Genomic DNA, 57,671 nt, shown 5'->3' on the forward strand with positions numbered 1-57,671 from the left:
CCGGGAAATTCCAGAGGGCTTAACCTACGAAGATTTGCTGTACACAACAGCAAATTATTCTTGATTATAGCTATACCTTGGGGCTAATGTTTACTCGTTTTCAGGACATTTTCCCTTTTCCTTGACAACTTTTCGCTTTTCGGAGGATATGTTCAAGGTACGCTGCACAATCTGCTTTTCATCGGCGGAATTGGCCAGAACCAGATTGATTCTGAATTGACATATGGTACAATCGATGGCTGCTATTTCCATACCGAGGGTGCCTTCTTCCACGGTGGCCGGATCCAGGGCGGGGAAGAGGCTTTCAATGATTTCGGGGGTTTCGATAACCCAGTATACAGTTTTATATATTCTGTCATCACGGCCTTTTTCCGGCCCCATGAGAACATTGGCAAGCTCGTCACCGATCAGGGTCATTATTTCGTGAGGGGTGGTGAGGAAAGCTTCCAATTCTGCAAGTTCTGCATGCCCCGCACTTTCCCAATCCGAATCCTCATCATGACGGACATATAGTCGTCCGGGTTTATAAAGAATATGCACATTGTGCTCGAGGATCAGACCGGTCAAATTTCCCTCGGTGTAATGCCCCCTGAAACCCAGGGAATTCTCTCCGGCATGTTCATAAATATAGAGAACATAATTGTCATTATTTTTCAAGTTATCAAGGGCTTTCACGGCCAGATTGTAGGCGGGAGATCCACGGGCGGGTGAACGTAAAAAAACCAGGCAGGCAAGGGAGACTATGATCAAAATATTCAAGATCGATATACCCAGCCAGAAGAGGTCGGGCCTGTGCCAACTGCGGGAATTGATTTTAAAATTCATGTGCTTTACCCCGGGTAAAATACATCCTTCTGGTTAATGGGTATGCCTCTACCGTTACAATAATGCACATGAGGATATGGAAATGACAATATAATGGGGCTATTCTTCACCCTTGATGACTGCCAGGGGGAAGAGGCGGGCTACCTTGCGGGTAATGCCGATTTCGGCCAGGGTGTCAATGACAGTTTCAATATCCTTGTATGCCTGGGGAGCTTCATCGAGATAGGCGCGGAAATCACGCCCCATGATCAGGATATCTTTCATTTTCTTCTCCAGTTCCTTGACCGATATTTCCCTTTTTGCTGCGGAACGGGAGAGGCGGCGGCCGGCGCCATGGTTGACCGAATTGAAGGTCGCCGACACCTTTTCGGTTGCGGTTACAATGTATGATGAGGTCCCCATGCTGCCCGGAATAATGGCCGGATGGCCGGTATGGCGGAATTTTGGTGGATTGAGCTGATGTCCGGGTGGGAGTGCACGCGTTGCACCTTTACGATGAATCAATAGCGTTTTTCCATCAATTTTTTCAAACTTGGCGATATTGTGGGCAACGTCGTAGACGATACCCAGGTCATAATCGGTGTCTCTACCACCCAGAATTTCGGCGAAGGCTTCCCGTATGTCATGGGTGATCCATTGGCGATTGCAGAAAGCGAAGTTCACGGCGCAGGCCATGGCTGCCAGGTATTTCCTGCCTTCCGGTGATCTGATAGGGACACAGGCAAGCCCGGCATTGGGCAGGGAAATTTTCATACGGGCAGCGTCCTTCTTCATGGTCCGCGAATAGTCGGTACAGATCTGATGGCCGAACCCCCGGCTTCCGGTATGGATGAGGACGGTAAGGTACCCCTCCCGTAACCCCATCCTGCCGGCAAAGTCTCTGTCAAAAACTTCGGCAACATGCCCGATTTCGATAAAATGGTTTCCGCCACCGATGGTGGATAGCTGGTTGCTTCTCGAGATTGCCTTCTTGCTCACGGATCCGAGGTCGGCACCGGGGAATTTGCCCCGTTCTTCGATGGAATCGATATCCTCTCCTCTGCCAAGGCCCATCTGGATCAATGCGGGAACCCCGCCGGTTACGACTTTGTTCAAGATATCTTTGATATTTCCAACATGTCGGCTTTCTTTTCCGATTCCGGTTGGGACTCTGGCAGTGATCGCCTGCATGATCTTGCGGAGTAACGGTTTGTCCATTTCACTTGCCGGAATATTTGTTTTCAGGAGACGGACACCGCAGTTGATGTCCATGCCCACTGCTCCGGAAGAAACTACCCCATCCTCGCTGTCCATGGCCATCACTCCGCCGATGGGCAAGCCGAAACCTTTATGAATGTCAGGCATCCCCAGAACATACCTGTAAACGCCCGGGAGGGATGCCGCGTCCATGAGCTGGGCCAGGGTTTCTTTTTCAGCAAAAGAGCGGGCCATCTTTTTGGATAGATAAACCCGGGCTTCAACGCGCATCGCGCCCTGCCTGGGGATAACATAGCAGTTTTTGCTTGAAGGCCGCAATATGGTCATGGCGGGGTTTCCTCCCTGTAATATAAATGATATCCAGAATTATTTATCCGGAAAAAATGGTCAAATCTCGGTATCAACACGTTCATTTTTGGCAAAAAGATCGATACGATCGATTGTTTTTTGCAGGGTTTCAAACAGATCGTAGCGTGTGAGGTCGAAATGGATCGGCGTGATGGAAATGTAACCTTCCTTGCTTGCGCCCACATCGAATTCTTCCTCATTTTGTGTTTCGATGACATCGCCGGCTAGCCAGTAATAGTGTTTGCCGCGAGGGTCGGTTCTCTTCTGGAAAGTGTTGCGGTAGCGGCGGTCTCCCAGGCGGGTTACGCGGGCCCCTTTGATCTTATCACCGGTGCCGGGCGGGACATTGATATTGAGCAAAGTCCCGGGTGGAAGGCTGGTTTCGATCAGAAGGGGTATCAGGCGGCAGGCGAACCTGGCCGAGAATTCAAAACCGGATTCATCAGGCTTGACAAGGGAGATGGCGATGGATGGTATTCCCAGAATGACCCCTTCCACGGCCGCCGACACGGTTCCCGAGTAGAAGATGTCGGTTCCAAGGTTGCTCCCTTGATTGATACCGGAAATGACCAATGAAGGTCTTTCCGGCAGGAGAGACTCGACGGCCAGTTTTACACAGTCCGATGGGGTGCCGTTAACGGACCATGCGGCCAATTCCGGATTGTGTAAATATCTAACAGGTTCCACACGGAGTGGGCGGTGCATGGTAATAGCATGCCCCACCGCACTTTGTTCGTGATCGGGAGCCACGATCGATATGCCCAACTCCTGACTGTATGCCTCGAATATTTTCTGGCTGAGAACCTGTATGCCTTCGGCAAAGATACCATCGTCGTTGGTAACAAGGATTGAATTTTTGAACATGAAATGAACCACTCCGTTTTTTTGAACAAAAACTAATTATCTGTCGCCAGTCGTCTTGCTCTTCGATCGGTTTCAAAAAATATTCTTTCCTCATCCATAGTAACAAGTTTACCCTCTTTCATCAATATTCTGCCATCGACAATGCTTAGTTCCACATCGGAACCGGAGGCAGAATAAACCAGATGAGCTTCAACATCATGGGGGGGCTGGAGATGGGGAAGATCTCTGGTTATACCGATGATGTCGGCGCGATATCCCTCTTCAATCACCCCTGTCTTCGGCAAAAAAAGTATTTCAGCCCCGTTCGTGGTTGCCAGCTGAAGGGCTTTGGCGGCCGGCAGGAGAGAGGGGTTTTCTTCCAACCCCTTGGGCAGGAGGGCAGCGAGGCGCATCTCTTCAAACATGTCCAGGTTGTTATTGCTTGCTGCACCATCGGTGCCAATACCGACCTTGATGCCTGCTTGAAGCATATCTATGACGGGGGCAATCCCACTTCCCAATTTAAGATTGCTGGTCGGGTTGTGAGCAACCCCGGCTTTCCTTGCAGCCAATATATCAATGTCATGGTTACGAAGATGGACGCAATGAGCACAGATGACTTTTCGGCCTTCAAAAAGACCGACCCTGTCAACCAGTTCCACGGGGGTGACTCCGTGTTCTTTCAGGCAGTTTTCAATTTCGAGCCTGCTTTCAGACATGTGGATCTGGATGGGAAGGTTTACTTTTTCAGCCAGGGAAATTATTCTTTTCAAGGATTCCGGGGGGCAGGTGTAGGGTGCATGTGGGCCGAGGGTAACGGTTATACGCCCTCCCGCACCACCGTGCCAGTTTTCAACCAGTTTTTCGGTATCATACAGGTCTTTCTCCAGCCGCCCGCTTGTTCCCACTATTCCATGTGCCAGTACAGCCCTGATACCCGTGATTTCAACAGCCCTGGCTACCTGATCCATGGAAAAGTACATATCGGTAAAGGTGGTTGTTCCGCTGCGGATCATCTCCGCAATGCCGAGCATCGTTCCCCAGAAAATATCTTCCGCGGTCAGGAGGTTTTCAAGCGGCCATATTTTTTCTTCCAGCCATTCCTGCAGGGGCAGGTCATCGGCGAATCCCCTGAAAAGTGTCATGGCTGCGTGGCCATGGGTATTTATCATTCCTGGCATGACGATCAGGCCGGAGGCATCGATTATTTCTGTGGTGGGTGGCAGTGCCAGGCGGGCCAGATTGTCATCCGTTGTGATGCCTTCAATTACACGCATGATGAGCCCACCGCCGATCAAGAGAGAGCCTTCAAAGATATTTCGGTCATCATCCATGGTAACTATGGTGGCATTTCTGATAAAAAGAGACGGCATTTATTTTAACCTCCCTGCAAAAGGAATCTAATTGATAAACAAAAGCTGCCATGCCCGGGATTCAGGTGCTTCTGTTCAATTCAATTATTTCATCATATTTGAATATGCCCCTTTCGGTGATAAAACCGTCAATCAATGTTCCCGGTGTTACATCGAAAGAGGGGTTGTAAGCGGTAACTCCTTCAGGAGCAATGAGTTTATCTGCAAAGTGAGTTACCTCGCGTGGATCCCGTTTTTCGATCTGTATGCGGCTGCCTTCATCCAGGTTGAAATCGATGGTAGAGACAGGGGCGGCGATATAAAATGGGATATGGTGATAATGAGCAAGGATGGCCAGCGCATATGTTCCGATCTTGTTGGCCGTGTCCCCGTTCGCGGCAATGCGGTCCGCCCCGGTTATAATCAGATCGATTTTTCCTTCAGCCATGACCGTGGCGGCGCAGCTATCGGTGATCAGGATAACTTCCATGCCCCCCCGCTGCAATTCAAAAGCCGTCAGCCGGGCACCCTGCAGGTACGGTCTTGTTTCACATGCGAATACGGCAAATTTTTTCCCCTCATGATATGCCGAGCGAAAAACTCCCAACGCTGTTCCCCAACCACCTGTGGCCAGTGCACCGGCGTTGCAGTGAGTCAGTACCGTGGCTCCATCGTTTACAAGTGCGGCACCGAAACCACCGATTTTTTTGTTGACCGCAATGTCCGCATGCATTATTGATTTTGCTTCTTCAAGCCAAAGATCGGCGATCAGGGAAGGTGAACTTGCTCTGTCCTTGATTGACCATATACGTCTCAAGGCCCACTCCAGGTTGACAGCGGTGGGGCGTGATTCGCTGAGGCGGTGGTAGGCGCTTCTCATTTCCGACCAGAAGTTTTCCTCTGCAATCCCCGGTCTGGCAATGGCAGAAAGAGCTTCCAGGGCCAGTCCGAATGCAGCGCATATTCCTATAGCGGGGGCCCCCCTGACAACCATGGAAGCAATGGCCCGGGCGACATCATCTGCATTGTGGCAATGATGATAGAGAATCCGGTGAGGGAGGATTCTCTGATCCAGCAATTTCAAATTTCGGGCTTTATCATCCCAGATCATGGGTTGCATACAGTCAACACGACTCCATTATTTTTCATCATAAACGTTATGTACGCTGCCGTTTATCTCGAAATGCTCGCCGGCAGAGAAGCAGGAACATTTTCCATGCTCCGGTGTATTAAGAATCGATGACAGGAAAAGCTTGCTGATTCTTTCACCATGCAAGGCCATCACTTCGAGGACTTCTTCATGGCTGAGGATATCCGGGGATATCCCGGCAGCATAGTTGGTAACCAATGCCACGGCTGCATAGCAGAGCCCGGCCTCACGTGCTAGCACAACCTCGGGGACATTGGTCATCCCCACCAGGTCGCCCCCCATATGCCGGTAAGCGCGAATTTCAGCAGGGGTTTCAAAACGGGGCCCTTCCGTTGCGATGTAGGTGCCCCGATCAAAATAATCGTGCCCAGCTTTTCGGCATTCATCCATGATTACTTCACGCAACCCCGGACAATAAGGTTCCGTAAAGTCGGTATGCGCGACAGGGTAGTTGGTGCCGTCATAGAAAGTGGAGGGACGCCCGCTGGTCAGGTCAATAAATTGATCGATAATCACGATTGAACCCGGGGGCATTTTGCGGTTCAGGGAACCCGAAGCTGCGGTGGCAAATACCTTTTTTACACCCAAAAATTTCAAGGCGGCAACATTGGCCCGGTAATTGACAAGATGGGGGGGGACGCTGTGTTTGCTGCCATGCCGCGGCAGAAAAAACACTTCGATGCCGTCAACCGTTGCCTTGCTTATCCTTGCCTGGCCGTAGATGGTCGATACCATTATTTTTTCTACTTTTTCGAGAAATTCAAGGCCGTAAAGGCCTGTCCCTCCGATGAGGCCGATTTTCAGGGACAATGAAATTTACCTCCTGTTTATATGCAGATGGTGAAGAAGGATACTGCTCCCGAAGTTTATCAATTCGTCGGCAAAGTCCAAAAGTCCTGCATTCAGTGGATCTACTTGAGCAATCTTTGGGTGGCAAAAAAATATAGTGATGCTTTGTTGCGGTGGCCCAGAAAACGATGGACGACACCCAACTCGAAAGTTATGAATGGCTCGTGGGGATTCAAGCGATATGCTTTTTCCAGAAAATCAAGGGATTCATCCCATTTCCCCAGATACCCCATTGCTTTGCCCAGGTAAAAAAACACTTCCCAATCATCCGGGGTGGATTCCAGTACCTTCATGAAGGCTTTCACAGCTTTTTCATAGGATGCCATGTTGTAGAGGGCAGCACCCTGGTTGAAATGCGCTTCTACCAGACCGGCATCCGCCCCGATAGCCTTTTTGAAATTTTCCAGGCCCCATTGATATTTGCCCTGATCGGCATAGATACTGCCGATGGTATTGTAAGCAAGTGCCTTGGTGGCAGGATCGCTGTCGAGGGCAGTAACGAGTTTCAACTCCTGAAGAGCTTTTTCATGATCCCCTTTCTGGTTTGAAGAGAGGCCGAGGCAGAAGTGGCCAATGATAAAATTCGGCTCCATCTTTGTCACCTTCTCGAATTCTTTTACCGCCTCGTCCAGCATGGCCAGATCCCAGAATCCAAGCCCCTTGCGGAAGGAAGTGATCGCTTTTTCTTCACTGATGCTGATAAAACTTGTTTTGATGTTATTGGCGGAAACTTTGTCGTTGGCATCGGTTTCCGGATTGATGCCGGACAACAGTTGACCGTCCTTTTTGATTTCAGTATCCTTTCCGGATGGTTCCTTGGACAGGAAGGAGTCCTCCCAATTCGTGAAATCATCGAGGAATCCATCCGGAAGAGTGTCGGGCAGAACAATATTATATTTTTCCTGGATGGCATTGACGCGTTCCTCGAATTTCAACCAGTTTTGAACACACTTGTCCATGGTGCCGCGTAAAGAAATCATGATGTCGGCAACCTTGTTCTTTTCCTGCTCGTTGATTCCATTTTCGAGTTCACTCTCGATCAGATCGAGTGCTTCGAAGACGGCTGAAAATCCGGCGAACATTATCCTTGCTCCTTTTGGGTCGACAATGATGGGCCGTCCATCATGCTTATGGTAATATTAATTTGCCAATAGATTATTTCTTATGCAGTCCATGGAGGAACAGACAAAATAAGCGGAAAAAACATGAATCATCACGGACAAATTCATGTTCGCTGTTTCCTGGAAAATCGCACCTCGATTCGCTCATGGGGTGTGTTCCGGGCTTGATTTACCAACTTGATTACACCTTGCAACTTTGATAAAATTGATGGAGTTGCAGGGGAATGTTTTAACTGATCGGTTTTTCAATTCTACAAAACTTGTTATATTCAATAGTGGCACTCAAAGGAGGGCATGATTCATGAAAGAAACCGGGGCCGAGAAAATGGTGAAGGGGATCGAGATCAAAAAACGCGGCGTTATAATGGACGTTACAACTCCCGAGCAGGCCCGCATTGCCGAGGAAGCCGGGGCAGTTGCAGTTATGGCTCTGGAAAGGGTTCCCGCCGATATCAGGGCTGCGGGAGGGGTGGCGCGCATGGCCGATCCCGAAATAATTGTCAGGATAATGGAAGCGGTAGATATTCCGGTGATGGCCAAAGTAAGGATAGGGCATATCGCCGAGGCCCAGATACTTGAAGAGATCGGCGTGGATTATATTGATGAAAGCGAAGTGCTTACCCCGGTGGATGAGGTGTTTCATCTGGACAAGCACAACTTCAAAGTTCCGTTCGTTTGTGGAGCCAGGGATCTGGGGGAAGCGTTGAGGCGGTTGTCCGAGGGGGCTTCGATGATCCGCACCAAAGGTGAACCGGGCACCGGAAACGTGGTGGAAGCTGTGCGCCATATCCGTTGTGTCAATGCGGAATTGCGCCAGGTGATGGAGACTCCAGACGAGGAACTCGTCGTTCTGGCCAAGCAAATGGGAGTGAGTATAGAATTACTGAAGCTGGTCAAGAAGGAAGGGCGTCTTCCGGTGGCCAATTTTGCTGCCGGCGGCATTGCAACCCCTGCCGATGCATCCCTGATGATGCAACTGGGATCTGATGGGATCTTTGTTGGTTCAGGGATTTTCAAATCTGACCAACCGGCGGCGCGGGCGGCGGCCATCGTCAAGGCGACGTTGCACTACGATGATCCCTCTGTCCTGGTCAATATATCACGTGGACTGGGCGAGGCGATGAAAGGGATGGAAATCTCGTCGCTGGACGATTCCGATCGTATGCAGGAGCGCGGGGTGTAGGGCAGAAAAATGTCGGCAAGACACTCCTGGCCCGGAATGATCAAGGCTACTGCCGGGTCCGGGAATGGTTTCATTGGTATCATCTGTCCTGGAAGTAGTTTTCCGGGAAGTATTTATGGTAGTGATTTTTGACGGCTCGTAACAAGTTGAACGGGGATGGGGGGACAGAGTTAAAAGGCTCATAAATTGGAAAAACATCTGATGGCCATGTCCGGGACCGGGAAATAATCCGTTTTTGAAAAAGGGTTATTTTTAACACTGTATTTGTTACCATGGGTTTTATATAATGGATATGCTTTATATCACACAGTAGCAGGTATATTTATGAACGTACATGATAGCAGGGTTCAGGTTTCCGGCAATGAAAGCCCCCAGGATAGCAACACCCCCGTCAAAACCGAAGGCTTTTTTCAGAAGCTCCTCGGCTACGGAAAATATTTTGGAAAACACTGGAATGAACCTCCCCCCGGACGTCATCTTTCATTCAAAGAATTCTTCGCTTATTCGGTCGGGGGCATAGGTGTTTACGGCGGCCAGACGCTGCCATTTTTTGTTACCTTGACTTACGGACTCTACATAGCCGCAGCTTTGAATTTCACCAATGATGAGATCATGTGGGTAGGGATTGCCAGCAGCATATTTGTTTTGATCCGGTCACCGTTGATCGGCATGATCATTGACAATACCAACACCCGCTACGGAAAATTCAGGCCCTATCTGATTTCAATGCCCATTCCTATCATTATCCTTTTTTTTGCCATCGGCTGGATCCCGCCCATGATTGGCAATCACCTTACCATGGTGATTGTTTTTGCCATTCTGTTCAATTTGCAACAGATTTTTATCGTCATTTATACCACCGCATTTACATCACTTGTTCAGGTTATCTCACCAAGCCCGGAAGAGCGGACCGATCTGATGTCTTATGGTGCATTTATATATTCACTGGGTCCTTCCCTGATCAATATTATTTTCCCCCTGGCCGCCAATCTTCTGTTCACGGTCTGGGGGACAAACGAGTGGGGAAAGAAGATCATCGTTGTTCAGGGAATCAATGCTATCGGGACTTTCAGATGGGTCCTGCCCATCCTGGCCATTTTGTTTTTTGGTTTTGGCCTGATTGCCGCTTTCTTTACCGAGGAGAGAATCGTTGTTCCCAAAAAATTCAAACATCGGATCGGGTTCCTTGAAGGAGTCAGGCGAACCCTGGAGAACAAGTATTTCTGGATTTTGAACGCTAGCACAGCTCTGGAAGCGTTGAAACTGATTGCCCTTACCTTTGTTGTCTGGATCTGCAATTATATGCTTGCCCCGCAAATGTCGGAGGCATTTGCTGCCAGCGTACAATCAATTTTCACAACGATCATGGGCATGGCATGTGTGCCGGGCATGCTTCTGGCGCCATGGCTTATCAACAGATTTGGCAAGCGGAACTTGATTGTATATTCAAACATGGGCACCATTATTTTCACAGTGCCGATGATCTTTTTCCTCGATTATCCCTATTTGTTGCTGGCCAGCTGTTTTCTGATCACTCTCTTCAATGCGGTACAGGTGGTCACCAAACCGGCTATCACCTCGCAGTTGTATGATTACCAGCAATATAAAACGGGTGACCGGCTGGAGGGGTTTCTGTCACAATTCACGGCCATAATCCTGGCCATTTTTACGATCATGATTGCTTTTATACAACCGAACGTTCAGAAATATTTTGGTTATATGGGCGAGATGGAAGGAGTCATCAGTCCCCTTTACAGTGCCGATGTGATCAATCCCATTATCAGAACGATGTGTATCATCGGAATAATCAGTGGAATCATCTGCACCATCCCCATGTTTTTCTGGGATCTCTCGGAAAAGAGACATAACCAGATCATGGACATCCTCAAAGTACGGGCCAATTTCGAGGATGGTCTCTGCGATGAAAAGACGAAGATAGAGCTTGAAGCCAGGATAGAAGCGGGAGAGAAAAATATTCTGGCATGGTTTGAAAACGTAGATAAAAAATAGTGTGGTAACAATCGCTGTCTGAACCAGGGCGGGGATTTTTTGAAAAATGCCGGGTATGGTGATGTTTTCATGGAAAAAAAGAAATCAAGGTAACAAACAATGGACAAATTTCAAAACAGGGTTCACCCCCCTCGCGAAAGTGCAACCGATGTTCCCGGGAGCACCGCCAGAACCGGAAACCCCTTCCAAAAAATCCCGGATTACATAAAATACCTGAAGGATCATTGGCATGTTCCTCCCCCGGGACGCTATCTGCCATTCAAGGAATTTTTTGCTTATTCTGTTGGCGGTATGGGTGCGGTGGGCGGAACGATGTTACCGTTTTTCATTGCCCTTACTTACGGGATCTACATTGCCGCAGCTTTGAATTTTACCAATGATGAAATCATGTGGGTGGGGATAGCCGGCAGCCTGTTCGTATTGATTCGATCACCCTTGATTGGCATGATCATTGATAATACCAACACCAGGTATGGAAAATTCAGGCCTTATCTGATTTCAATGCCCATTCCCATCGTCATCCTCTTTTTTGCCATCGGGTGGATTCCGCCCATGATCGACAATCATCTTGCCATGGTGATCGTTTTTGCCATTCTGTTCAACTTGCAACAGATTTTTATTGTAATCTACTCCAACGCATTTATCGCCCTGGTTCAGGTGATCTCGCCCAGCCCCGAGGAACGAACCGAACTGATGTCTTACGGTGCTTTCATCTATTCACTGGGCCCGACCATTGTCAATTTCATCTTTCCATTGCTTGCCAATCTCCTCTTCACGGTCTACGGGGTAAATGAGCTGGGGGAGAAGACGGTCATAGTTCAAGGGGTCAATGCCATCGGCACCTTCCAATGGATCCTGCCCATCATGGCTATCGTTTGTTTTGGTTGGGGGCTGATCGCTGCTTTTTACACCAGGGAAAGAATAGTAGTCCACAAAACCTTCAGACACAGGGTCAGTTTTCTTGATGGTGTCAAGCGGACCCTGGAAAACAAGTATTTCTGGATTTTGAATACTAGCACCGTTCTGGGAATATTCAAACTGGTCGGAACTTCTTTTTTCGTCTGGATCTGTGTCTATATGCTGGCCCCAAAAGCATCGGAGGCCTACGCTGCCAGCGTGCAGTCCATTTTCGCCACCATCCTGGGTACAGCCAGCGTTCCCGGAATGTTGCTGGCACCATGGCTTATCAACAAGGTCGGGAAGCGGAATCTGATCATATATTCCAATGCAGGTTCCATTTTCTTTACCATCCCGATGATATTTTTGCTCGATTACCCCTATCTGCTGTTGGCCTCCTGTTATCTGATTACGTTATTCAATGCGGTGCAGGTGGTCACCCAACCGGCCATCACATCGCAGTTGTACGACTATCAACAATACAGGACAGGTGACCGATTGGAAGGTTTTCTGTCACAGTTTTCGGGGATACTCATGGCCGTATTTGGCATATTACCTGCTTTCATCCAACCCAATGTGCAGAAATATTTTGGCTACATGGGAGAAGTGGAAGGAGTTATCAGCCCTCTTTACAACGCCGGCGTGATCAATCCCATCATCAGGGCAATGTGTCTGGTCGGTATAATCAGTGGTATTTTGGGGACCATACCCATGTTTTTCTGGGATCTTTCCGAAAAAAGGCATGATCAGATCATGGACATACTGAAAGTACGGGCCAATTGCCGGGATGGCCTTTGCGATGAGAAGACAAGGATAGAGCTTGAAACGAGGATAGAGGCGGGCGAGGAAGATGTAATGTCATGGTTTACAGAGAAAACCAATGGACTTTGATTCAGCCAGGGATGGACACGATACATTGTTGGCGGCAGGCATTCGTTGTTTCTGCCCCTTGAAATATCATTGAACGTGGGATATAATATGTTTCGTCAGTCAGAAGGGGTAATCCGGGCCGACGTAGCTCAATTGGCAGAGCAGCTGATTTGTAATCAGCAGGTTGAGGGTTCGAGTCCCCCCGTCGGCTCCAGCAAAACAAATAGTTTCGATCCCGGTACGAGATGCCGGGTTTTTTATGTAATGGCGTGAAAGCTATCGGAGTCAGTCAAAAAAATATGCGATTCCGGGATCAACCATGATCCGGCATTGTAACTTGCTATTGCCCGAACGTATGTACAGTTGAGGTGAAGGGTAATTGCTGTCATGAAACAGGGGCGGCTCGAAATATCTGACTCTCCGGCTTTCTTGACAGCCTTGCTATACTCATGTAAAATATGCGTGGGGAAAAACGCAAACAGCACCGGATGGGTGGCGGTTACAGCTCGGATTTCCCCGGCCAAATAAAATTTGCTTTGACAGGGATTTGTGTGGAGAGGTACCCAAGTTGGCCAAAGGGGGCAGACTGTAAATCTGCTGGCAGTGCCTTCACTGGTTCGAATCCAGTCCTCTCCACCATTTTTATTTCTTCACCCGATTTGACGGTCGAAGTCAGACGGTAAAGCAGGGGAAGGCCGGACAGGGCCTTCCCCTGTTTGTGTACGGATACGGAATGGGTGTTGTACATCCGATACGCCGTGGGGCGACCCGGCCTGCGGAGCCCGAAGTTTGAATGAACTTTAATTATCGGGCAATAGATGGTAATATATAATATAAAAAAAGCCTGAAAAAGGTGAAATAAGGCCAAAGGGGTTGTTGCGGTTGAGGATCATCAAAGAACGGACGATAGAGCAAGCCTGGAGGATGTCGATGTGGTCCTGCGCCCGATACGGGTACAGTTACAAGATCGAGAAAGGTAGCTACGAGGGACAGATACGAAAACAGCTCGATCACCTCGCTGTTGTCATTGAAAATCCGGGAATCAGGCCCCTGGCTGTTTCCATGCCAGAAAGTTCAAGCATTCCTGCACCCACATCCGAAGAGAAGATCCAGGCTTATTTTTATGAGTACCTGGCTACCGACACAAAAGGGGAGAAGGAAGACTACACCTATGGACAGTACATTTCCCGGCAGCTGGACAGGCTGATTTATTTGTTGAATGTTTCCGGGGGAGCCACCAACCAGGCTTGTATGAATATTGGTGATCAGGACAGTATCGAACTTGAGGACCCTCCCTGCCTGCGGGTGGTTGATTTTAAAATCGTCGAAGGCAGGCTTCTCATGTCCCTTTTCTTCAGGTCCTGGGATCTTTTTGCCGGTTTTCCGGAGAACATAGGGGGGTTGCAATTGTTGAAAGAATATATCCTGATGCAACTTTCCTTTCCAGCCGAGGACGGGCCGATAGTTGCTTATTCCTCGGGGGCTCACCTGTACGAACAGTATTTCCCCCTGGTAAATACGTTGAACATACATCAATGCTAATCTGGAAAAATCGAAGGAGAGGAACTTGTATTGGTAGACATAATGCCTCGGCCGGAGTACCCCCGCCCGGATTTTCAGAGAAAAACCTGGATGAATCTGAACGGCGAATGGGATTTTGCCTATGATCCCGGAGGAGTGGGTGAGAAGGAGAAGTGGTTCAACAGGACATCCTTGCCCGACAAAATCATCGTTCCCTTCCCGGTGGAGTCCGATGCCAGCGGAAAGTCCCGGGCGCATCCACCCCGTTTCCTCTGGTATCTAAAACGGTTTACCATGCCCCCGAAGATGAAGGGCAGACCAGCGCTGCTCCATTTCGGTGCAGTTGACTATCATGCCCGGTGCTGGATCAACGGGCATTTTGCAGGCGAGCACCGGGGGGGATACACTCCTTTCAGTTTTGATATCACCTCTTTCCTGAACGAAGGGGAGAATGTCCTGGTGGTCAAGGCCGAGGATTCTCGATCCATGTTCCAGGTGCGGGGCAAACAAAGTTTTCTCAAAAAAGACTTCATGATATTTTATCGGCCGGTCAGCGGGATATGGCAGACGGTCTGGCTGGAAAGCGTTGGTTCAACATATCTGGAAGAGGTTCTGCTCCTGCCCGACTACAGGAAGGAGAGCATGGTTTTCAAGATCAGGTTGAACCGGGACACCGGAGCACGGATATTGATCAGGGTAGTCGATCCGGAGGGAGGCAGATCTGCTTCCGTGGAGACAGAACTCGAAGGAGTCCAAAGTTCGTTGAGCATCGCCTTGAAGAAAATATTTCCCTGGTCCCCGGACAAGCCAGATCTGTACAGGGTGTATTATACACTGAAAGGCCCGGATGGGGCAGTAAGCGACCAGGTTGAAAGTTATTTCGGGTGGAGGGAGATCAGTATCAAGGGCGACCGGATCTTCCTTAACGGCCGCCCTCTTTATCAGAAACTTCTCCTCAACCAGGGTTATTACCCGGGGGGGCATTATACGGCCACTGATGATCAGGTGTTGCGGCGAGATGTTGAAATGGTCAAGGAAATGGGCTACAACGGGATCCGCATTCATCAGAAGATAGAGGATAAAAGGCTGCTTTACTGGTGCGACACTCTCGGCCTTCTGACCTGGGCGGAGATGCCCTCATTCTATCTACCATCCAGGGCCAGCAGGAAGGGCCTCTTTGAAGAATGGAAACAATTCATGAGGCGGGATTTCAACCATCCCTGCATCATTGCCTGGGTTCCTTTCAACGAAACCTGGGGGGTTATGGATCTGTTCTGGAAAAAAAGCACACGCCTCTTCATAAAGAAAGTGGTTGCATTTACCCGCAACTTTGATCGCACACGCCCGGTGATCGACAATAGCGGTTTCGATCATGTGGATTCGGATATTGTCGATATCCATCTTTATCCTCTGGTCGCGCCTTCGGCGAAGAGATTTCAACAGATGTTCAAGCGTTACCGTTCAGGAAAAAATATGGAATACGGGCTGTTGGGGCATCTCTACAACCTCCTGTTTCCCTGGATCCCGATTGTAAAAAGGCCCCTTGCGCCGGGAGCCAGATACAGTGGCCAACCTATCATGATCAGCGAATACGGCGGGTTCGGTTTTTATCGAAGCAAGAAAGGCAAGGGATTGGAAGAAAATCTTCGTGATTACACCCGGGCGATCATGGAAGAGGATTGGGTCTGTGGGTATTGTTATACACAGCAGTACGATACATACCAGGAACGCAATGGATTGATTACCTTCGAGCGGAATTACAAGCTGTCTCCCGAAATAACAAGAAATATCAACCTTCCCCGGTAGTTCCTTCAGTATATATTGCAAAGATGCTAACTGGAATGCTTCGTTTCTTTTTTTTCTGCACGGCGGCTAAACAGGTAATACAACACCGGTATGAAGACCAGCAGCAGCAAAGTGCCGCCGGTCTGGCCGCCGATGATGGCAATAGCCATCGGGGCCTGGATCTGGCTTCCCTGCCCCATGCCGAAAGCAAGCGGCAGAAGTCCCAGGATGGTAGTCAGGGTGGTCATCAGGATCGGTCTCAGGCGAGCCACCGCACCTTCGACAATGGCTTCTTTCAGGGGCAATTTGTGAATCTGACGCAGCTGATTGATGAAATCAACCATGATGATGCCGCTGTTTACAAAAACTCCCGAGAGGACAATGGCCCCGATCATGGCCGGGACACTTACGCTGTTCCGGGTGATGAGAAGGGCCAGAATGGCACCTGTATAGGCCAGCGGAAGACTCAATATGATGATAAAAGGATAGAGAACAGATTCAAACTGCGCGGCCATGACGAAATATACCAGCAACGCGGCAACAATGAAGACCAGTTCCAGTTCACCGAAAGCTTCCTCCATTATCTTGGCGGTACCCGAAGGTTCAATCTTGTAGCCGGGCGGGATATCGATTTCTTCAAGGGCGTTCAGGGCCTCATCCTGCGCTGTGCCAAAATCAAGGCCCCGGTATTGGGCCTGTACCTGACCGATAATGTGTTTGTTCTTGCGGGGGATACTGAGCGGCCCGAAAGATTCCTCGAGAGTGGCTACATCTTCAAGCCGTACGTGAGATCCAGTCATGGTCTGCACGCTGATTTTCTCAAGTTCTTCCGTGGTGGAAAGTTCATCTTCCTTGTAGCCGACGATCAAACTGTACAGATTGTCATCTATTTCCAGATTGGTTACCGTTACACCCTGGATTGCCTGCCGTATGGCCATGGCAATCTGGAAGGTGGTAATCCCATTTTCGAGGGCTTTCTCCTGATCGATATTGATATGAATTTCGGGGCGGTTCTCTTCCATCAAGGATTTGACGTCGGTGAGAGTGGGCAAAGCCCCCAGTTTTTCGGCTACCACCGCTGAAAGGTCCTTCACCTTTTCCAGGGATTCTCCCTCGATGTCAAGCTCCAATCCCACTTCCATGCCGGATGCTTCGAGGAGCGTTTCCCTGGTAAAGATCAGTTCTGCTTCCGGCAATATCTTTGCCGTCTGTTTTCGTATCCGGGCAATCAGGTTATCTATATCCCTGAATGAATCCTGGTTCAGGCGAACTTTGATCCGGGCTTGATTGGTCATCCCGGATTCCATGGCCATCCCCAGGAAACCAGCATCACCGACCCGGGCAGAGAAAGAATCGATCTGATCGTACTGCTCGAGTATCTGTTCCACCTCTTTTACATAATCATCCGTATGATGCATCGGTGTACCGGGTGGCAGGGTGATATCTATGGAAAATGATGGCTCCTCCGGAATGGGAAAGAGGTCGGTGCCCAGCGACGGGTAAAACATCACTCCGAGCAGAAAAAAGAGGACCCCTCCGACAGCCACGGGCCACCTGTATTTGATGGCCCTGTCCATGATGCGGCGGTAAAATGGCAAACGTGGCGGGGCAGCTTCCATATCCTTGCCTGTTCCCAGAAGGATGGAAGCCAGAAGGGGGACGACGGTCAGGGCGATCACCAGTGAGGCCAGCAGGGCACAGGCTACCGTGACGGCGAATTCGGTGAACAGTTCACCGGCTATTCCGCTAAGAAACACCACGGGAAAGAAGACACATATGGTCGTGAGGGTGGAGGCAAATATGGCTCCAAAAACCTCGTTGCTGCCCTTGACGGCAGCATCCCTCGGTGTTGCCCCGAGCTGAAAATGACGATAGATATTTTCACTGACCACGATCGAGTTGTCAACGAGCATCCCGGCGGACAGGGCCAACCCTCCCAGGGTCATCAGGTTGATGGTCATCTTCGTGAAATAGAGAATGGAAAAAGTGAAGATGACGGCTGTGGGGATGGAAAGCCCGATGATCAAGGCGGTACGCCAATTTTTTAAAAAGAGCATGAGTATGACGATGGCCAGCAAGGCGCCTCCAAGAAGTGTCCACCCCAGATCCTTGAGTGCCATCTCTATTTCGCGTCCCTGGTCAAGCGGGAAGGCATAGGAGATCTCTTTCCCATCGGAAGCGAATTCATCTTTTATCTCATCAAGAACCTTGCGGACTTCACGGGCCACGGCCACGGTATTGGCGTCTCCCTCCTTCTGGAGGATAAGACTGATGCCCGGTTGCCGATTTATCCTCGTTATGGTGCTTTGGGGGTGTTTGGCGATTCCGATATCGCCTATCGACCCGAGATATATGGGAATCAGGGGGAGATCCCCCTCGAACATCTGGGTTTGATCGGCCATGCCTGCCTGGGTAAGGATGTAAGTCAAGGCAAGTTCGGCCAGGGAATCTTCGATTTTTCGTGATGCATGATCGAGCTCCCTGGTAACCCCCGCCTTGATCTGTTCCATCCACAATTCATAATCCGGGACCCTGCTGACAACCAGGTTCCCGATCTGCTCCTCGTCAATGTTCTTCAGGTAATCATCCTGAATCGGTATGATTATCTGTCCCTGATCCAGTTCTTCGGGGGGGAGAAGGTCATCGGCGGGTTCCCAGGGCAGATATTCTCTCCATTCCGGGGGGAGAAGATCGACCAGAGTGTCGGTAGAAACCGTATCGTCCTGCTGGTCAGGTGCAAGTGTGATAGATACATAATTGCGATCTTTATCTATGTGAATATCTTCGACCATGTCTTTCAGATAGATGGTTTCCATCGGAATATCTTCCGGTTTGAACTCCGGAAGGTCCATGGAAGATAGATGCTTGTTGAGGTCGATGTTGATTGATTTTCCTATAATATTTTTTAATTTCTCCTCGTCCATGTTGAACCCGACGACGATATTCCTGATCAAATCGATGTCCGGGGTTTTGCCCACGAATCGCAATCGGACATTGTGTTCGTCTATATCCTTGATGCCTGCCGGTATATCGAGTAGACTGGCTCTCAGAATATCCACGATCGTACTGAAGGATAGATTGTTCTCTTCCACCATTCTGGGAGAAAGGTGAACAAAAAGGTCCTGGTTGATTCCCCCCTCAACGCTGACGCTGGCAATACCCGGGACGGTGTCCAAACGGGGGGCAATGACTTCATGGGCCTGGTCGGTGAGTGCAATCAGATCCTCGCTTCCGCTTACCGAAACCTGCATGATAGGCATCATGGTCGGGTCGAATTCCAGTATTATGGGACGCTGGACGCCTTCCGGCAAGGTAAGCAGGTCCAGTCGTGCACCGATATCTTCCCTCAGTGCACTGACATTGGTACCCCATTTGAACTGGAGGACGATCAAGGAAAGGCTTTCCTGTGAAAAAGAATAAAGCGTGGTCAGACCGCTGGTGGTGGAGGCCATATCCTCGATTGGTTCTGTGACCAGGCTAAGAGTTTCCTGGGGGGCGCTTCCCGGAAAAAGGGTGATGACCGCAAGGACCGGGGGTTCTATATCTGGCAGAAGGCCGAGAGAAGCCTGGGACAATGAAACGATGCCGATAACCATGACAAGAAGTAGTATGGTGCATGTTGCAATCGGCCGTTCTACAGCCAGTTTTGCTAGATTCATTTTCTGGTCCTCATGGCTATACCTGCTTTTATCTAAAAAAATACAACACAAACATTTTAACATAACCGCATCTTGTTGGCCAAATAATATTTATCGCCGGACCGCGGCAGTGAAGCCATTACTGCGAAAAACCCTCCGGCCAATGGCTTGAACCGGATCCTGATCGGAAAAGATTTTGAACTGGAAAAAGTCTGGGAATAGGAAGATAATTGTTGAAAATAATAACAATATCGCTCTTTGTCTTTACTTTGCTACCCCTGTTTCTTATACTAATGATAATGATCAGCATCTATAATATAAATATGGGGAGACATATTGAGAGGGTGGTTGTACAGTTATGGTAACTGCTATCTTGATCGGTGCAGGTGACAGGGGAAGCGGTGTATACGGACAGTGGGCACTGAAAAATAAAAAAAGAATAAGATTTGTAGCGGTTGCCGAGCCAAGGCCCGTCAGGCGTGAAAAGTTTGCTGCGGCGCATGGCATCGGCCCTGAAAAATGTTTCGAATCCTGGGAAGATATCCTGGAGCAGGAAAAAATGGCTGACATATGTTTTGTCGCCACCCAGGATCAGATGCATACAGCTCCGGTATTGAAGGCGCTGGGGCTTGGGTATCACGTCATGGTTGAGAAACCCATGGCCACGACACCGGAAGAATGTTACCGGATGATCAATATTGCTGAACAGTCTGGCAAGCAGTTGTGGGTTGCCCATGTCCTGCGCTATACACCATTCTTTTCCACGATTAAAAGAGTAGTTGAAGAAGGCCGGATCGGAAGAATTACAAACATAAACCATAGTGAAAATGTTTCCTACTGGCACTTTGCACATTCCTACGTGAGAGGCAACTGGAGCCGAACCGAAGAGTCGAGTCCCATGATTCTGGCCAAAACCTGTCATGACCTGGACATCATCCACTGGCTTGTTGGTTCCCCGGTGAAAAAGCTGAGCTCTTTTGGTGGACTGAATTTCTACCGGAAAGAGAATGCGCCGGAAAATGCTGCCCTTCGTTGCCTCGATAATTGTGCGCTCAAAGATAACTGTCAATGGTACGCCCCGCGTCTCTATGGCAGGGCCGAACCCTTGTTGCAGGTAGGTTTGCGATCCCGATATTTTTACAAGAGACTCGTGGCCAGGATTGCCCTGGACTGCCCCTTTATCATGAAATTTGCCAGCATGATCTACCGTCCTTTGAAGACACTCGTGGAATGGGACATGTGGCCGGCTTCTGTTATTACTGATGACTTTTCGAAAGAGGGCAAGGAGCGGGCTTTGAAAGAAGGGCCCTACGGACGTTGCGTTTTCCATTGCGACAACGATGTATGCGATAACCAGATCGTCAGCATGGAATTCGAAAATGATGTAAAAGCGACTTTGACCGTTCATGGCTTTGCTTCTTCGGAGGGGCGATGGATCAGAATTGAAGGAACCAAGGGCACCTTGCTGGGGAAATTCACGGCCGAAAACCAGGAAATTGCGACTTATGATCATCATAACGTGAGAAAGAGGGTTTTGATGAAAACCGATCTGTCCCTGTCGGGGCATCTGGGCGGGGATGACGGCATAATGAAGTCTCTGGTTAAATTTCTGGAAGAGGAAAAAAACAACAAGGTTTCCAAGGTGCTTACGTCTGCAAAAGCATCCCTGGAAAGCCATCTCATGGCTTTTGCGGCAGAAATATCGCGGCAAAAAGATAAAATAGTGTTGATGGATGAGCTGAGGGAATACAGCGATGGTGCCGAGCGCGGGTTTGCTGTTTGAGATGCCTGAAAGGGGCATTTTATATTTTGATGATGGGGGTCTGGTTCATGAAAAAGGAGTATCATGGAGTTATGGTCGAGTGTATCAAGGGTGATATAGTGAAGCAGAAAGATATGGAGGCGATTGTCAATGCAGCCAATGCACGCCTTTTGCCTGGAGGCGGCGTGGCCGGGGCGATTCATCGGGCGGCAGGGCCGGGCCTCAAGGAAGAATGTGTACCACTTGGGCCGATCAAGCCCGGTGAGGCTGTGATAACCGGCGCTCACAATCTTCCCAATAAATATGTCATACATACCCTCGGGCCGGTTTATGGCGTTGATAAACCCGAGGATGAAATCTTGAGGAACTGCTACCGCAATTCTTTGCAGATTGCGGAAGACAGGAAGATCTCCTCGGTGGCTTTTCCGGCAATCTCCACGGGTATTTTTGGCTATCCGGTGGCCGAGGCAGCTGCAGTTGCCTTGAACCTGGTGGCCAGAATGGCCAGGGATCTGCAGCATGTCAAAGAAGTTCGCTTCGTGCTTCACAGTGATGCAGACCTGGCTGTTCACGAGAAGGCAATGCCCGCTTCAAACCCTGCATGAATGGAAAAGGAAACAGGCTGAACATGGCTCCTGTTCTCTACCGTTCGGATTCGGTCGAGTTGAAAAAAGAGGCCTCCTTCAAAGGAGGCCTCTTCGTATCTTTTTTCCGGGATCCGGATTATCCCCGATCCCATTTTCCTTCCCCGCGCAGGATCTCGACGATTTTTTTGGCTTCTTCCTTCAACAAAAGATAATCTGTCTTGGCCACCCTGTTCAATGGGAACTGCCCCGTTTCCACTATTTCCACATGAGAGGGCCTTGAATAGGAAGATATATCCTGACATGCTTCCAGAACCTCTTCGGGTGAAACGCTTACCCCTTCCAGCGGCTCCACGAAAGCAATGATCCCTTCAGAAAAGATGGCATGCTCTGCGCCTAGTACAGCGACCATATTGATCTTTTCTTTCAACTTCTTGATGATGTGGCGTTCAACATCGTCGGGATAAACCTGATAGCCCTTGGGTTTGATCACCATCTTGGATCTTCCGGAGAAATGCAGTCCTTCTTCGTCATAATACCCCAGATCTCCGGTATAACAGATTCCATCCCTGGATATGGTCTTTTCCGTATTCTCGGGATCATTCAGATAGCCCAGGAAGATCTGGGGGCCGCTGAAGCATATTTCTCCCACTTCGCCGGGGGGTTTTTCTTTGCCGGCATTGCCATCCCTGTCCATGGGGTCGCGGATGCTGATGGGGCATAGTGGCATATCGTAGCCGATACTGCGGCAGATTTCATCCACATCGGCATTGACATCGGTATAGGTGCAGAAGCCGGACGTTTCGGTAAGACCCAATCCGGTTCCGATTCTCGGCGCCATCGCTTTCATCTTGACCAGAAACTCCCGCGAAACAGCCTGGCCACCATAGATGGCAAAGCGTAAACTGGAGAGATCGTAGGAGTCATATTCAGGTAAAAGCCATTCCATGTTGAAGAGGGCGGGTATCTGCCCGATGCAAGTTACCTTGTGTTCTTGAATAGCCTCCAGGCTCAACTTGGGATCGAAGATATGCAAGATCACCTGGGTGCCACCGCCAAAGATGGTTGTAGCCAGTTGCTCGGTCGTACACCCGACATGGGACGGTGGAAGATTGACGAGAAATCTGTCTTCTTCCACGAGTTCAAAGGCTACCGCCAGGCCGATATTTTGTGTCAATATGCCTTCGTGGCAGAGCACTGCCGGTTTGGGTGAACCGGTCGATCCGGTGGTGAAGATGATGATGCACCCATCTCTCTTTTTAACTTTGGCTTTTGCCTTTTTCACACTACGCGTGAAAAGGCTCTTGATATAAACTTTCTTGATATCCTTGACAAATTCCGAGATGCCCTGAGCATTATCCATGACCAGCTCGGGTTCTGTCTGGAATTGTATCCAGTGGCGCACGTAAGGGGCTGACTTCATCACCTTGGCAATCATGGGCCTGAAATCGGCAACGGGTGTTTTGCCCAGAAAAAAGTAGGCTTTGGGCTTCAACTTTTCAAGGCAGTACTTGATTTCAAGTTCTTTCAGCCTCAGGTCCAGCGGGGCAATGATTACCCCGATACGGAAACAGGCGTACATAAGATACATATGTTCCTTCAACAGAGGTAAACTTGTAGCGATGATATCTCCTTTTTGCAGGCCTATGGAGAGGAGCTTGGCTGCAAATGCCGATACAGAAGTGTTGAATTCCTTCCAGGTGACTTTTTCACCGGTGTTATGTTCGATTATGGCCAACCCTTTGGGCTTTTCCCTGGCGTATTTTTCAACATAGTCAGCCAGATTGGGGAGAAGGTTCCGGTACATTTCCTTGGTCAATTGATCCTTGGCAGGGTCTTTCATTGCTTTATTTACACCTCCGTTTTCTGTGGAATCAGCAAGCAGAATGAAAGTTTACCATAATTATAAATGTTAAAATTATTATATTATAGATAGAAATATTAATCAATAGAGTTGTATGCAACCAGGGAAAGCAATATGGGCATTATCGCCACAGCAGATATAATTCCAGTTTGTATGAACCGGTAAACCTTTACAAATAATTGGCAATATCAGGTAATGGGGCATGGATTGATTGAAGGAATCTTTTAAGGTATATTGTATTACATTTATTTTGATGGTAATATCCAACTATGACAAAAGAACCATGAGAGAAATGTTGTGTTTTGAAAAGAACAGAATTGAAAGGATCGGTGATCGATGATGGGTACTGTAAAGATTGTTCTGGGGGTACTGGTAGTTGTTCTCCTGATATTCTTGATATTTACCTACAATGGTCTGGTGAGGTTGCGGCAAAGACTGAGAAATGCCTGGTCGCAGGTGGAGGTCCAGTTGAAACGTCGTTATGATTTGATTCCCAACCTGGTCAACTCGGTCAAGGGGTATGCCGCTCATGAAAAATCAACTTTTGAAGAAATTGCCCGGGTTCGGAATCAGGCTATTGCAGCCAAGACTGTAAAAGAACAATCGCAGGCAGAAACAATGTTGTCCGGCGCCTTGCGCAGCCTCTTTGCAGTAGCCGAGGCGTATCCGGAACTCAAGGCCAATGCCAATTTCATGCAATTGCAGGAGGAACTGACCAACACGGAAAGCAAAATAGCTTTTTCTCGTCAATTTTACAATGACACGGTGCAGAAATTGAACACGAGGATCGAGTTATTCCCTACCAACCTTGTAGCCGGCATGCTGGGATTCGGGCCGGCTGATTATTTCACATTGCAGGATGAGCCAGGAGCCCGCGAGCCGGTGGAGGTAAAATTCTAAAAGGGAGCATCAACTTGTTTAAACATCCTTTTTCAACTCGCATCATCTTGAGTTTCCTTTGCGCAATTTTGCTGTTGGCGATTTTCTTGCCGCGGACCGCGGAAGCCCGCAGTTTGAGGATGAATGAGTTGGTTTTTGAAGCTGAAATTTTTCCGGACGGTTCGATCTCGGTTATCGGGTAAATAACCTGGTAAAGGTTCACAATGATGTGGCCGGGTTCTACCGTAAATTTGTTGGAGAGAAATTGCCTTTGCCTTGTTGAAACGGAGGAGATAATTGCCAGGGTGGATTGCATCTCACCGATCTGGTGGTCGGTATTCGGATTCGGCTGATTGTTCAACATTGCAGGATGAACCAGGAGCCCGCGAGCCGATGGAGATAAAATTATAAAGGGGAGGAATCAACTTGTCTAAACGTCCTTTTTCAACACACATCATCTTGAGTTTCCTTTGCGCAATTTTGCTGTCGGCGATTTTCTTGCCGCAGACCGCGGAAGCCCGCAGTTTAAGGATGAATGAGTTGGTTTATGAAGCTGAACTTTTACCGGACGGTTCGATGTCGGTTACCGAGCGGATCACTGTCACTTTCAACGGCACCTATGAAGGATATTTTGTATCCATTCCCCTGGACTCCACCACCATAAGTGATATCACGGTCGCCGAGGAGGGGGTCGCATACAGTTTCAATCCGGGGGAAGATTATGGGCCACCAGGCACCTTTCTTGTCAAGCAGGATTCCAATGAAATGCTTGTCGATTGGAGTATCGATGCTACCGATGAGCAACGTACTTTCGACCTCAGTTATCGGGTGAATAACCTGGTAAAGGTGCACAATGATGTGGCCGAGTTCTACCGTAAATTTGTTGGAGAGAAGAACGAACAGAAAATTGAAAGGGTGGTTGTCCGGCTGCTGCTTCCGCCGGGAGCTGAAAATTTCACGCCGGGGACGGATATACGGATCTGGGGGCATGGTCCCCTGCACGGCGATGTTGATTTTGGAGGACCGCGCGAGGTGATCTGGCAAATATCGGATATGCCGGCCGGCGAATTTCTGGAAGGGCGTCTGACCATGCCCGTGCAGCTTTTCCCGGAGACCCCCGCGGCCATGAAAACGGACCGGGATGCCCTGGCCTCGATTCTGGAAGAAGAGGAAGAATGGGCTGCCAAAGCCAATCTCGGCCGTTCGTGGGCGCGTCTGGAAATTGTTGCTGCCGTGATACTCGCCCTGCTAACCATAGCTGCTCTCATATGGTTATGGTTCAGATATGGCAAGAGGCACAGACCCGAATTTCAGGGGGATTATTACAGGGAACTACCCGCCGATTATCCCCCGGCGGTGATGTCAGTTCTTTGGAACTGGGGCAAGGTGAAGACGCACGATGTTACGGCCACCCTTATGGATCTGGCCCGGCGCGGTTTTATTTATATCGAGCAGCAGATGTATGAAAAAAAGAGATTGTTGGGAAACAAAAATATCGTTACCTACCTGCTGACGCTGCAAAATGAAAAATACGAAAGAGAAAAAGATGGGCTGCAACCACATGAACGTAAATTGATCGACTATTTTTTTACAACCATTTCGAAGGATAACCGCACGTTATATCTGTATGATATCGAGCAATTTTCCCGAAAGCGCAGCCGCGAATTCTACTATAGTTTCTGGGTGCAGTGGAGTGATTCCCTGTCCAGCAAAGGGGATCAATACAAATGGTTTGAAGGTATCCCCCAGAATGCCCGCTGGATACCGCTTGTAATCGGGATGGCATCCTTTGCCCTTGGTATGTTCCTGGTCAACAAAGATGTTTCCATTCTGGGGTGGACTGTATGTGCTTGCGCTATTCTGGTTGGTTTGCTCCCCCTCTTTTTCAAGCGGCGTTCCCGGGCGGCCAGCGAGGATTTCAGCAAATGGAAGGCGTTCCGCAAATTCCTGCTGCATTTTTCCGAAATGCAACGTCATGAAATACCCAGTCTGATTATCTGGGAACACTATCTGGTCTATGCTGTAAGCCTGGGGGTAGCCAGGGAAGTGATGAAACAACTGGAGATCGTCTTCCCCAATCTCCAGGATAGTGACTACCGCTTCGGGCAGCACTGGTATTACGGAACAGCTACCGCAGGGATGATCAGCCTGGGCGACAATTTTGAAAAAATTGGCCAGAGCCTGCAACAGTCCATAAGAGCCGCGGAAAGGACAGTGCGGGCTGCTGAAAGCAGATCCTCGAGCGGTTCGGGTGGCGGCGGTGGGTTCTCCGGCGGTGGCGGGGGAGGTTCCGGAGGAGGCAGCTACGGTGGCCGTTGATTTTCTGCCAGTTACCGGGTCAAAAGGAGGGCACCCGTGCCGCACGTGATGTGAAAACAGCGATGGGCGGAAAGGGCAATTCCGGCTGCCTACGTATTGCTTTCCCTGATAAATTCATCTTTCTTTTTGTCTTGCAGATAATAGAGTTCATGGGATTTTGCCTTCTTTTCCCGTTCCCATAATTCGTAACCCCTTTCCTGGCAACGGGAGCAGGCATACAGTGGAATGCTGATTCCCAGAATCCGGTGGTCCCGGGGGCGGGCGCCGAGGCTTCGCGAGGAAACCTTGTAAATGCCGGGGCAGTCTGCACAGCAATATACAGATTCCTGTTGTTGTTCCCGGATACCGTCGGTGTCGTAATAGATCTGGCGGTTGTTTCTGTAGATTTTATCTGCGGGGAACAGTTCCTCCCTGTCAGGGGCTTGCCGGGCAAGTTTCTCCTGCCAGTAGCCTATCATATCCTTGATATATGCCGTAACCCGGGTGCTTTGCTCGAAATTTTGCTTGCGATATTCGGGTTCTATTACATGGTTGTAGTCCTGGCCGGCCAGGGCCAGTATGATGGCCAGATTGACGTAGGGAAGGGCTGTTTCGATCGCGTATCCGCCTTCCAGAACGGCCAGATCGGGATTCAATTCCTCGGTGAGCCGGGCATAACCCTGGCTGGTGACTCGCATGTTGGCGAGGGGATCGGTAAAATGGTTGTCCTGCCCCGCGGAGTTGATAATCAACTCGGGGGCAAATTCTTTCAGCAGAGGGCGTATTATCTGCCGCCACACTTCAAGAAATCCCTCATCGGTAGTCTGGGGGGGCAGAGGGATATTGATGTTCTTCAAAAAAGCCCCCGGCCCTCCGGCCTCATCGACGAAACCCGATCCGGGATAGAGCGTTCTGCCATCCTGATGCAGGGAGATAAAGAGCACGTCGGGATCATGATAGAAAATATCCTGTGTACCATCGCCGTGATGAACATCGGTGTCAACCACGGCAATTTTTTTCAGGCCGTATTTATGGCGTAGATACTCGACGAGGATGGCTTCATTGTTGATGTTGCAGAATCCCCGGTTGCCAAAAGCAACGCGCATGGCATGATGCCCCGGGGGGCGTACCAGGGAGAAACCGTTTCTTATCTCTCGATTCATCAGGGCATCGCCCAGCTTCAAGGCACTGCCGGCAGAGATAAAGTGGGCATTGGTTGCCTGCGCTTCGGTGTCGGGAACACAGAAATGAACCCTGTCAATATCTTTTTTCTCGGCCAGGCGGGGTGTATATTCAGTTATATTCAGATGGTCCAGAACCCCTTCCTCGAAGATCTGATCCCTGGTGTAAAGAAGACGTTCTTCCCGCTCCGGATGAGTGGGCGAGATGGCCCAATCAAAAGCCGGAAAAAAAATCAGCCCTGTTTTATTCATGTGATTTCACCGCCTCCTCGACAAACCCCCTGATCCCCGGAACGGTCTGCAATCCGATCTGGAAGATCTTTCCCGTGGTAGCCCAGCCACGGACAATATTGAAACATTCCTCATAGGTAAATTCTGTTGCACTTTCGGGCAGATTCCATTCTTTTGCTGTCTTGTCAAAAAGGTCCTGAACAATTTTTCTGGCGTCCATGATATTTGACGGCGGGCGGTCGAGAGCCCCCTGTAGACCGCCGATATTCGTGGAATAGGATTTTCTTTCTGTGTCGGCGAAATAATCCAATTTCATGGTCGGTCTGGCCATCGCTGCACCTATGGCATTGGCGGTGGAATGGTAAGGGGGGACAATTACCTCCCGGTTTTTTTTCAGGGCCAGGTATTGGCCTATACCGGCTGCCGGCCCACCTATACAGATAATCTTGTGTGGGTGTTTTTTCTGCGCTGACAGAACCTGCCAGATGCGGTAGGCAGGTTCTTCCTCCCATATTTTGAACATCTCTTCCAACTTTGTTTTCAGCTTGTCGGTAAAAAGTTCAAGAACCTGTGCGCAAAAGTCAAGCGGCTCCGTATCCAGGGAAGCAGCCATCATCTCCATCTCTTTTTTTATCGGTTCCGAAGAAGGAAAATCGCTGTACCCGATGTGGACAAGAGCGTCTGTAACCGTGAGGCGGGGACCCCCGGCGCAGAGGGCGGGACCTTCCCTCTTCCCCAGGCATATGGCGCCATCTTTTATGCGGAGGGAGCTATCTCCGCCGATGGACAGGGAGGCCACGGCCAGGGAGCGTAAAGGAATGGGATGGCCCTTGATAAAAGTGCCCCTTTCCGCCAGCAATGGTTTGCCATCCAGAAGCAATGCCATATCGGTTGTTGTACCTCCGATATCCATTACCACGGCGGTGATCCGTTCTCCGGTAGTAGCCAGAGCACCCAATGTGCTGGCAGCCGGTCCGGAGAAGATCGTTTCCAGGGGATAGCGCAGCGATACGTCAAGGGGCAATGTACCTCCATCGGCTTTCAATATCGAAAGAGGGCAATCAAGTTTTAGCTGCTGGAGTGTGGATGTTATTTTATCCTGAAAATCCTGACAAGCTTCCCCGGTTGCCAGGGTGTAATATGCGCCGTTTGCCCTGCATACCCAGTTCAGCAAACCGCTTGCCCGGTGACTGGCCATCACTTCAAATGCAGGAAAATGTTTGCGGATGAAGTTAACGACCTCGAGCTCCAGGGAAGGATTCCTCTGGCTGAACTTGCATGCGACAACCATGTGTCCGATCTGTTTCTGTTGAAAATATGAACAAGCCTCCATGATTTCGGAGGAATCCACGGGTTCAATAACCCTGCCCCTGTAGTCGACAGATCCTTGCAGTATTCTGGTTTCTGCGGCAAAAGGAAGGTGGTGAGGGTTTGCACCGGGGCCGGGCAACAGAAGCAACCCGGTCTCGGGCAGGTTGCCCTGCAAGATCAAATTGGTGATAAGTGTGGTGCTTAAATTGACCTGGTCTATTTCCTGCGGTTTGACACCGATCAGTATTTCTTCCAGAGCGTTGTGTATCGAGATGGACAGATCCACCCCGGTCTCAACTTTGACCGATTTTATTATTTTCTGCCCATCAACAAGCACTCCGTCGGTAAAGGTTCCCCCGATATCGATGCCGATAAACATTTTGTTCCCCCGCGATATTGTTCTGCCTTATTTCCAACCATCTGGAAATGACCGGCAGCCTTTTTAAGAGATGGTGCAGCGATCCGGATGTTGTCATTCATGCAGGCGATGATTATCAGAACAGAAAGGACCTGCAACCGTCTTTTCACTACGTCATCGTATCATGCTGGCAAACAGAATGTCAATTTGTGGAGATGGGCTACATCATTTTGTCTCCCTTCCGTAACAAGAGTTACCTTCCCTGGATCGTTGCTAAAATTTCCTGCATGGTGGTTCCAGGATATTTTCACCATGCCAAAAAAGGATTTTGGCTTGGAAAACAATAAGTATATAGTTGGTGTCTGTTGCTTGACCCTGTTAGTTTTGCGAGATGGGAAGGTGGAGAAATGGAGGGGAAGGAACTCGATGTTTCCCGGGAGTATATTGCCCTCATGGAACAACTATCATCCCTGAAAACCGAACTTTCCAAACTTATTTCTGACCACGATTTTTTGATCAACACGGTCAAGCCCAATCTGGAAATGAAGTATCATATCTGTATCGGGAAGGAACAGTACCGCCTGTACCTGGTCAGGAATGAAACGTTGAGAATACGTCGCAAAATAGAAATGATCCAGGCTTCCTTGAATCGGGGAGAGGTTCCCGATCTGCAGAAGATAGAACAGAAACTGGACATCGAGCTGCAAAAATGGAAAGAAGAAGTCCTTGAGTTGCAGCGCAAAATAAAAGAAGCTCAAGAACGGGAAAAATTGTCCTGTCTATCTCCCGACGATTCCCGGGAACTCAGAAAGTTGTACCGGGAACTGGTCAAGAGGTTGCATCCCGACATCAACAAGAACCTTCCTGACAACTTGAAATACATATGGGCACGGGTTCTTGAAGCTTACAAAAACAGCGATCTGGAAGAATTGCAGGTGCTGGCGTCGTTTTTGCCGGAACAGGAAGAATCTGCTGCCGGTGCCTCTACAATGGAGCAGCTGTCCGCGGATATCGACAACCTTCGCGGGAAAATCGAGAGACTTCTGAAGACCCTTGCTACCATGCGGGATGAATTTCCATTCAACATGGAAAAAAAACTGGGGGATCCGGATTGGGTTGAAAAGGAGCAGAGAATGATTCGGAAAGAACTGAAAAGATATCAACTGCAGAAACAGACTTACAGTGCTTTTCTGGAGGACCTATTGAAACCCGATATTGACAAAAAAATTCATTGAGGGTGAACAGGCATGAGCCAGGAACTGGTCCCTTCCGACCGGGAAATGTGGCGTTTCATACAAAAATATTTTGACGGCGACACATCAATTGCTCCTTATGTACAGGAGATCTTTTTGATGGATTCCCATATTGCCGGAACCAGTCATCTGAGCCTTGAGGAAATCGAACCGGATCTTGAACCGGGCGACCCCCTGTTATTTCGCCGGGAACCGGATAATGAATATGACAGTCTGGCCATTGTTATCTTCGACAGGAAGGAAAGAAAATTGGGTTACCTCCCCCGGGAGAAGAATGAGGTGCTGGCGCGCATGATGGATGCCGGGAAAATGCTTTTTGGCAAACTTGAATCCAAGGAATGGAAAGGCAAGTGGCTGAAGATCAAGATCAGGATATTTTTGAGGGATCTCTGAAACAAAGCAGAAAATTTGCGATACACCCCAAAAATAATTGTTGAATTGTCAGCCTTTCATTCCCGTTCGGCCGCCAACCTGTTCGGGGCAGATCGTCATGTCCGGAACCTGGGATTTGAAATGGAATAAAAGGGACCGACATCTTTCTTCCGGGATCCTGTTCCAAAACAGGTAGAAACCACAAGGTATCGTACCATTACCCAACGGGGAAAAACATTTGTATTATTTGCGTTTTGCTCAAGGAGGGGATTCTTTATCGCCAGCTTACATATAATGATTTATGAATGAATGCTTTGATTCGGGGAGTGGCAGAATAAAGTTTTCCATTCAAAAAAGAGGTGGTTTTTCTGATAGAGGTGAACGTAAAGATGGTTGCCATGGACCGGGATCACAACTATATAGTTTTGTTGGCCGATAAAGAAGAGAAACTGATGCTTCCCATATGGATCGGGCCATATGAAGCCAGAGCCATCGCCATGCCCCTCGAGAACGAACGCCCACCCAGGCCCATGTCACACGATTTGATCAAATTGTGCTGTGAAAAAATGGAGGGCAAAATTGAAAAAGTGGTTATTACCGATATAACGCCACAGGGAACATACTACGCCGAGATATATCTTGCTTACGATGATGACCGCAAGATTATTGATTCAAGGCCCAGCGATGCCATTGCCCTGGCGCTGCGTTCGGATGCCCCGATCTACATCATGATGAAGTTGGTTGAGTTCACGCTTGACCCCCAGAACATTATCTTCGAAAGACCCGACGAAGAGGAATGCCATTGAAAAAATCCCCGGTTTCACCCGCTGTCCGTTTATTTTTTTCAAACATGCACTCCCAATTTTAACTGAAAAGAGCAGGAAACCATCAATTGGATGGAGAAATTAGCTATTACAGTTGATTGTTGCCGCGAGGGAACACGGGGGAAACAAGAAATGCAGATTGAAAATATCTTTGTGGTCGGTGCAGGCCAGATGGGGAGTGGGATTGCCCAGGTCAGTTCACAGGCCGGTTGCAGGGTTTGCATGCATGATGTGGCAGGCGCTTCCTTGAAACAAGGCATGGACAATATTGCCCGCAGCCTTGATCATCTACTTTCCAGGGGAAGAATCTCGGAGAAGGAACGGGAAGAAATATTTTCCCGGATAGACACGAGCTCTGATCTTGAACGAGCCGAAGATGCGGATTATGTTATCGAGGCAGCGACAGAAAATCTGGGAACCAAAAGTAAAATTTTCTCCCGGTTGGACAAAATTTGCCCTTCGCATACGATACTGGCTACCAACACATCTTCCTTGCCAATCACGGAGATTGCCGCGTCTACCAATCGGCCTGACAGAGTTGTCGGGATGCATTTCATGAATCCTGTACCTGTGATGAAACTTGTTGAAATTATCAGCGGCCATTTGACGGAAGATACGGTAATAGATATTACCGTGAATCTTGCCGTGAAGATGGGCAAGACTCCAGTAGTTGTAAATGATTACCCCGGTTTTGTTTCCAACCGGGTATTGATGCCGATGATCAATGAAGCCATTTTCTGTGTATATGAAGGCATAGCTTCGCCGGAGGGGGTTGATCAGGTTATGAGATTGGGCATGAATCACCCCATGGGGCCGCTGGAGCTTGCTGATCTGATCGGGCTGGATACCTGCCTGGCCATCATGGATGTGCTTCACGAGGGTTTTGGGGATCCCAGATATCGTCCTTGCCCCCTGTTGCGCCGTTACGTTAAAGCCGGGCTACTGGGAAGGAAAACGGGAAAAGGATTTTATCGGTACGATTGAATTTTGCTCCAAACAGTTCTCTTCAAGAACCCGGGCAGTTGAAGTATAATGAGTTGTAATATTTGCTATTTTGAACACAAATCTATCCATTCAAGCATTGGTAAAGAGGTGATAAGGTGTTTGATACAATTATTGTTGGAGGGGGTATAACCGGGCTTCAGCTTGGGGCACTGCTATCCCATGATGGTGAAAAAGTACTGATTCTGGAAAAAGGGAGCAGAACGGGAGGAAGAGCGGTCGTCCAGAAGAGAAAGGGTTTTATTGTCGATTATGGGGTTCACCTGATCAGGTTCGGCCCTCAAAGCGCAATATCAAAAACCTGCCGGCAGTTGGGTCATGAGATAGAATACGCTTCATTGGGAACATCCTGGGTTATGGATGCGGATGGCAAAACCAAAGTTTTTCCCACCGGGCCCAGAGCCTTCCTTACTACCAGACTGTTCAGCATCGGTGAAAAGTTCAGGATAATCAGGATGATGGGTAAAATCAGAAATGATGATCATACGCATCTACTGGATAAAAGTGTCAAGGAATGGATGGATGAGAATGATATCTCCGGAGGTTTGAGACGCTATTTTCACATGGTCAGTGCCTCGATAATGGTCTGTCCGTTTATCGAAAAAGCTTCGGCTGGTGAGATGCTCATCAACATGCAAAAGGTATTGCAGACCGGCATATCCGTCATGTATCCGAAAGGTGGATGGAAGCCGATAATGGAACTTTTGCAAAACAAAGTCAAGGAGCGTGGGGAGATACGCCTGAAATCCACCGTGGAGAAGATCAAGGTCAAGGACGGCAAGGCGGTGGGTGTTTTTGTGGATGGCAAGCTTCATGAAGCCAGAAAAGTTGTAATTTCAATCCCTTCCCATCAGTTGTCAAAGCTTCTGCCGGGCAGGGTTGATGATGACTACATTCAAAAATGCAAGAACAATCGCCCCACTGCCGGAATAGTGTTAGATTACGGTTTGAAACACTCCATATCGAATATCGATGGACTATGTTATCTCTACAATCCGATGTCATTCGGTTTTTTCACTTCAAACGTGGAGCCATCGCTGGCACCGGAAGGCAAACAATTGTTTACCTGGTTGCAGCCTCTGCCCGAAAACAAGATAAAAGACAGGCCCTGGGCCAAGAAGAGGGAGGCTGAACTGGAAAAGGCACTTTTCAAATTCTTTCCGAAACTGGAGAAGGCCATAGAATGGCGCAGAATTCTGTTTCTGCCGGTTGTCGATGGTACCGAAGTAAACATTGAACAGACCGAAGACAAAAGGCCTTCCGCCATGGTTCCCGGCGTGGGGAATCTGTATCTGGTAGGGGATTCGGTAGCAGCACCCGGCGCTGGCGGGGATGTGGGGCATGAATCCGTACATGTTACCTACGAAGCAATTCGGAATGGCCACCGAGATTGACACGGAAGGGAGGTATTGGATCTTGCCGACGATATTCTTTTATGGTCCCGAACTGGACAAAGAAAAAAAGAAAGAGATGATCAGTTCCTTTACCCAAACAGCCAGCAAGCTGACAGGCATTGCTGAATCCGCTTTTGTCGTTTATTTGAGACCAAGCGGCCCGGAAAGTGTAGGTGTTGGCGGGGAACTGCTCGAGGAACTTCAGAAAAGGCAGAAGTAAATTCATTTCAACATCTATTGCCAGGGGCGGCTCCCAACATGGCCGCCCCTTTATTTTTGGCCCCGGGCATGAATATAATGCCAGGCCGCAAATGCTTGACCGCATATGCAAAAGAGGTATAATCATTACTATGTTCATTATGAGCGATGTAACAAATAATAAATAACAAGGAGGTGGCATCATGGTCCACGATGGTGGAAATTATTTGGATAATGACAGGAGCCCAACAGACGATCAGTCCGATGACAACGGTGGAATGTCTTACAGGCGTGGGAATATCATTACAACTGTCTTGCTGATAATATTGATTGTCGGCGCATTGATTGTAAACCTGGTTTTTTTCCAGCGTAGCCATGTCGCCGTGATGGTAAACGGAGAAAAAATTACCAAGGACGAACTCCTTGAAAATATGATTGAAGGCGGCGGTGAAACTATCGTCGAAAGCCTGATCAATGAAAAGTTGATTTTTCAGGAAGCCAGGAAGCTGAAAATTACCGTTGATGAAGGGGAAATCGAGAAAAAAATTGATGAGATAGTTTCACAATTTGGTTCCGAGGAAGAATTTTACCAATTGTTGGAGGAATACGGAGACACCATTGAAAATTTACAAAACAGATTCAGATCGCAGATCTTGCTTGAAAAAATAATTTTGGCGGATGAAGACATATCCGATCAGGATCTGGAAAAATATTTTCAAGAAAACCGTTCCATGTTCGATGTCCTGTCCGAGGTTCAGGCCCGGCATATTCTGGTTGAAACAAAGAGTGAAGCGGAAGATGTGATTGCCCGTCTGGCGCAAGGGGAAGCTTTTGCGGATCTTGCCCGCGAGCTTTCCCTGGACATGTTTACCCGGGAAGATGGAGGGAAACTTGAACCATTGTTCAAACCGGTCAACGAGGAAGCGGAAGATACTCTGGTGGAGGCTGCCTTTGCATTGGAAAAAGGTGAATACAGCGCACCGGTTGAAACGGGAGAAGGGTTCCATGTCATTGAAGTTCTTGATAAAAAAGAAGGACGTGCTGTTAAATTCAGCGAGGTAAGGGATGATGTGCGTGAGGAATACCAGAACAGTATAATCGATTCCAAAGCGCAACAATTGATCGAACGGCTACGTGAGGAAGCCAAAATAAAGATCATGTACGAAAAATGATTCGTGTAGGGAGAAACCCGGCAGCAATGCCGGGTTTTTTTGTCGTTTCTTGCTGTTCCGAACATCCCGGGCATGACAAAAAGATGAAATACGGGAACGGATACAATTATAATATCGATAAGAGGAACAGGAAGATCGTTCAAAACGTAGAACCAAGTATCACATGGACAAAATATTGGTAAACCATATGGAAAGGAAGGTGACCCCCCAGACACCCCGGATATCGGGGATCTATTTTTTGTAGGTACGCAGGGAAAACGGCATTATATCGATATTAACAAGGAGGTCAGAAAATGCCTATCGATCTTTCAGTTGTTGGCAAGGAATTGCAACCCTTGGAATATACATATACATCCAAAGACACGATTCTGTATGCACTGGGTGTCGGTGCCGGAGAAGAACCGGATGAGCTGAAATTCGTATATGAAAATGAATTGCTGGCTCTGCCCACCTTCGGGGTAATTCCGCCTTTTCCGGCATTGTTGGGTCTGGCTGCCGTGGATGGCGTGGATATCAATCTGGCGATGTTGCTCCACGGAGAACAGTATCTGGAAGTTCTGAAACACCCGATACCGGTTGAAGGGAGGCTTACCTCGAAGCCCAAAATTTCAGCTGTTTTTGACAAGGGGAAAAGTGCGCTGGTTGAACTTGATGCCGTAACCGTGAATGAGAAGAATGAAGACATTTTCTTTAACAGGTTTGGTGTGGTTATTCGTGGGGAAGGAGGGTTTGGCGGTGAAAGGGGCCCCGATGCAGGAAACGAACCTCCAGCCCGTGAGCCGGATAGGGTGGTGAAAATGAAAACTTTACCCCAACAAGCTTTGATATACAGATTGTCGGGTGATTACAACCCCTTGCATGCGGATCCTGCTTTTGCAGCCATGGCCATGTTCGATCGGCCGATCTTGCACGGACTGTGTTCATTTGGTTTTGCAGGGAGGGCGGTGCTGCGGGAATATGCCGATAATGATCCGACGATGTTCAAATCCATAAAGGTTCGTTTCTCCAGGCCTGTTTACCCCGGTGATACGATTGTAACCGAAATGTGGAAGGAATCGGAAGAGAAAATAGTTTTTCGCTGCAAGACCGGGGAAAGGGAGGAGTATGTTCTTACCAATGGCGCGGTGACGCTAAACATTTGAAATGCCATGGAATGTTCCCGGCCGATTGTTGCAGTGCCATTTTTATAAAAAGTTTCTGACCGGTAGTCGGATCAAAATAATTGTAACAGGCAAAGTTATGTAGTATTATTGTTAGTAGTATCTGAATGTTTTATGAATATCTTGTGCACTATCATTCGGGATGGAGAGAGTGTCATGGTTGAAAATGGCAAGAACCTGGACCAGGGCAATGAGGATGTAAACACCGACGGTTTGGCCGAGATCAGCGATGGTGAAATCCGGGTTACCAATCCCCGTGGGCAGGGAAAAGCGGTACTTTTGATTCCTGCAGAGGGTGCTGAAGTCATGGTCAACGGGGAGGCAGTGAAAGAGAAGCAGTATGTGTACACCGAAGACAAGATCAAAGTCAATCTGGTAGAAGAAATTATTCCCCCCAAAATAGAAATAACCATTTCCCGGGATGGCATGACTGCCGAGGCAAAGGTAACTCCGGAGATGAAGATCACTCATGAGTTGCTGGATCAACCATCCTTGAATATCTTGAAGGTCTCCACGGCCAGAATTGAAACTGTCACCAGGGGCATCACGCGTGAAGAGATCATGGAAGCATTGGAAGAAGAGCAGGTGGTCTTTGGCATTGACGCGGATATTGTCCTGGAACTTTCCGAAGCATGGGAAACCATTACCAGGACAGTAGCCATAGGAGACCCGATGGAAGCAGGCAAAGACGGATATGTTGAATATCTGGTCAAAACTGAAAAAGAACTCGTTTCCTACAAGGAAAATGAGGCCAGGGTCGATTATCGTGAGCGCTACAATATTCCCCAGGTCAATGAAGGAGATGTCCTGGCGACCATCCATCCCCCCGAAGAGGGAATACCCGGCCGCAAGGTCACCGGTGAGGAGATTCCGCCCCCTCCGGTCAAGGAAGCGGTGGTGAACTGCAAGGAGGGGGCTGCCCTGAGTGCGGATCGTGCCCAGGTGATTGCGACCGGCAAGGGACGCCCCATAGTCAAGAAGGGCCGCGAAGATCTGATCTATATTGAAAAGTTCTATGTCCACTACAATGATGTCAACATGGAAAGCGGAAATGTCAAATTCCAGGGGCATTTGAAAGTGGAGGGATCGGTGGACGAAGGTATGACCGTTTTTGCGGACGGGGATGTCGTGATCACCAGGAATACCGCCGGAGCGAGGATAATTGGTGGGGGCAATGTAAATATTTTCGGAAACTGTATCAATTGCCAGGTTCGCGCCGGAGGGCTGCAACTGCTCTGTCAGGAATTGGCCGAAATACTGGAATTCACGAGGGTCTCCCTGGAAATTGCCGTGGAAAACCTCGATCAGGTTACCGCTGCCCTGAAACAAAGGGGAGACTTTCCCCAGGAAAAGTTCCCGTACGTATTGAACACTTTGCTGAAATCGAAGTTCCCGGAAGTGAACGAGTTCATGGAAAGGATCAGAAAACTGCTTGTGGAAAAAAAGGAATTTCTTCCTCCTTCGAACGCCATGGAACGGATTGAAGAACTTCTGTCTTTTTTCCTTGATGATGGATGGGAACAGGCCAAAAATGAAAAATATCTGAAGAAGATGTACCGCCTGGTCGACGAAACCCTGATAATTATTTTGGCCATTGCCGAGGCTGAATCGGACATAAATGTTCAATATGTTCAGAACAGCAAACTGGAATGCACGGGTAGCATTGCAGTGGAGGGTGCCGGGGCTTACAATTCCTCCTTTCTCTGCGGCGGTGGGGTAGTCATCAAGAGGGTATTCAGGGGAGGAAATATAGAGGCTGGCGGTGATGTTGTCATCGGGGAACTTGGTAGCCCGGGAACTTCCGTATCACATGGCCTGGTGCATGTACCCGAGAATAACAGCATCAAACTGGGGAAGGTGCACGAAGGATCCAGGATAAGGATCGGCGAGCGTATCTATCGTCTCGATTCCACGTATTCGAATATAAAAGTGTACCTTGACATTCCCGAAGACAAGGTCAGGGTTACTTACTGGAGATGACAGAAGTCAGGAAAGCAGCAGCCATTCATTCCGGTTGGCTCTTGTCGCGTGATAAAAGATGAACCAGTAGAAAACCGGCTAGCAGAGGAATCAGCAGATGAAGATCATATTTTTCGGGAAAAAGGGCCTTTGTGGATCCGAGTAGCAATCCGGCAAGAAACAAAGAAACCGGTGCTTTGAATTTTTTGTACAACATGCTGATGATTCTTGCAAATACGACCAATCCCGCTGCCAGCCCCAGGGCGAAAACAACCAGCTTTGGCCAGATTTCCAGGTTGACAAGTGCTTGCAACAGTTCGTCGTACAGATTGAGCAAGATAAGAAGTGAACTGCCGGAAACACCGGGAAGTAGCATGGTGGCAGCAGTTACAATTCCGCATCCGAACAGAAAATATAAATTGTGGTCGGCCGTCTCCTGCATCTGAACCAATGGTTCCCCAACAATCATCCAGGCGAGAGCAAAACCAACAAAGGCGAACAGAAGATGGAAGACATTCAGCCGATTTCCTTTGAGGGGGTTCAACACCAATATGATCGAGGCCAGAAGCATCCCCATCAGAAAGGTCACGATCTGGTTCGGGTAAGAGTTGAGAAGCCTGGTAACCGTCAGGGCGCAGGCAAAGACACCGATAACGATGCCAACGGCAACCAGGAAATATTTTTTTATGTTGAACTTCGATATATCCTCGAGGAAACGATGATAAAAACCAAGAATTATCAAAGCTGTCCCCCCGCTCATCCCCGGCAAAACCAGGGACACTCCAATAAAAATACCCTGCAGCAATTCTAACAGCAATTATGCATCCCCTTTCTTGACCGCTCCAATAATCATTTAATTCGTTAAGCAAAAGTGATTCCCTTTTGTTTCGGGCCATCATTCTGAAAATCGCATATTATAGTATTAATTGTTTCTATCAATAGTGACAAAAATAATGCAAGGGAAGGGGGCTCTGGCAGAATCATGAAAGTGAACGACAGGGATGCCAAAGGGCATGTGAAAAAATATTTTCCCGGTTCAAACTCTGCTTACGGGTTCTATTCGTTCTACGACCAGATCATTGCAGATGATGCTACGAGGAAATACATAATAAAGGGGGGCCCCGGTGTAGGAAAATCCACCTTCATGCGTTCCATAGCCGAGAAATTTTTGGGAATGGGTTATGATCTGGAGTTCCATTGCTGTTCATCAGACAACGATTCACTCGACGGCATCGTTATACCCCTGTTGGGTATTGCATGCATTGACGGTACGGCACCACACACAGTGGACCCCCGGAATCCAGGGGTGGTTGATGAGATAATCCATCTGGGGGATTTCTGGGATGAAAAAGGGATCTTGCGTCATCGCGAAGCTATCCTGGAAACGAATCGGGAAAAATCAAGGTTGTTCAGGCGTGCATACAATTATCTTGCGGCAGCAAAATTGTTTCTGGATGAGGTAGAAGGGTATTATATTGAAAATGATGCCCTGGACAAAGTTGGTTTGGACAAACTCGCTTTGCAGATGAACAGGGAAATATTTCAGGACCGGGTCAACGAACACGTGGGAGATAAGCCAATACGCCGGGAGAGGCATATGTTTGCCACGGCGATAACCCCGGCCGGGCCGATCAGTTACCTCGAATCATTGCTTTCCGGTATTGAAAAAAAGTATATTATCGACGGAGACGATGGGACCGGCAAGAACGATCTGATATCCAGAGTTATGGATGCTGCAAAAATGCGCGGTTTTTTCGTGGAAATATATCACTGCGCCCTGGATCCCCACAAGATTGACCATGTAATTATCCCCGAACTCGGAGTTGCAGTTTTGAACAGCGTTACCCCGCACATCCTGCAACCGGGCCCGGAAGATACTGTGATTGAAACCGGTCAATATACCCGTGATCCGGGGGGGGAACGAGTGCAGGAAAGGGAGACGGCACGGGAATTGTATCATCGTTCGATGGACACTGCTGTTTCCTTTTTTCATAGAGCAAAGGCAGCCCATGATGAACTGGAATCATATTATATCCCCAACATGAACTTCGGGGACATTGACCGCCTCCGACATCAAATAATCAAAAAGATCAGCTCGTATGCCCACGGCGGTGAACAGTGATCCTGTTTTGAATCTTCGAATCTATCCGCATCGATTCAGCGTAAAAATGGCAGTTGCCATACCCTGTCTGTTGATGTATCTGGAGGCAAAAAAAACAAGAGATATGTTCCTGTCTTTCCGCCCCGAAGACAGTTTCTTGAAATACATTTGAATTCATCCAGACGCTATTGCAGCAGCCCTTCCTGGAGGGGTTGAGTATTTGATTCATCTTGATTACAATGGGATTGATCATCATAGCAGGGAGGGAAAACAAATGGATTTTGAAATGGTTAAAGAAAAAGTCAAGGAAAATTCGGCGGATGGAACCATTTCCTGTGCCACTTCTTTTCGGTTGGCAGAGGAACTTGGATGCGATCTCATGGAGATTGGCAAAGCAGCCGACGCACTCAAAATCAAGATCATGCATTGCCAACTGGGCTGTTTTTGATGAAAGTACAAGCTTTGCTGTATATTTTTTCTCCGGTTTGTTAATTATAATTTTTGTTTGTATTGTATTTTGAGTAAAAAGACAAAACAAACAGGGAAAAACCGATAATGGCCACTACAAAGGGACAAGGGCAGATATCGGGAATAATCAGCTCGTATTGTGGGTTGAATACTTTTTCGGTATTTAATAAAATAAATGTCGAAATGATTAGCACTCTACCCGGTTGAGTGCTGCTAATCGAAAAACATATCAAAGAGGAGGTTATATAATGAACCTGAAACCCCTGGGAGATCGTCTGGTAGTCAAAGTGTTGGAAGCGGAAGAAAAAACAGCAAGTGGGATTGTATTGCCCGACAAAGCCAAGGAAAAGCCCCAGGAAGGGGAAGTAATGGCCGTTGGTTCAGGAAAGATCCTGGAAAATGGCACAAGGGTTGACATGGAGGTAAAGGTGGGAGATCGGGTGCTGTATTCAAAATATGCCGGCACGGAGATCAAGATCAAGGGTGAGGAATACCTCATTCTTCGCCAGGATGATGTGTTGGCGCTGGTTAACTAGCATTGCAGAAAAAATAGAAAAGATGTTATTCAAATAACAAGTAATGGGAGGTTAAAAAATGAGTAAACAACTACTGTTTCATGAAGATGCACGCCGGGCCCTGGAAAGGGGGGTCAATGCTCTGGCAGATACAGTCAAGGTTACCCTGGGGCCGAAAGGCCGTAACGTTGTCCTTGATAAAAAATTTGGATCACCTCAGATTATCAACGATGGTGTAACCATAGCCAGGGAAATTGAACTGGAAGACCCTGTTGAAAATATGGGTGCCCAGCTTCTCAAGGAAGTGGCATCAAAAACCAATGATGTTGCCGGGGACGGAACCACCACAGCCGCAATCCTGGCACAAGCGATAATCAGGGAAGGTTTGAAAAACGTTACCGCTGGAGCCAACCCCATGGCATTGAAGCGTGGGATCGAGAAAGCGGTATTTTCCGTACTTGCCCATCTGGAAAAGGCGAGCAAGTCGGTTGAAACCAAAGAGGCCATCTCCCAGGTAGCTGCTATTTCGGCTGACGATGAAACCATCGGCGCTCTCATAGCGGATGCCATGGAGGAAGTGGGCAAGGACGGAGTTATCACCGTGGAAGAATCCAAAGGGCTGACCACCGATCTCAAAGTGGTTGAAGGGATGCAGTTTGATCGTGGCTACATTTCGGCCTACATGGTTACCGACACGGAGAAGATGGAAGCGGTTCTGGAAGATCCTTTCATCCTGTTGACTGACCGGAAAATAAGCAATATCCATGACATTCTCCCCCTGCTGGAAAAAATCGTACAGCAAGGCAAACAGCTTCTCTTGATAGCGGAGGATGTTGAGGGTGAAGCGTTGGCAACCCTGGTTGTAAATAAACTCCGTGGTACTTTTACCTGTGTGGCAGTGAAGGCTCCCGGCTTTGGTGATCGCCGCAAAGCGATGCTCGAAGATATCGCGATCCTCACGGGGGGACAGGTCGTCTCGGAAGACCTGGGCATTGATATGAAGAATGTTGAAATATCGATGCTGGGCCAGGCACGGCAAGTTCGTATCAGCAAGGAAGAAACTGTAATTGTTGCATCCGAGGATTCCGGTCAGAGCGGGGAGATAGAAAAACGAATCAATCAGATCCGTGTGCAGATGGAAGAAACAACCTCCGATTTTGATCGCGAAAAATTGCAGGAACGCCTGGCAAAATTGGCGGGAGGTGTGGCTGTAATTGAAGTTGGAGCCGCCACCGAGACAGAGATGAAAGAAAGAAAGATAAGAATTGAAGATGCTCTTTCTGCAACGCGTGCCGCCGTGGAAGAAGGGATTGTACCCGGAGGGGGATCCACTTACCTGGGCGCTATCAAATCCCTGGATGACCTGGAAAATGAAATAGGCGGTGATGAGTTTACCGGGGTGATGATCATAAAAAGAGCTTTGGAAGAACCAATGAGATTGATTGCCGAGAATGCGGGTGTGGAAGGTTCGGTGATCGTGGAAAAGGTCAAATCTCTTGAAGATGGGATGGGTTTCAATGCTCTTACGAACGAAATCGAAAACATGATGGATGCCGGAATCGTTGACCCGACCAAGGTGGCCCGTTCGGCGATCCAGAATGCATCCAGCATTGCCGCTTTGCTCCTGACCACAGAAGGTGTGGTTGCCGAAAAGCCAGAAAATGAAAACAAGATGGGCATGCCTCCGGGCGGAATGGGTGGCATGGGAGGCATGGGCGGCATGGACATGATGTAAGATACAGAAACGATGACGAAGAAAGAACCCGGTTATTTTCCGGGTTCTTTTTTTAATCGACGTCGTTTTGAAGACATAACAGCAACCTGAAAGAGTGTCTGTACAGCAAGAAAGCAAAATTGTTTTCCGGAAGACCCTCGCCATCGATTGGAATAGCCTGTCCTCCATTTCATTGTCTTTATTGTAATGAGGTAACCTTTTGCGGGAATCTGATTTTGACGGAATAAAGTGAAATTTGGATGACATTGTAATATAATAGGTGGTGTTTTGGGGGATAGACGTTGCCTGATTGATACGGAAGCAGGAAAAAGACCCATTTTGGATAACCTGCAGTACCGGGAGATCTTGCGGGTCGGGCCATACGGACTGTCCATGGTTTGGAGGCCGTAGAAGTTTTGATGTCGGTTCGGCCACGGGGGGTATTATGGAATTGCAGAAAGTTTTGCTCATCGATCTGGGTGGGAGTTACACACAACTGATAGCTCGAAAGATCAGGGAAAAGGGTGTTTACAGTGAAATAACACCCTGTACCACCGGACTGAAAAAAATAAGAAATCGTGATGCCCGCGCCTTGATAATCAGTGGCGGGCCTGAACAGCTGGATGAGAAAATTTTTTCCATGCTGGAGAAAGATATCTTCCAGCTGGGGCGGCCGATCATGGCGGTGGGTCATGGCTTGAGAGTTCTGCCTGGTGTTGAATCATCTGACACGACGGATATTGCAGGCCAGCTTCATGGATTGCATTACAGGGCTATTTTTGATGGATTCGAAGCGGGGAGAGACACCCCCGGGGGGGCCACAGTGCCATTGCTGGGCGCCCTGTCACTGCCGGAGGAAAAAAGCGGAGGGGACCTCCTGGATTATTTTCTTTTCGAGGTGGCAGGCCTTGAACCCACGTGGACACCCGCTTCCTTCATAAAGCATGCCATCGAAGCAGCAGGATCGCAGATACCGGAAGATGCGCATGCCGTCTGCGGCCTAAGCGGGGGTATCGATTCCGTGGTCGCCGCCTTGCTTGTTCATCGGGCCATCGGTGATCGTCTGACCTGCATTTTTGTCGATCACGGGCTGATGCGTGAGGGCGAGGCAGAAGAGGTTACGGAAATATATCGTCGGAATTACAACCTGCCTGTAATGGTGGTGGATGCCGCCGCGGAGTTTATCGAAAGACTCAAGGGCATTACCGATCCTGAGGAAAAACGCCAAATTATCGGCGAACATTTTATCCGAGTTTTTGAGAGGGAAGCCAGTTATCTGAAAGGGGTGGAGTACCTGGTGCAGGGAACGATCTACCCCGACATTATTGAAAGCATTTCCCCCTCGGGAGAAATAATCAAGAGCCATCACAATGTAGGCGGGCTTCCGGAGAAGATGCGTCTGAAACTGATTGAACCGATAAGAGAATTATTCAAGGACGAAGTGCGTGATGTTGCTGAAATCATGGGTTTGCCCGCTGAAATTGTCTGGAGACAACCCTTCCCCGGCCCCGGCCTGGGAGTAAGAATCCTTGGTGAAGTCACCGAAGAAAAAATAAGGATTGTCAGGCGTGCCAATGCCATCGTGGAAGAAGAAGTCGAAAGGGCAGGCCTTACCTATTCTATCTGGCAATGTTTTGCCATCCTGCCGGAAATAAGATCCGTCGGTGTTGAAAAGGGGAAGCGAACTTATGCACACTCCATCATTCTGCGAGCTGTGACCAGCCGCGACGCCATGACAGCTGACTGGTACCGTTTCCCGCATGATTTTCTGGACAGGCTGGCCAGGCGCATTACCGATGAAATCCCGGAAATAAACAGGGTCCTCTACGATATAACATCCAAACCCCCGGCCACGATAGAGTGGGAGTAGTCAACATCACCCCGGAAACCTGACAAAACGGCGCAATTTCTTCTGGCGCAAAAAAGCTGAGGTGAGGCGCCTGGGGGCAGTTGGTGAATCTGTTTTATGCCTTCAAGAAAAACCGAAATATTGTTCGTATAGAGATCAAGAAGGGGAATATATTGCTCTGCATGAAGCTGAATACGGCACATATTCCGGAAGAACAAAAGGAAAGCTTGGTTGGTGATGCTGGTGATGTGGAGCGCCAGGTACAGGTGATTTAGAATCAGCAATAAAATACGGTTCCGATTTTGAACGAATCAAATTTTTGGATGATTGATAACTGATATCAAAATTAATAAAAGGATATTATAACGCTTGAACAGAATTGTTTGGAATAAGCTAGTAATTTGTGGGTGGAAATAAAAATCAATGTATCAGAAGGAGCCGAAATCATGAATCCCAAACTGGTCTCGATTGTCATGGGCAGCGATTCCGATCTTCCGGTGATGCAGGAATCAGCATTGGCCCTCGATAAATTTGGCATCGGCTACGATATTTTCATTGCCAGCGCCCACCGCCATCCGGAAAAAACGGCATCTCTGGCCCGCAATGCAGCCGGGGATGGAAAGAAGGTCATTATTGCCGGGGCCGGGGGGGCAGCTCATCTGCCGGGTGTTCTTGCTTCGATGACCACTCTTCCGGTCATCGGTATTCCGATACGGGGCCGGGCCCTTGAAGGCATGGATTCCCTTTTATCGATTGTTCAGATGCCCCGGGGCATACCGGTAGCCACGGTGGCCGTGGATGGTGCTTTCAATGCAGGACTGCTTGCCGTGCAGATCATTGCCATTGCTGATCCGGTATTGCAAGAAAAATTGAACGGGTATCGCCATGATCTATCAAAGGATGTTGAGCAGAAAGACAGGTATTTGCAGGAAGGGGGCTTTCGAAAATACCTCAAGGAAAAACTTCCTCCCAGGAGAACCTGAAAAACAATAGATGGAGATATGATTTTGGAAGTGGAAATATCGTTTGAAAATGGGGGTCCCGACATGGATGCTGAAAAAAATGGTGCCGATCCCGGGGATAATGAGATAAGGGAAGAATGTGGTCTTTTCGGCGGTATAATAAAAAATAAAAGCGCGGTTCAGACGGCCTGTTTTGCTCTCTACGCCTTGCAGCACAGGGGCCAGGAGAGTGCCGGCATTGCTGTAGAGAATGGAGAGAGAATCTGGATCAAGAAAGGGATGGGCCTGGTTTCGGAAGTTTTTGGGGATATGGGGTCTCTTGATCGGCACAAGGGAAATCTGGTCCTGGGGCATGTTCGTTACTCCTATGGAGAAGATGGCCTCTGTCCCGAGAACACGCAGCCTTTGTTGTTCAGGTATCGTTTCGGTGAATTGGCCATAGCCCACAACGGTAACCTTTTGAATCATTGCCAGCTTCGTAACGGTCTGGAGTCACAGGGGGCTATATTCCAAACTTCGACAGATAGCGAACTGCTGGCTCATTTTGTTGCCCGCGAAGGAAGTCCCGAAATAGAAGAATCTTTGAAGAGAGTTGTCCCCGCCCTTCGGGGGGGGTATGCATTTATTATCCTGACCAGGGGCAAGGTCATCGGCCTGAGGGACCCGTTGGGAATCAGGCCGCTATCCATTGGCCTTCTGAACGGGAAGGATTATGTACTGGCTTCGGAAACGTGTGCTTTCGATACGATAGGTGCTGAATTCGTACGTGAGGTCGAACCGGGGGAAATGGTTATCATCTCCGACAAATGGCTCAGTTCCCACAGGATTGCCCCATCCCCGCGGTCCGCTCTTTGCATATTTGAATTCATATATTTTGCACGGCCTGACAGTGATCTTTGCGGCAAGAATGTTCATCTGGTACGCAGGGAGTTGGGGCGCATACTTGCCCGTGAACATCCGGTTGAGGCGGACATCGTTATCGGTGTCCCTGATTCCAGTATTTCTGCAGCCTCCGGTTTTGCTGAAAAGTTGGGCCTGCCCTTCGAGATGGGGCTGATCAAGAATCGCTATATCGGAAGGAACTTTTTACAGCCAAGCCCCGAGATGAGAAAACTCAAGGTGGGTATCAAGCTCAACCCTGTACGGAGCATCGTCGATGGGAAAAAAGTGGCGATTATTGATGATTCCATAGTTCGGGGAACGACGAGCCTTCAGTTGATCAAGATGGTGAAGCAAGCCGGTGCCAGAGAAGTTCATATGCGCATCAGCTCCCCGCCGGTCATCTCGCCATGTTACTACGGGATCAATATTCCCGTTCCGGGAGAACTGATCGCTTCAAGGGGGGAGAAAGAAATTCAAAAATTGATCAAGGCCGATTCTCTCGGGTTCCTGAGCATGGAAGAGATGATCGCGGCGGTTGATATCCCGAGGGACAAATTGTGCCTGGCATGTTTTACCGGCGATTATCCCCTTGATTGAGATGATCCACCATCTTATTTTTGTTCAGCTTAAAGGATTTACCGTTTTTATTTATAATATATTATAATATACCAATAATATATAATTTCTGTAATTTTTGAAGGGAGGTTTTAACGGGTAATGGCAGAAGAATTGTTTTGGTGGGTTCCTGCCTGCGGCGTTGTCGGATTGATATTTGCCGTAATATTATGGTTGCGTATAGGCAAAGCCGAGGCCGGGACGCAGAAGATGGCGAGCATTGCTGCCGCTATCAGGGAGGGAGCGATGACTTTTATTAAAAGGGAGTATTTTTATCTCGCTTTTTTTGTTATCGCTCTGTTTGCAGTCCTTGGATACCAGGTGGATATACAGACGGCGATCAGCTTTTTTGTCGGTGCTGTATTTTCCGCCCTGGCCGGTTTTGTGGGGATGCGCGTGGCCACGATGGCCAATGTCAGGACTGCGGCGGCGGCCAGAAAAGGGATCAGCCCTGCCCTGACGTTGGCCTTTTCCAGCGGAACGGTGATGGGAATGATGGTGGCCGGGCTGGGATTGTTGGGTGTGGGAATTCTTTACATATTCATCAAGGATCCTGCAATGGTGAACGGTTACGCGCTGGGTGGAAGTTCGATTGCACTTTTTGCGCGGGTGGGTGGCGGGATCTATACCAAAGCCGCCGACGTGGGTTCGGACCTGGTGGGTAAAATAGAGGCGGGGATACCTGAAGATGATCCTCGCAACGCCGGTGTCATTGCTGACAACGTGGGGGACAATGTAGGTGATGTGGCCGGGATGGGCGCCGACCTTTTTGAATCATACGTGGGCTCCCTGATAGCCACGATGACCCTGGGAGTGGTCGTCTATGCGAACCAGGGTTTGTCCATGCAGGCAGTCCTGCTGCCGCTTCTGGTAGCTTCTGTAGGGATACTTGCTTCCCTGGTCGGATTCTTTTTCGTACGGGCGAGGGAAGGGGTGCGCCTCGGTGCGGTCCTTGACCGTGGCGTTATTGTCAGTGCAATCATCGTGGTGGTGGCATCTTATTTTCTAACTATCAATTTGCTGGGTGATCTGAATGTTTTCTGGGCTATTCTATCCGGTCTTCTGGCCGGGATCATTATTGGCCGGCTGACCGAATATTACACATCCGATCACTTCAAGCCGGTTAAAAATATCGCCCAGGCTTCGGAAACCGGTACAGCGACCAACATCATCGGCGGCCTGGCCATCGGTATGAGAAGTACGGTGCTGCCCGTTCTGGCCATCGTCGTCGCCATATTGGTATCATATCATCTGGCGGGTATATACGGAATTGCCATTGCTGCTGTGGGTATGCTTTCCACGGTGGGCATGACGGTGGCTGTTGATGCCTACGGCCCCGTGGCGGACAACGCCGGGGGTATTGCGGAGATGGCAGAACTTGAACCGGAAGTGCGCAAGGTGACGGATGAACTGGACTCGCTGGGCAATACAACCGCGGCTATTGGCAAGGGGTTTGCCATCGGTTCGGCAGCGCTTACGGCTCTTGCACTTTTTACCGCTTATACCCAGGTCGCAGGCCTGGAACGGATCGATATAACCAATGCCAGCGTGATCGCGGGGTTGCTGATCGGCGGGGTTATTACTTTCTTCTTTGCGGCTCATACTATGGATGCCGTGGGTAAAGCTGCCGGAATGCTTATCGAAGAAATCCGGAGGCAGTTCCGGGAGATACCCGGCCTGATGGATGGAAAGGCAAAACCTGAATATGCACGTTGTGTAGATATAAGCACCAAGGCAGCCCTGAAACAGATGATCATTCCGGGTGTGGCAGCCGTGGTTGTTCCCATTGCGGTGGGAGTGATTCCTTTCCTGGGCCCGGAGGCGCTGGGTGGGCTTCTGGCCGGTTCCCTCGTTACCGGGGTTTTGCTGGCCATATTCATGGCCAATGCCGGCGGAGCCTGGGATAATGCCAAAAAATACATCGAGTCAGGCGAGCATGGAGGCAAAGGTAGCGAAGCACATAAAGCTGCCGTTGTGGGAGACACGGTCGGCGACCCGTTCAAAGACACATCGGGGCCGTCGATGAACATTCTTATCAAGCTGATGAGCATTGTCGCCCTGGTCTTCGCGCCCCTGTTCATGAAGTAGAAGCGTAGCCGAAAAGCTCCGGGGTGGACGGGATCGAAACCCTCCCCATGTTCATCGGGGAGGGTTTTTATTTGGCTGTAAATATTTACCGGACAAATCCACAGGAGGATCAACGAAGATGCCCGAAAAGATAGATTACAGGAAATCTGGCGTGAACCTGGCCGCGGCTGACCGGGTTGTGGATGAAATAAGAAATCTGGTGAGAAAGGCCGACCGTGACGAAGTCATGCATGGAATAGGGGGGTTCGCCGGCCTTTTTGCCCTTGATACGAAGAAATACCGTGAACCGGTTCTGGTGTCGGGAACCGATGGTGTGGGAACAAAGTTGAAACTGGCATTCGAGATGAACAGGCATGATACCGTCGGTGAGGATTGTGTGGCCATGTGCGTCAACGATATCCTTGTCCAGGGTGCAGAGCCGCTTTTTTTTCTGGATTATCTTGCTGTCGGGGAATTGAAGCCGAAACAGGTAGCCCGGATCGTGGCCGGAGTGGTGGCCGGATGCCGGAAGGCCGGTTGTGCCCTGCTGGGTGGGGAGACGGCGGAGATGCCCGGTTTTTATCCGCCGGATGAGTACGACCTGGCCGGATTTGCCGTCGGGGTGGTGGAGAGGGAACGGATCGTGGATGGTTCCGCCATCGAATCGGGACATCTTCTGCTGGGGATAGCATCTTCCGGGGTGCACAGCAATGGATTCTCACTGGTCAGAAAGGTTCTGGAAATCAAAAATATTCCCCTGGATACCAGAATGCCTTACAAGGGCGAGGACGGCAGGGAAGCCATTCTTGGAACGGAGTTGCTCAAACCGACCGAGATATACGTCCCGGCGGTGTTGCCCCTGCTGGACAGATTTGCAATCGGGGGGATGGCGCATATCACCGGCGGGGGGCTGCCCGGAAACCTTGCCAGGATACTCCCTGCAGGATTGAACATTCGCCTTTGCACTGACAGATGGGAGAGGCCCGGGATATTCGACTTTATACGTGAGCAGGGGGGTATCGATATGGAGGAGATGTACCGTGTTTTCAACATGGGCATCGGTTTTGTATTGATCGTTTCCCCGCAGGATGCACCGGAAATACAGGAGGCCCTGCAGCAGAATACCACCAACAGGACATGGATTATCGGTGAGGTTACGGGCGAAAAAGGTGACGTAGGCAGGAAAGTGATTTTTGCCTGAGTTCTGAAAAATGGCGGAAACCTGTATTCCGGTATGCCCCATGGCCCGGCATGGCCTCGACATTGCCAGTCAATTTTTCATCTACTGCAAAAACGTCAAAAATGGATGCAAGTGTTGTTGCCGGCTTTTTTGAAAATAATAGATATTCAAGGGGATGATCTGTTTGAAAAATATTGCGGTTCTCGCCTCCGGAGAGGGAACCAATTTGCAGGCGATCATGGATGCTGTCGACAAGGGCGAGATAACAGGAAAGGTTGTCCTCGTGATATCCGATCGGCATGAAGCCAGGGCCCTGGTGCGGGCAAGGAAAAAAAACATCAAGGCTTTATTTATCGATCCCGCAGGATATCGGGAAAGGGAAGATTATGATTCTGCCCTGGTTTCCGTACTGCAAGAAGAAGATGTGGACCTGGTGGTCCTGGCCGGTTTCATGAGATTGCTCTCGGCAACGATGATCGATATTTTCCGGGGAAAGATCATGAATATCCATCCTTCCCTGTTGCCTTCCTTCCCGGGTTGCGATGGTGTGAAGCAGGCGATTGAACATGGGGTGAAGATTACCGGTTGCACGGTCCATTTTGTGGATGAAGGTCTGGATACAGGGCCCATCATCATCCAGGACAGCGTGGTTGTATTGCAGGATGATACTTTGGAAACACTGCAACAGAGGATACATTCGGTCGAACACCGGGCTTACATCCGGGCTATTGACCTTTATTGTCGCGACATGATCGAGATTGAAGGGAGAAGGTGTGTCATTCATGAAAAGCAAAGATAGAATTGCACTGATCAGCGTATCCGACAAGGGTGGAATTTGCGATTTTGCCCGGGAACTGCATCGGAAAGGATGGAAGATCATCTCCACGGGAGGGACGGCCGCGTTGCTGGCCGATGATGGCTTGCCGGTCAAGAAAGTAAGTGAAGTCACCGATTTTCCCGAAATCCTGGGGGGAAGGGTCAAAACCCTGCATCCTCGCATACACGGCGGGATCCTTGCCCGGCGCGAGCAACAGGAACATTGTCGGGAAATCGAAATGCACAACATAGATTACATAGATATGGTCGTGGTAAATCTTTATCCCTTCGTGCAGACAATCTCCAGGGAGGGTGTCACCCTGGAGGAGGCCATAGAAAACATAGATATTGGCGGGCCGACCATGGTGCGTGCTGCGGCCAAAAATTACAGGGATGTGATCGTGGTCGTCAATCCCGAAAGATACAGGGATGTGCTGATGGACCTCGACAGGTATGGAGATGCAAGTCCGGAATTGCGTTTCGCCCTGTCCGTGGAGGCATTTTCACACACGGCAGAATATGATTCTTTTATCTCCGGTTACCTTTCCCGGTGTGAAGGCAAGAAAGGGTTTTTCCCGCATCGACAGACAATGCCTTTCTTGAAAAAGCAGGATCTGCGATACGGCGAAAACCCGCAGCAGAAGGCGGCATTCTATATCGACGCCGGTGGTGCAGCGAGGGGAAATACGATTGCCTCTGCCAGGCAGTGGCAGGGCAAGGAGCTTTCATTCAACAACATCAATGATCTTGATGCGGCCTGGGGACTCGTGCAGGAATTTGAGGATATTGCCGTGGTGGCTGTAAAACATGCCAACCCCTGTGGTGTGGGAGGGGGAGAAGATGTTGCCGAAGCATACCGGAGGGCACACGATGCCGATCCTGTCTCCATATTCGGGGGGATCGTGGCCGTGAACAGAGAAGTGGACGAAGATGCGGCACGGATGATGGCCGAAATATTTTTGGAGGTGGTGGTTGCTCCTTCATTCACGCCGGAAGCACTGGAAGTATTCAAGCAAAACCCCGGGGTGCGCCTGTTGACAATACCACCTGGCAATTTCATTCAACATGGGCCGATCATGGATTACAAAAAGGTCTCCGGGGGGTTGCTCGTGCAGGAGAAAGATACAGCAGCCATCGAAAGCCGGGACTGGAAAACGGTAACCGGATCCGTTCCAACGTCCGGGGAACGGGAAGCATTGGTGTTCAACCTTAAAGTGGCCAAACATGTCAAGTCCAATGCCATTGTCATCGGCACCGGAAAGCAGACCCTGGGAATCGGAGCAGGCCAGATGAGCCGGATAGGGGCGGCGCGTATTGCCCTCGAGCAGGCCGGCAAGAAAGCCGCGGGTGCGGTGATGGCTTCCGATGCATTTTTCCCATTTCCCGACACCGTGGAAGAGGCAGCCAAAGCGGGAATTAAAGCAATCGTCCAGCCGGGGGGGTCCCTCAAAGACCGGGAATCGATCGAGGCCTGCAACAAACATGGGATAGCCATGGTCTTCACGGGGAGAAGATATTTTAAACATTAGCCTTTATTTTTATTTATGGTTGCCTGATAGATAAAAAATGGATTCATATTCTGGAGGGAAGAGTGTCATGCGTATAATGGTTATCGGTGGCGGGGGAAGGGAACATGCCCTGGTCTGGAGTCTCTCCCGAAGCCCGCAGGTGGATGCAATCCATTGTGTTCCCGGCAACGCCGGCATTGCCGCGCTGGCCGAATGCCATGCCATGGATCCGGAAGACTTGCCCGCTCTGGCCGGGCTGGCCCACAACCGGGGGATCGACCTGACCGTGGTGGGTCCGGAAGCACCTCTGGTTGCAGGGATCGTGGATCATTTCATGGACAGGGGTTTGACTGTCATGGGGCCGGAAAGGAAAGCTTCACTCCTGGAGGGCAGCAAATCCTGGGCCAAGGAATTCATGGCCGAATGTGGTATCCCCACGGCCGATTTTGAGGTTTTTGAAAGTTTCGACAGGGCAAGGAAATTTGCGAGGGAAAGTCGCTCCAGGGTGGTTGTAAAAGCTGACGGCCTGGCTGCCGGCAAAGGAGTTTTTGTGACCGATGGTCCCGATGAGGCGGAATCGGCACTTCGGCAGATCATGCTCGATAGAATCTTTGGGGATGCCGGAAATAAAGTTATCATCGAGGAAAGGCTTGAAGGGGAGGAGGCAACGTTGCTCGCCCTGACCGATGGGAAATCATTCCTGACCATGCCTTCCTCCCAGGATCACAAAGCGGTTGGTGAAGGTGACACGGGGCCCAATACCGGCGGCATGGGTGCCTATGCTCCGGCTCCGGTGATGACCGGGGAGATGGTCAGCTCTGTCGAGGAAAACGTTTTCCAACCTCTTCTGGAGGGGATGCGCAAGAGGGGTCTGCTTTACCGGGGTGTGATCTATGCCGGGCTGATGGTTACCGCGGAGGGCCCTCGCATACTGGAATTCAACGTTCGTTTCGGGGACCCGGAGGCACAGGCTATCCTGCCCCTCCTTGATGATGACCTGGCCTCGGTTCTGTTCACGGCCGCCGGGGGGAATCTCGTTGCGGATTGGAAATGGAGAAACGAAGTTGCCGTCTGTGTGGTGATGGCCTCCGGCGGCTATCCCGGAGCATATCAGCAGGGGAAAATAATCAGCGGCCTGGAAGAATCGGTTTCCGATCCTCATGCGGTAGTATTCCACGCGGGCACCGTTGCAAAGGCGGGAAAAATATTGACGGCGGGGGGAAGAGTCCTCGGCATCACTTCCTGGAGCCGGGACCTGCAAAGTGCGGTTGACAGAGCTTACTCCATCGTGGAGAAGATCAAATTTGAAGGAGCCTACTACCGGCGAGACATAGCCCACCGCGCTTTGAAATGATAATACTGCAAAACGGCATACAATTGATGTTGTTGAGCGGGGAGAAAATAACAAACCGGGAAACTTTCTGGCGCAAACTCATCTTGTTTTGGCCCGATGCCTGCTCCGGAAAACAATTCTGCCGGCGGCGTCTGCTCCCCTGTTTGTGTCAAGGTTCGCTCATTGATTCCGATTTTCGTACTCACCCGGTGACCAGTCCCCTGGCACCGGAGTTTTCTCTTCCCCTTTACAAATCCTTTCTTCCTGTCATCGCTATGAAAGTAGATTAACCCCATTGATTTTCATAATCATTGTTGAAAAACTTTGTTCTTCCATTCTGGCACCGGGAGAATTATTTTTCGGTGCGGGAAGTGCGTGAAATTACGGGTTCCTTGATCTTCCCCTTCGGAATCTGCCCCCTTTACACCTTTCATGACGAACACATTTCCCCTGTCGTTCCGGGCACGGCGCGGAATCTTGAGCGGAACGAACAATTATTTTCCGGGGCGCGGCGGGGGCAGACGCCTCCCTCTCCTTCCCTCCAGCAGCAAGGCAAGGCCAATCGGAAGATGGAATACCCGGCCGGGGAGGGCATTCTGTTTTGCTCGAGATTGGCTGACAAATAGTGATATTTGGAGCGCGGCCATTCATATCAATTAGTTGACGGGCATGGAATCAGCTTGCCGGGATCGGCTTTCGAAGATGAAGGTTTTATTCGCCCAATGTTTGGCGCTGGACGGGGGAGAGTGTCAATGATCAGAAAGTGGATGGCAGGGGAGTCAACGACAGTTGCTTGCAAAGGTTACAGGATTCTTTCGGGGGGCTCTGCCTCACCCGATTCCAGGGGCTGGTACCGGCTGGAAAAGTCAGCAGGTTTCTATCGCGGGGCGGTCGATAGGTTTACAGGAACCCCGCATGATATCCGGGGCGAGTTGAGGCTGCAGTACGGTGATCGGCACTGCAGGATGATGGTAACGTACGTCGGCCCCCTCTTTTATGGGCTGATGCAGGGTAGCGGACGGATGGTCTGGCCCTGTGGCACCATCTACAAGGGAAGTTTCAGAGATGGCTGCAGGCACGGAAGCGGCCTGCTGATATTGCCGGATGGGCAGGAAGTGTGGTTGGATTACGACCGAGGATCTGAAATTTACGCCTTTTCGGACAGGACCCCGGTTTGAACCTCGAAAACAAATACCTCTTCCAATCTAAAGAAGGCAAAGCCGATAAAAAAGGCAGGAATTGTTGCCTCTTTTCACGAATTCCTACAATTGTTTGAATTATTCCGAAACAGGGTGATAAATTTGTCAAAAGTTGTTATTACCGGTTGGTCGCGCACTCCTTTCGGGCGTTTCCTGGGTTCATTGTCCTCGGTGCCGGCCACCGAACTTGGAGCATTGGTCATCAAAGGAGCACTGGAAAAAGCAGGGGTAGCGCCGGAAATGGTCGATTACGTGCTGCTGGGCATGGTCGTTCAAGCTGGCACGGGGCAGATACCCTCGAGGCAATCCACGATAAAGGCGGGGCTTTCCCCGGAAGTCCCTTCCGATACGATCAACAAGGTCTGTGCATCAAGTTTGAGGGCTGTAAACCTTGCAGCGATGATGATTCATTCGGGGGAAGCGGAGATTATTGTCGCCGGTGGCATGGAAAATATGAGCGCTGCGCCCTATCTTGTGGAGAAGGGGCGCGAAGGATACCGCATGGGAAATGGTCTGCTGGTTGATGCGATGATCAAAGACGGTCTCTGGTGCCCGGTTTACGATGTCCACATGGGGGTCCATGGAGGAAGGGTACCCGCGGAACATGGGGTGACGAGGGAGGAGGCCGATCTGTGGTCTTTGCGGAGTCATCAACTTGCCATCCGGGCCATGGAGAAGGGTTACTTCGAGGATGAGATCATTCCGGTCGAGGTTGTGCAGAAGAAAGGTGTAAAAATATTTGATAAAGACGAGCTGCCCCGGGTGGACACAAGCTATGAAAAATTGGCCCGCCTCCACCCGGTTTTCGAGAAAGAAGGGTTTATCACGGCCGGAAATGCACCCCCGATCAGCGATGGTGCCTCTGCTGTAGTGGTGATGTCTGAAGAAAAAGCCAACGAGCTGGGTGTCGAAATTCTGGCCGAATTGATCTCTTCCGGGGTTGCCTCCGCCGATCCCACACAGATCTCCACGGTCCCTTTCCACGCTGCCCGCAAGGCATTGAAAAAAGCGGGACTGGGAAAGGAAGACCTTGATCTGATAGAAGTGAACGAAGCTTTTGCTGCTGTCGCT

The 57,671-nt window shown here is 49.5% G+C and carries 46 protein-coding genes and 2 tRNA genes (1 of these 48 running past the window's edge); 36 read left to right on the plus strand and 12 right to left on the minus strand.

Features of this window, described 5'->3' with window-relative positions; translation table 11 throughout:
• Positions 1 to 90 precede the first annotated feature (90 nt).
• From GX364_00390 to GX364_00420, 7 genes are all read right to left on the minus strand, one after another.
• Entirely contained in the window at positions 91 to 825 is a 735-nt protein-coding gene (locus GX364_00390) for a hypothetical protein (GenBank protein NLI69312.1), read from the minus strand.
• 99 nt (positions 826 to 924) lie between these two features.
• Positions 925 to 2,349 (minus strand): RtcB family protein, encoded by a 1,425-nt coding sequence (locus GX364_00395; GenBank protein NLI69313.1) that lies wholly within the window; start codon positions 2,347 to 2,349, stop codon positions 925 to 927.
• Positions 2,350 to 2,409: 60 nt separating this feature from the next.
• The gene (gene surE / locus GX364_00400) at positions 2,410 to 3,234 is read right to left on the minus strand and encodes a 5'/3'-nucleotidase SurE (protein ID NLI69314.1); all 825 of its coding nucleotides are present in this window, start codon (positions 3,232 to 3,234) and stop codon (positions 2,410 to 2,412) included.
• Positions 3,235 to 3,266: 32 nt separating this feature from the next.
• Entirely contained in the window at positions 3,267 to 4,586 is a 1,320-nt protein-coding gene (locus GX364_00405) for an amidohydrolase (protein NLI69315.1), read from the minus strand.
• 61 nt (positions 4,587 to 4,647) lie between these two features.
• Positions 4,648 to 5,685, minus strand: coding sequence for an S-methyl-5-thioribose-1-phosphate isomerase (gene mtnA, locus GX364_00410; GenBank protein NLI69316.1), 1,038 nt, complete (start codon positions 5,683 to 5,685; stop codon positions 4,648 to 4,650).
• Between the two features lie 18 nt (positions 5,686 to 5,703).
• On the minus strand, positions 5,704 to 6,519 hold the full coding sequence (gene mtnP / locus GX364_00415; GenBank protein ID NLI69317.1) for an S-methyl-5'-thioadenosine phosphorylase: 816 nt from the start codon (positions 6,517 to 6,519) through the stop codon (positions 5,704 to 5,706).
• Positions 6,520 to 6,626: 107 nt separating this feature from the next.
• A complete protein-coding gene (locus tag GX364_00420; GenBank protein ID NLI69318.1) occupies positions 6,627 to 7,646 on the minus strand; it encodes a tetratricopeptide repeat protein in 1,020 nt (339 codons plus the stop codon).
• A gap of 340 nt (positions 7,647 to 7,986) precedes the next feature.
• Between GX364_00420 and pdxS the strand changes: the two genes are divergently transcribed.
• From pdxS to GX364_00455, 7 genes are all read left to right on the plus strand, one after another.
• Positions 7,987 to 8,868 (plus strand): pyridoxal 5'-phosphate synthase lyase subunit PdxS, encoded by an 882-nt coding sequence (pdxS, locus tag GX364_00425; GenBank protein NLI69319.1) that lies wholly within the window; start codon positions 7,987 to 7,989, stop codon positions 8,866 to 8,868.
• A gap of 324 nt (positions 8,869 to 9,192) precedes the next feature.
• Complete coding sequence (locus tag GX364_00430) at positions 9,193 to 10,878, plus strand: MFS transporter (GenBank protein ID NLI69320.1); 1,686 nt, start codon at positions 9,193 to 9,195, stop codon at positions 10,876 to 10,878.
• A 99-nt stretch (positions 10,879 to 10,977) separates the two neighbouring features.
• On the plus strand, positions 10,978 to 12,666 hold the full coding sequence (locus GX364_00435) for an MFS transporter (protein NLI69321.1): 1,689 nt from the start codon (positions 10,978 to 10,980) through the stop codon (positions 12,664 to 12,666).
• A gap of 117 nt (positions 12,667 to 12,783) precedes the next feature.
• Positions 12,784 to 12,859, plus strand: a tRNA-Thr gene (locus GX364_00440).
• Between the two features lie 339 nt (positions 12,860 to 13,198).
• A tRNA-Tyr gene (locus GX364_00445) sits at positions 13,199 to 13,284 on the plus strand.
• Positions 13,285 to 13,527: 243 nt separating this feature from the next.
• Positions 13,528 to 14,187: a thymidylate synthase gene (locus GX364_00450; GenBank protein NLI69322.1), complete on the plus strand. Its 660-nt coding sequence runs from the start codon at positions 13,528 to 13,530 to the stop codon at positions 14,185 to 14,187.
• 90 nt (positions 14,188 to 14,277) lie between these two features.
• Positions 14,278 to 15,972: a hypothetical protein gene (locus tag GX364_00455; protein ID NLI69323.1), complete on the plus strand. Its 1,695-nt coding sequence runs from the start codon at positions 14,278 to 14,280 to the stop codon at positions 15,970 to 15,972.
• Positions 15,973 to 15,998: 26 nt separating this feature from the next.
• Here the strand turns inward: GX364_00455 and GX364_00460 are convergent, their stop codons facing one another.
• Complete coding sequence (locus tag GX364_00460; GenBank protein ID NLI69324.1) at positions 15,999 to 19,610, minus strand: efflux RND transporter permease subunit; 3,612 nt, start codon at positions 19,608 to 19,610, stop codon at positions 15,999 to 16,001.
• 337 nt (positions 19,611 to 19,947) lie between these two features.
• Here GX364_00460 and GX364_00465 point away from each other — a divergent pair, with 337 nt between their 5' ends.
• Both GX364_00465 and GX364_00470 read left to right on the plus strand, forming a co-directional pair.
• Positions 19,948 to 21,372, plus strand: coding sequence for a Gfo/Idh/MocA family oxidoreductase (locus GX364_00465; GenBank protein ID NLI69325.1), 1,425 nt, complete (start codon positions 19,948 to 19,950; stop codon positions 21,370 to 21,372).
• A gap of 47 nt (positions 21,373 to 21,419) precedes the next feature.
• Positions 21,420 to 21,956 (plus strand): macro domain-containing protein, encoded by a 537-nt coding sequence (locus GX364_00470; GenBank protein ID NLI69326.1) that lies wholly within the window; start codon positions 21,420 to 21,422, stop codon positions 21,954 to 21,956.
• Between the two features lie 118 nt (positions 21,957 to 22,074).
• On the opposite strand, the gene GX364_00475 is transcribed toward GX364_00470, so the two are convergent.
• A complete protein-coding gene (locus GX364_00475) occupies positions 22,075 to 23,778 on the minus strand; it encodes an acyl--CoA ligase (GenBank protein NLI69327.1) in 1,704 nt (567 codons plus the stop codon).
• Positions 23,779 to 24,138: 360 nt separating this feature from the next.
• Between GX364_00475 and GX364_00480 the strand changes: the two genes are divergently transcribed.
• Positions 24,139 to 24,699 (plus strand): LemA family protein, encoded by a 561-nt coding sequence (locus tag GX364_00480; protein NLI69328.1) that lies wholly within the window; start codon positions 24,139 to 24,141, stop codon positions 24,697 to 24,699.
• A gap of 519 nt (positions 24,700 to 25,218) precedes the next feature.
• The gene (locus GX364_00485; protein NLI69329.1) at positions 25,219 to 26,997 is read left to right on the plus strand and encodes a DUF2207 domain-containing protein; all 1,779 of its coding nucleotides are present in this window, start codon (positions 25,219 to 25,221) and stop codon (positions 26,995 to 26,997) included.
• An 89-nt stretch (positions 26,998 to 27,086) separates the two neighbouring features.
• Here the strand turns inward: GX364_00485 and GX364_00490 are convergent, their stop codons facing one another.
• Entirely contained in the window at positions 27,087 to 28,409 is a 1,323-nt protein-coding gene (locus tag GX364_00490) for a histone deacetylase (protein ID NLI69330.1), read from the minus strand.
• The gene (locus GX364_00495) at positions 28,402 to 30,078 is read right to left on the minus strand and encodes a hydantoinase/oxoprolinase family protein (protein ID NLI69331.1); all 1,677 of its coding nucleotides are present in this window, start codon (positions 30,076 to 30,078) and stop codon (positions 28,402 to 28,404) included. The genes GX364_00490 and GX364_00495 overlap by 8 nt, the downstream gene beginning before the upstream one ends.
• Before the next feature lie 386 nt (positions 30,079 to 30,464).
• On the opposite strand from GX364_00495, the gene GX364_00500 reads away from it, so the two are divergent.
• The 9 genes from GX364_00500 to GX364_00540 all read left to right on the plus strand — a co-directional run bounded on the left by GX364_00500 (position 30,465) and on the right by GX364_00540 (position 39,412).
• On the plus strand, positions 30,465 to 31,292 hold the full coding sequence (locus GX364_00500; protein NLI69332.1) for a hypothetical protein: 828 nt from the start codon (positions 30,465 to 30,467) through the stop codon (positions 31,290 to 31,292).
• Positions 31,293 to 31,304: 12 nt separating this feature from the next.
• Entirely contained in the window at positions 31,305 to 31,703 is a 399-nt protein-coding gene (locus tag GX364_00505; protein NLI69333.1) for a restriction endonuclease, read from the plus strand.
• Between the two features lie 347 nt (positions 31,704 to 32,050).
• Positions 32,051 to 32,488, plus strand: a complete 438-nt coding sequence (locus GX364_00510; GenBank protein NLI69334.1) for a bifunctional nuclease family protein — start codon at positions 32,051 to 32,053, stop codon at positions 32,486 to 32,488.
• 150 nt (positions 32,489 to 32,638) lie between these two features.
• Complete coding sequence (locus tag GX364_00515; protein ID NLI69335.1) at positions 32,639 to 33,490, plus strand: 3-hydroxybutyryl-CoA dehydrogenase; 852 nt, start codon at positions 32,639 to 32,641, stop codon at positions 33,488 to 33,490.
• Positions 33,491 to 33,606: 116 nt separating this feature from the next.
• Positions 33,607 to 34,902 (plus strand): NAD(P)/FAD-dependent oxidoreductase, encoded by a 1,296-nt coding sequence (locus GX364_00520; GenBank protein NLI69336.1) that lies wholly within the window; start codon positions 33,607 to 33,609, stop codon positions 34,900 to 34,902.
• A gap of 22 nt (positions 34,903 to 34,924) precedes the next feature.
• Positions 34,925 to 35,122, plus strand: coding sequence for a 4-oxalocrotonate tautomerase (locus GX364_00525; GenBank protein ID NLI69337.1), 198 nt, complete (start codon positions 34,925 to 34,927; stop codon positions 35,120 to 35,122).
• A 181-nt stretch (positions 35,123 to 35,303) separates the two neighbouring features.
• The gene (locus GX364_00530; protein NLI69338.1) at positions 35,304 to 36,272 is read left to right on the plus strand and encodes a hypothetical protein; all 969 of its coding nucleotides are present in this window, start codon (positions 35,304 to 35,306) and stop codon (positions 36,270 to 36,272) included.
• 293 nt (positions 36,273 to 36,565) lie between these two features.
• Complete coding sequence (locus tag GX364_00535; protein ID NLI69339.1) at positions 36,566 to 37,414, plus strand: hypothetical protein; 849 nt, start codon at positions 36,566 to 36,568, stop codon at positions 37,412 to 37,414.
• A gap of 174 nt (positions 37,415 to 37,588) precedes the next feature.
• Positions 37,589 to 39,412: a DUF342 domain-containing protein gene (locus GX364_00540; GenBank protein NLI69340.1), complete on the plus strand. Its 1,824-nt coding sequence runs from the start codon at positions 37,589 to 37,591 to the stop codon at positions 39,410 to 39,412.
• A 25-nt stretch (positions 39,413 to 39,437) separates the two neighbouring features.
• Here GX364_00540 and GX364_00545 read toward each other — a convergent pair whose 3' ends face one another.
• Positions 39,438 to 40,208, minus strand: coding sequence for a DUF368 domain-containing protein (locus GX364_00545; GenBank protein ID NLI69341.1), 771 nt, complete (start codon positions 40,206 to 40,208; stop codon positions 39,438 to 39,440).
• Positions 40,209 to 40,373: 165 nt separating this feature from the next.
• Between GX364_00545 and GX364_00550 the strand changes: the two genes are divergently transcribed.
• The 16 genes from GX364_00550 to GX364_00625 all read left to right on the plus strand — a co-directional run.
• Positions 40,374 to 41,513, plus strand: coding sequence for a hypothetical protein (locus tag GX364_00550; GenBank protein ID NLI69342.1), 1,140 nt, complete (start codon positions 40,374 to 40,376; stop codon positions 41,511 to 41,513).
• A 253-nt stretch (positions 41,514 to 41,766) separates the two neighbouring features.
• Positions 41,767 to 41,940, plus strand: coding sequence for a hypothetical protein (locus GX364_00555; protein NLI69343.1), 174 nt, complete (start codon positions 41,767 to 41,769; stop codon positions 41,938 to 41,940).
• 268 nt (positions 41,941 to 42,208) lie between these two features.
• A complete protein-coding gene (locus GX364_00560) occupies positions 42,209 to 42,496 on the plus strand; it encodes a co-chaperone GroES (protein NLI69344.1) in 288 nt (95 codons plus the stop codon).
• A gap of 58 nt (positions 42,497 to 42,554) precedes the next feature.
• Positions 42,555 to 44,210, plus strand: a complete 1,656-nt coding sequence (groL, locus tag GX364_00565) for a chaperonin GroEL (GenBank protein NLI69345.1) — start codon at positions 42,555 to 42,557, stop codon at positions 44,208 to 44,210.
• A 424-nt stretch (positions 44,211 to 44,634) separates the two neighbouring features.
• The gene (gene guaA / locus GX364_00570; protein ID NLI69346.1) at positions 44,635 to 46,059 is read left to right on the plus strand and encodes a glutamine-hydrolyzing GMP synthase; all 1,425 of its coding nucleotides are present in this window, start codon (positions 44,635 to 44,637) and stop codon (positions 46,057 to 46,059) included.
• 83 nt (positions 46,060 to 46,142) lie between these two features.
• Positions 46,143 to 46,313 carry a hypothetical protein gene (locus tag GX364_00575; protein NLI69347.1) on the plus strand — a complete coding sequence of 57 codons (171 nt, stop codon included), beginning with the start codon at positions 46,143 to 46,145 and terminating at the stop codon, positions 46,311 to 46,313.
• A gap of 171 nt (positions 46,314 to 46,484) precedes the next feature.
• The gene (purE, locus tag GX364_00580) at positions 46,485 to 47,021 is read left to right on the plus strand and encodes a 5-(carboxyamino)imidazole ribonucleotide mutase (GenBank protein NLI69348.1); all 537 of its coding nucleotides are present in this window, start codon (positions 46,485 to 46,487) and stop codon (positions 47,019 to 47,021) included.
• A gap of 63 nt (positions 47,022 to 47,084) precedes the next feature.
• A complete protein-coding gene (locus tag GX364_00585) occupies positions 47,085 to 48,479 on the plus strand; it encodes an amidophosphoribosyltransferase (GenBank protein ID NLI69349.1) in 1,395 nt (464 codons plus the stop codon).
• 120 nt (positions 48,480 to 48,599) lie between these two features.
• Entirely contained in the window at positions 48,600 to 50,585 is a 1,986-nt protein-coding gene (locus tag GX364_00590; protein NLI69350.1) for a sodium-translocating pyrophosphatase, read from the plus strand.
• Positions 50,586 to 50,703: 118 nt separating this feature from the next.
• The gene (locus GX364_00595; protein NLI69351.1) at positions 50,704 to 51,765 is read left to right on the plus strand and encodes a phosphoribosylformylglycinamidine cyclo-ligase; all 1,062 of its coding nucleotides are present in this window, start codon (positions 50,704 to 50,706) and stop codon (positions 51,763 to 51,765) included.
• Positions 51,766 to 51,919: 154 nt separating this feature from the next.
• Positions 51,920 to 52,543 carry a phosphoribosylglycinamide formyltransferase gene (locus GX364_00600; protein ID NLI69352.1) on the plus strand — a complete coding sequence of 208 codons (624 nt, stop codon included), beginning with the start codon at positions 51,920 to 51,922 and terminating at the stop codon, positions 52,541 to 52,543.
• Positions 52,527 to 54,089: a bifunctional phosphoribosylaminoimidazolecarboxamide formyltransferase/IMP cyclohydrolase gene (gene purH / locus GX364_00605; GenBank protein ID NLI69353.1), complete on the plus strand. Its 1,563-nt coding sequence runs from the start codon at positions 52,527 to 52,529 to the stop codon at positions 54,087 to 54,089. Before GX364_00600 ends, purH begins: the two co-directional genes overlap by 17 nt.
• A 67-nt stretch (positions 54,090 to 54,156) precedes the next feature.
• Positions 54,157 to 55,422 carry a phosphoribosylamine--glycine ligase gene (purD, locus tag GX364_00610; GenBank protein NLI69354.1) on the plus strand — a complete coding sequence of 422 codons (1,266 nt, stop codon included), beginning with the start codon at positions 54,157 to 54,159 and terminating at the stop codon, positions 55,420 to 55,422.
• A 341-nt stretch (positions 55,423 to 55,763) separates the two neighbouring features.
• The gene (locus GX364_00615) at positions 55,764 to 56,027 is read left to right on the plus strand and encodes a hypothetical protein (GenBank protein ID NLI69355.1); all 264 of its coding nucleotides are present in this window, start codon (positions 55,764 to 55,766) and stop codon (positions 56,025 to 56,027) included.
• Positions 56,028 to 56,153: 126 nt separating this feature from the next.
• Positions 56,154 to 56,579 carry a hypothetical protein gene (locus tag GX364_00620; GenBank protein NLI69356.1) on the plus strand — a complete coding sequence of 142 codons (426 nt, stop codon included), beginning with the start codon at positions 56,154 to 56,156 and terminating at the stop codon, positions 56,577 to 56,579.
• A 123-nt stretch (positions 56,580 to 56,702) separates the two neighbouring features.
• Positions 56,703 to 57,671: the 5' portion of an acetyl-CoA C-acetyltransferase gene (locus tag GX364_00625; protein ID NLI69357.1), read on the plus strand. 213 nt of this gene lie beyond the right edge of the window; the window shows 969 of its 1,182 coding nt (coding positions 1-969); it begins with the start codon at positions 56,703 to 56,705; its stop codon lies off the right edge, out of view.

The organism is Bacillota bacterium, assembly GCA_012518215.1.
Lineage (GTDB): Bacteria > Bacillota > Dethiobacteria > DTU022 > PWGO01 > JAAYSV01.

Coding starts and splice junctions, on each gene's coding strand:
- GX364_00390 (NLI69312.1), bottom strand. CDS start 825: ATGAATTTTAAAATCAATTCCCGCAGTTGGCACAGGCCCGACCTCTTC.
- GX364_00505 (NLI69333.1), top strand. CDS start 31,305: ATGAGCCAGGAACTGGTCCCTTCCGACCGGGAAATGTGGCGTTTCATA.
- GX364_00495 (NLI69331.1), bottom strand. CDS start 30,078: ATGTTTATCGGCATCGATATCGGGGGAACCTTTACCGACGGAGTGCTT.
- GX364_00465 (NLI69325.1), top strand. CDS start 19,948: ATGGTAACTGCTATCTTGATCGGTGCAGGTGACAGGGGAAGCGGTGTA.
- GX364_00470 (NLI69326.1), top strand. CDS start 21,420: ATGAAAAAGGAGTATCATGGAGTTATGGTCGAGTGTATCAAGGGTGAT.
- GX364_00455 (NLI69323.1), top strand. CDS start 14,278: ATGAATCTGAACGGCGAATGGGATTTTGCCTATGATCCCGGAGGAGTG.
- GX364_00585 (NLI69349.1), top strand. CDS start 47,085: ATGGATGCTGAAAAAAATGGTGCCGATCCCGGGGATAATGAGATAAGG.
- GX364_00530 (NLI69338.1), top strand. CDS start 35,304: ATGGTCCACGATGGTGGAAATTATTTGGATAATGACAGGAGCCCAACA.
- guaA (NLI69346.1), top strand. CDS start 44,635: ATGGAATTGCAGAAAGTTTTGCTCATCGATCTGGGTGGGAGTTACACA.
- GX364_00475 (NLI69327.1), bottom strand. CDS start 23,778: ATGAAAGACCCTGCCAAGGATCAATTGACCAAGGAAATGTACCGGAAC.
- GX364_00460 (NLI69324.1), bottom strand. CDS start 19,610: ATGAATCTAGCAAAACTGGCTGTAGAACGGCCGATTGCAACATGCACC.
- surE (NLI69314.1), bottom strand. CDS start 3,234: ATGTTCAAAAATTCAATCCTTGTTACCAACGACGATGGTATCTTTGCC.
- GX364_00540 (NLI69340.1), top strand. CDS start 37,589: ATGGTTGAAAATGGCAAGAACCTGGACCAGGGCAATGAGGATGTAAAC.
- GX364_00405 (NLI69315.1), bottom strand. CDS start 4,586: ATGCCGTCTCTTTTTATCAGAAATGCCACCATAGTTACCATGGATGAT.
- GX364_00535 (NLI69339.1), top strand. CDS start 36,566: ATGCCTATCGATCTTTCAGTTGTTGGCAAGGAATTGCAACCCTTGGAA.
- GX364_00590 (NLI69350.1), top strand. CDS start 48,600: ATGGCAGAAGAATTGTTTTGGTGGGTTCCTGCCTGCGGCGTTGTCGGA.
- GX364_00430 (NLI69320.1), top strand. CDS start 9,193: ATGAACGTACATGATAGCAGGGTTCAGGTTTCCGGCAATGAAAGCCCC.
- purD (NLI69354.1), top strand. CDS start 54,157: ATGCGTATAATGGTTATCGGTGGCGGGGGAAGGGAACATGCCCTGGTC.
- groL (NLI69345.1), top strand. CDS start 42,555: ATGAGTAAACAACTACTGTTTCATGAAGATGCACGCCGGGCCCTGGAA.
- GX364_00550 (NLI69342.1), top strand. CDS start 40,374: ATGAAAGTGAACGACAGGGATGCCAAAGGGCATGTGAAAAAATATTTT.
- GX364_00490 (NLI69330.1), bottom strand. CDS start 28,409: ATGAATAAAACAGGGCTGATTTTTTTTCCGGCTTTTGATTGGGCCATC.
- GX364_00620 (NLI69356.1), top strand. CDS start 56,154: ATGATCAGAAAGTGGATGGCAGGGGAGTCAACGACAGTTGCTTGCAAA.
- GX364_00480 (NLI69328.1), top strand. CDS start 24,139: ATGGGTACTGTAAAGATTGTTCTGGGGGTACTGGTAGTTGTTCTCCTG.
- GX364_00555 (NLI69343.1), top strand. CDS start 41,767: ATGGATTTTGAAATGGTTAAAGAAAAAGTCAAGGAAAATTCGGCGGAT.
- GX364_00515 (NLI69335.1), top strand. CDS start 32,639: ATGCAGATTGAAAATATCTTTGTGGTCGGTGCAGGCCAGATGGGGAGT.
- GX364_00560 (NLI69344.1), top strand. CDS start 42,209: ATGAACCTGAAACCCCTGGGAGATCGTCTGGTAGTCAAAGTGTTGGAA.
- GX364_00600 (NLI69352.1), top strand. CDS start 51,920: ATGATCTGTTTGAAAAATATTGCGGTTCTCGCCTCCGGAGAGGGAACC.
- mtnA (NLI69316.1), bottom strand. CDS start 5,685: ATGCAACCCATGATCTGGGATGATAAAGCCCGAAATTTGAAATTGCTG.
- pdxS (NLI69319.1), top strand. CDS start 7,987: ATGAAAGAAACCGGGGCCGAGAAAATGGTGAAGGGGATCGAGATCAAA.
- GX364_00500 (NLI69332.1), top strand. CDS start 30,465: ATGGAGGGGAAGGAACTCGATGTTTCCCGGGAGTATATTGCCCTCATG.
- GX364_00595 (NLI69351.1), top strand. CDS start 50,704: ATGCCCGAAAAGATAGATTACAGGAAATCTGGCGTGAACCTGGCCGCG.
- purE (NLI69348.1), top strand. CDS start 46,485: ATGAATCCCAAACTGGTCTCGATTGTCATGGGCAGCGATTCCGATCTT.
- GX364_00420 (NLI69318.1), bottom strand. CDS start 7,646: ATGTTCGCCGGATTTTCAGCCGTCTTCGAAGCACTCGATCTGATCGAG.
- GX364_00395 (NLI69313.1), bottom strand. CDS start 2,349: ATGACCATATTGCGGCCTTCAAGCAAAAACTGCTATGTTATCCCCAGG.
- GX364_00435 (NLI69321.1), top strand. CDS start 10,978: ATGGACAAATTTCAAAACAGGGTTCACCCCCCTCGCGAAAGTGCAACC.
- purH (NLI69353.1), top strand. CDS start 52,527: ATGAAAAGCAAAGATAGAATTGCACTGATCAGCGTATCCGACAAGGGT.